Here is a 49,949-nt window from a genome sequence, read left to right as displayed (position 1 = left end):
CTCCGGCGCTCCGCCCAGGCCGCTGCGCTCGGGCAAGGGCGCACCGGGCAAGGGCGCACCACGCAAGGGCGCCCGGCCGCGCCCCCGCCGCGGGCAGCGGCACCACGACTGGGCGTGGGAGCTGATCGGCTTCCTCATGTGCGTGGTGATCGCGATGATCGTGTTCTTCTCGGTGCCCGCCATCCTGAGCCCCTGACGGGCTCCTCACGGGCTTCTGACGGGAGGGGGTGTCAGCCGGCGGACAGGATCAGTCCGCTGGTCGGCACCCCCGTCCCCGCCGTCACCAGGACGTGCTCCACCCCGGGCACCTGGTTGGCCGACGTGCCGCGGATCTGGCGCACGGCCTCGGCGATGCCGTTCATGCCGTGGATGTACGCCTCGCCGAGCTGCCCGCCGTGCGGGTTGACCGGGAGGCGACCGCCCAGCTCGATGCCGCCGTCGCGCAGGAACCCGGGGGCCTCGCCCCGGCCGCAGAACCCCAGCTCCTCCAGTTGCGCGAGGACGAACGGGGTGAAGTGGTCGTACAGGATGGCGGTCCGCACGTCCCGCGGCTTGAGCCCCGACATCTCCCACAGCCGGCGGCCGACGACGGACATCTCCGGAAGGCCGGTCATGTCGTCCCGGTAGTAGCTGGTCATCATCATCTGCCCCTCCGCCGAGCCCTGGGCGGCGGCCGTGACGACGGCGGGCGAGCGCCGCAGGTCCCGCGCCCGCTCGGCGGAGGTGACGACGAGGGCCACCGCCCCGTCGCTCTCCTGGCAGCAGTCGAACAGGCGCAACGGCTCCACGATCCAGCGCGACGCCTGGTGCTCCTCCAGCGTGATGGGCCTCTGGTAGAACCAGGCGGCCGGATTGGTGGCGGCGTGGCGGCGCATGGCCACGGCGACCCGGCCGAAGTCCTCCGACGTCGCGCCGTAGGCGTGCATGTAGCGCCGGGCGAACATCGCCACCCAGGCCGCGGGCGTCATCAGCCCGAACGGCACGTGCCAGCTCATCTCCAGCCCCTGCGAGGTCGGCTGGCCGCCCAGCCGGGCGTCGGGCTGCCCGAAACGCCGGCCCGAACGCTCGTTGAAGGCGCGGTAACACACCACCGTGCGGGCCATGCCGGTGGCGACGGCCATCGCGGCGTGCGCGACGGTCCCGCAGGCGGCGCCCCCGCCGTACTCGACCCGGGAGAAGAACGTCAGCTCGCCCGCCCCGATCTCCCTGGCGACGGCGATCTCCTGGTTGGCGTCCTGGCTGAAGGTCACCATCCCGTCCACGTCGGACGGGTCCACACCGGCGTCGTCCAGCGCCGCGAACACGGCCTCGGCGGCCAGCCGCAGCTCCGACCGGCCGGAGTCCTTGCTGAACTCGGTGGCGCCGATGCCCGCGATGGCGGCTCGCGTTCCCAACACGTACTGGCTCCTTTGACTTCATCGCGTGCGCGGGCACGTCTTCATCGCGTGCATGAGCACGTCTTCATCGCGTGCATGAGCACGTCTTCATCGCGTGCATGAGCACGACGGATCCCCGGGGGACCCTGGGGCGGGACGGGCGGTGATCAGGCCGTGTCGTCGGACGGGAGGGTGAAGGTGACGGTGGCGGTGGCGTGGTCGCCGAGGCTGACCTTGCCGCGCACCTCGACCGTGTAGTCGGGCCCGTCCTGCGTGACCACCGTGCCGTTGAAGGCCAGGCGGTCCCCCGCGTACGCGGGCACGCCGAGCTTGACGTTGATGCGCCTGATGATCGCCTCCGGCCCCGTCCAGTCGGTGACGTACCGCTCGACCAGGCCCATCGTGGTCAGGATGTTGAGGAAGATGTCCCTGGAACCCTGCGCCCGCGCGCCCTCGACGTCGTGGTGGACCGGCGTGAAGTCCATGGTGGCCAGGGCGGTGGAGACGACCACCGTGGGCGTGAGGTCGATCGAGAGCTCGGGCAGCACCGCGCCGATCTCGATCTGGTCTTCGGTCAGCGTCCGCATCACGACTCCCGTGGCGCCCACATAGGAAGAATCAGTTCGTCGTCCATTGCCCGATAGGTCGCACGCAACTCCATACCGATACCCACCGCGTCAGGCGGGCAGTCCACGACATTGCCCACAATCCTCACCCCTTCCGGAAGTTCCACCACAGCGACCACGAAGGGCGTCTCCCGCCCCGGAACGGGCGGGTGGTGGTGGACCACGTAGCTGAAGACCGTGCCCTCGCCGCGGGCGACGACGTAGGACCGGTTGGCCGAGCGGCACGACGGGCAGACGGGGCCGGGCGGATGCCGCAGGCGGCCGCAGTCGGCGCAGCTCTGGACGCGTAGCTCGCCCTGGCGCACGCCCTCCCAGAAGAACGCGGTGTCCCGGTTCTGGGCCGGTCGCAGCGGGTACGACGCCGGCCTCGCGGCCGTGACGGGACCGGTGGCCGCGACGGGGCTCGCGGCACCGGTGGCCGGGGCCGGGCTTTCGCGGCGCCGGCGGGGGCGGAACTTGAGGACCCGGAACATCATCTCGGCCACCGGCTCGTCGCCCTCGCCGTACCAGGTGACGTTCCACGTGGCGAAGTACCCGTCGCCGAGGGCGGTGCGCTTGGGCCCGGACAGGCCGGAGAAGCGGGTGGCCGGGGTGAGCCGCTCCCCCACGCGCGCGTGCCGGTGGTAGGTCTGCTCGCAGTTGGTCGCCACCACGCCCGTGTAACCCCCGGCGTCGAGCGCGGCCAGCACGTCGTCCACCGGCGAGCGGTCCTTGGCGCCGCGCCGCACGCCGGGCATGGTCCACACCTGGGCCATCGCCGGCGGCGCGATCCCCTTGTCCAGGTACGACCGGTTGGTGTCGCCCATCGCGTCGAGCCAGTGCCTGATCATCGGGATGTTGACCGGGTCGGCGGCCGGGGTGCCCCGCACCTCGCCCAGCGCCGCCTGCTTCTCCGCGATCTCCAGCAGCCCGTCCTCCGTGCTCGTCCGCGTCTCCGTCATCGCGGCGGCCTCGGCAGGCTCAGGCCGAGCATGGCGATCAGCTCGCGCTGCACCTCGTTCACGCCGCCGCCGAAGGTCAGCACGACGGCGCCCTTGACCCCGTGGTCGACGCGTTCGAGCAGTTCGGCGGTCTCCGGGTCGGACGGGTCGCCGTAGCGGGCGAGTACCTCGCCGAACAGCCGGCCGACCTCCTGCATCCGTTCCGAGCCGTAGATCTTGGTGGCGGACGCGTCGGGGGCGCCCAGCCAGCCCAGGTCCATGTTGGCGGCCACCTGCCAGTTGAGCAGCTCGTTCGTGCGGAAGTACGCGCGCACCCGGCCGAGCGCCCGCCGCACGTCCGGCACGTCGGCCAGTCCCGTGCGCCGCGCCCAGGCGAGGAACCGGTCGTAGGTCTGGCCGAGGTTGCCGGCCGGGCCGAGCGTGACGCGTTCGTGGTTGAGCTGGTTGACGATGAGGTCCCAGCCCTTGTCCACCTCGCCGACGACCATGCTCGCCGGGACGCGGACGTCGGAGTAGTACGTGGCGTTGGTGTGATGGCGGCCGTCCATGGTGACGATCGGCGTCCAGGAGTAGCCCGGGTCGTCGGTGGAGGCGATCATCATGGTGATGCCCTTGTGCTTCTTCGCCTCGGGGTTCGTGCGGGCGGCCAGCCAGATGTACTGGGCGTAGTGGGCGCCGCTGGTGAAGACCTTCTGGCCGTTGACGACGTAGTGGTCGCCGTCGAGCACCGCGGTGGTGCGCAGGGACGCCAGGTCCGTGCCCGCCTCGGGCTCGCTGTAGCCGATGGCGAAGTGGCACTCGCCGGCGAGGATGCGGGGCAGGAAGAACTCCTTCTGCTCGGGCGTGCCGTACTGCATCAGCGTCGGCCCGACCGTCTGCAGCGTGATGATCGGGTACGGCACACCGGCGCGGGCGATCTCGTTGGCGAACAGCTGCTGCTCGACCGGGCCGTAGCCGCCTCCGCCGTACTCCTTCGGCCAGCCGAGGCCGAGCTTGCCGTCGCGGCCGAGGCGCCTGCAGTGCTCCATGTACGTCTCGCCGAACGGATCGTCGGCGATCTTGCGGCGTTCGTCGTCGGTGAGGCAGCTCCGGAAGTACGCGCGCAGCTCGTCGCGGAGCGCGCGCTGGTCCGGTGTCAGGTCGATGAGCATCAGGCGAGCGCTCCGATCAGGTCGAGCTGGGCGTCCTGGCCGCCGAGCAGGTGCGACAGGTGCTTGGCGTGGGCGAAGTACCGGTGCAGCGGGTAGGTCACGTCGAGGCCGAGCCCGCCGTGCAGGTGCTGGCAGGTGTAGAGCGCCCGGAACGCCTCGCCGGTGTGGAAGGCGGCCAGCGCCAGGTCCTCCTCGGCCGGCAGGTCCTCGCCGAGCCGCCAGGCGGCCGACCACATGGCCACGTCCAGCGCCCGCCCGGCGATGTAGACGTCGGCGACCTGCATGGTCACGGCCTGGAACTCGGCCAGCGCCCGGCCGAACTGCCGGCGCGTCTTGACGTAGCCGGTGGTCAGCTCCAGCGCCCCGGCGAGGACGCCGCTCGCCTGGGCGGCCACGGCGGCGGTGAAGACGTGCCGCAGCGCGGCCACGGACTCGGGGCCGGCGACCCGCTCGGCGGGTGTCCGGTCGAGGATCACGGTGGCTGCGGGTTCGCCGGTGGAGGCGAACTCGGGGCTCGACTCGGGCCCCGACACCAGGAACACACCGGCGTCTGCGCTGACCAGGACGTCGGACTCCAGGTACGGGACGCCGGTCTTGCGGCCGGTCAGCACCCAGCCGTCGTCCGAACGGTCCGCGGTGGTCGCGGGCGGGTCGGCCAGGGCGCGGCCGGGCTCGCGCAGCGCGAGGGTCGCGGCGCGCTCCTGCTGGGCCGGCGTGCCGTGCCGGGCGAGGAACAGCGAGGCGGCCAGGGCGGGCAACGCGGGCACCGACGCGGCGCGGGCGCCCACCTCGCGCAGCACCACGGCCATCTCGACGGGGCCGAGCCCCGCGCCGCCCGCCGCCTCGGGCAGGCACACGGCGAACAGGCCGGCCTCGCGTAAGCGCCGCTCGGGCTCCTCCTCGGCCAGCAGGTCGGCGGCCAGCTTCCGCAGGTCGCGCTGGGTCTCGTCCAGGCCGAAGTCCATCATGCCTCCAGTAGGTGTGCGCGGCCGTTCCCGGCGAAGTCGTCCTCGATGGCCTTCACGTCGTTCTCCACCAGCCGCCGCCAGCCCCCGCCCTGGGACGGGCCGTACGGCCGCCACCAGACCGGGTCGGCGGTGCGCCACGCCTCGCGGGCGAGCAGGCGCTTGACGACCTTGTGCGAGGGGGTCTGCGGCAGGGCGGCGCAGATCCGGACGTAGCGGGGCACGGCCTTGCGGCCGACGTCGGCGCGGGTGGCGAGGAAGGCGGCGAACGCCTCCGGGGAGAACGGCCCGCTCATGACCAGCGCCGCCATCACCTGGTCGCCCGCCGCCGCGTCCGGCACCGGGTACACCGCGGCCTCCACCACGCCGGGGAACTCCCGCAGGGCGGCCTCGATCGGGGCCACCGCGAGGTTCTCACCGTCCACGCGCAGCCGCTCGGTGCCGCGCCCGGCGAAGAACACGTGGCCGCGGGCGTCGGCGTAGGCGAGGTCGCCGGACCAGAACGCGCCGTCGCGCAGCCGCTCGGCGTCCGCCTCGGGGTCGTTGTAGTAGCCGTCGAACAGACCCGCGCCGGACACGTTGACCAGCTCGCCGATCGCCTCGTCCGGGTTGAGCAGCCGGCCGTTCTCGATGCGGGCGGGGGCGCGGAGCTCGCCGGTGAGCGGGTCGCGGATCTCGACGCCGTCCGGGAGCCGCCCGAGGCAGCCCGGCGGCGCGGCCGGGTCGGGGGTGAGGGAGATCGCCGTCTCCGTCGAGCCGAACGCGTCGACCACCCGGCAGCCGAACCGCTCGCCGAAGCGCCTGGTCGCCGTCGCGCTGCCCTCGTTGCCGAAGGCCAGGCGCAGCGGGTTGTCCGCGTCGTCGGGGCGGGCCGGGGTGGCGAGCACGTACGACAGGGCCTTGCCGACGTAGTGGAGGTACGTGCAGCCGTACCGCCGGATGTCGGGCAGCAGTCCGGACGCCGAGAACCGGCGCCGCAGCGCCAGCGCGGCCCCCGACGCGACGGCCGGGGCGTAGGCGGCCATGAGGGCGCCGGAGTGGAACAGCGGCATCGAGCAGTAGACGACGTCGTCCGGGGTGAGGAGGGCACCGAGGCTGCGGCCGGGCACGGCCAGCTTGCGCTGGGTGATCCGCACGGCGCGAGGCCGCCCGGAGGTGCCCGAGGTGAAGATCAGCATCACGAGGTCGCCGGGCGTGGCCTGCTCGGGCGCGATCCGCTCGGGTATGGCGTGCTTGGGTGCGGCCTGCTCGGGTGCGGCGGCGGGCCCCGGCGTCTGCCCCGCCCGCCCGGCGGTGTCGGCGGTGTCGGCGCTGCCGGCGAGCTCGGCGAGGAGGGCTCGGGGCACGCCGAGGTCGCTGGCCAGGCGGGTCGCCGGCTCCTCGTACGGGGCGTCGTACAGGAGCAGGGCGACGTCGGTGGCCGCGGCGTCACGGGCCAGCTCGGCCGGTGAGCGGGTGGGGTTGAGCGCGACGACCACGTACCCGCCGAGGGCGGCGGCGCCGACGAGCGCCGGCAGCTCGGGCACGTTGTCGCAGAGCACGCCGACGTGCGGCCGGCCGGCGGCGCGCGCGGCCCGCCAGGAGGGATCGGCATGGGCGCCGAGCCAGGTGGCGGCGGCCCGGCAGGCCGCGACATGCTCGCGCCAGGACCACGCCCGGTCCTCGAACAGCAGGCCGGGACGGTCGTCGCCGGCCCGCGCCAGGAGCAGGGCGGCGAGGGTGTCCGCGGGCATCGCTCCTCCAGCAAGCGCTCGGCCAAACGATCCGCAAACTAGAACAGATTCTAGTATCTGTCCAGTACCGACACCCCCGGGAAAGTCTGGATATATGCGTGTAACGCCGTGGACATGGGCCTATACAGGCTTCTTTGTGACTCGCCAGTAACAAGCCGTGCCAGGAAGAAATCAGATAACGTGTTCTTATGCGCACCCCGCACGCGGCCGGCACCGCACCCTCCAGCGACACCGAGGGGACCATGGAGAGCCACCCCACGCCCGGTTCCGGTTCCGGCGGGCCCGCGTCCGGCGGGCACAGCGTCCGCACCCGCAGCCAGCACCAGCGCCGCAAGCGGATCGTGCAGGCCGCCGCCGCACTCGCCTCGCGCGGCGGCGTCGAGGCCATGCAGATGCGCACCGTCGCCGAGCGGGCCGGCGTGGCGCTCGGCACCCTCTACCGCTACTTCCCGTCCAAGATGGACCTGGTCGTCGCGGTGGTCGGCGAGGAGATCGACCTGCTGGAGAGCAGCATCGAGCGCCGACCGCCGGGTGCCTCCACCCCGGCGGGCCGGGCCGTCGACGTGCTCATGCGCGCGACGCGCGGCCTCATGCGCGAGCCGGAGCTGGCCGACGCGCTCATCCGCTCGCTCATCCTGGCCGAGGTCGAGACGCCGTTCGGCGACCGCATGACCGGCCTGCTGCTGCGGGTCTCGGCCGACGGACTCTCACGCGAGCAGGCCACCGAGGAGCAGGTCGCGCTGGCGGGGTCGCTGTCGAGCATCTGGGTGCAGGAGCTGCTGGAGATGCTGCGCGGCCGGCGCACCTACGACCAGATCCAGCGTCGCATCGAGATCGCCGCCGCCCGCCTCCTCACCGACATCGCCTGACCGGCCCCTCCCCCACCAGACGCCACACCACTTCCGCCCCCCGGTCGTCGCCCCCACCGCCTTCGACGCCCGGCCGGTCCTGCTCAGACCTCGGTGGTCTCCTCCCTCGTGGCCCGGAACGTGCGGCGGTAGGCGTGCGGTGACACGCCCAGGGCGGCGTGCAGGTGCCGCCGGAACGACGCCGCCGTGCCGAACCCCGCACGGCCGGCCACCCCGTCCACCGGCAGGTCACTGCTCTCCAGCAGCCGGCGGGCCAGCTCGACCCGCTGCCGGGTGAGCCACTGCCCGGGGCTCATCCCCACCTCGTCGCGGAAGCGCCGCGTGAACGTGCGCCGGCTCATCCCCGCGTGCCGGGCCAGGTCGGCGAGCTGGAGAGGCTCGTCCAGGCGGCCCAGCGCCCACGCCCGGGTCGGGGCCGTGCCCGCGGCGGACGGCTCGGGCACCGGGTGCTCGATGTACTGGGCCTGGCCGCCGTCGCGCCACGGCGGGACGACGCAGCTGCGCGCCACCTGGTTGGCGACCTCGCTGCCGTGGTCGCGGCGTACGAGATGGAGGCAGAGGTCCACCCCGGACGACGCGCCCGCGGACGTCAGCACGTCACCGTCGTCGACGAACAGCACCCCGGCGTCCATCCGCACCCGCGGGAAGAGCCGGGCGAAGCGCTCGGCGTGCTTCCAGTGGGTGGTGGCCGGGCGGCCGTCCAGCAGCCCGGCGGCGGCCAGCACGAAGGTCGCCACGCAGATCGACACCGCGCGGGTGCCGGGCCGCATCCGGGTGAGGGCGTCGAGCAGCCCGGGCGGCAGGCTCTCGGGGCCCGTGATGGCCGAGTGGGCATCGGTGGCGGGCAGCACGACCGTGTCGGCCGTCGCGAGCACGCCCGCGTCGTACGAGGCGGCGATGGAGAAGTCGGCCGCCGTACGCACCGGGCCGCCGTCGAGCGTGCAGGTCACGACGTCGTAGAGCGGCTCGCCGACCGGCCCGCGGGCCGTGGCGAAGATCCTGGACGGGATGCTCAGCTCGAACGGGATGACGCCGTCGAGCGCGAGGACGGCCACGCGATGCATGGCCCAATGTTTGCACACCTTGGCCTCCGGGCCACTCGCGGCGAGACCGGGGCGGCGAGCAGGCTGGAGCCATGAAGATGCGCGCGATGAGTCAGGACGCCCTGGGCGGTCCCGAGGTGCTGACGATGGTGGAGCTGGACCGGCCGGTGCCCGGGCCGACGGAGGTGCTGGTGCGGGTGCACGCGGCGGGGGTGAACCCGGCCGACTGGAAGATCCGGGCCTCCGGCGGCCACCTCGGGCAGCCGCCGTTCGTGCTCGGCTGGGACGTCTCGGGCGTGGTCGAGGAGGTGGCCCTCGGGACCACGATCCACAAGCCGGGCGACGAGGTGTTCGGGATGCTGCCGTTCCCGTTCGGCAACGGAGCGTACGCCGAGTACGTGACCGCGCCCGCGCGGACCTTCGCCCGCAAGCCCGCGGCCGTCGACCACACGCGGGCCGCGGCGATCCCGCTGGCCGCGCTCACGGCCTGGCAGGCGCTCGTCGACACCGCCGGAACTCGTGCCGGCGACAGGGTGCTCGTCCACGCGGCGGCGGGCGGCGTCGGGCACTTCGCCGTGCAGATCGCCAAGGCGCGCGGCGCGTACGTGGTCGGGACGGCCAGCGCCGCCAAGCACGACTTCCTGCGCGGCCTCGGGGCCGACGAGGTGATCGACTACCGCACCGAGGACTTCGCCGAGGCGGCGCGGGACATGGACGTGGTCATCGAGACGATGGGCGGCGAGTACGGCGTGCGGTCCCTGCGCACCCTGCGGGAGGGCGGCGTGATCGTCTCCCTCACCCTGTCGCTGCTGGACCCGGGCCTGCACGCGGCCGCCGCCGAGCGGGGCATCCGGTCCGAGGCCATGCTGGTGGAGGCGGACCACGCGGCGCTGCGGTCCATCGCCGCGCTGGTCGACGCGGGACGGCTGCGTCCCGAGATCGCGGCCGTCGTACCGCTGGAGGACGCGGCCAAGGCCCACGAACTGGGCGAGTCGGGCGGCACCACCGGGAAGATCGTCCTCACCGTCACTCCCTGACACCCCGACTCCTTTGGGCGTCATTCCCGCGCCACACCCTCCTGGGACGTCACCCCCACGCCGCGCCCCCGGCCTCCCCCATGTCCCGCCGCCCTCGGACGTCACCCCCCACGTCCCGCCCCCTCGGAGGTCGTCCGCCACGTCCCGCTTGCTCAGCGGCAGTGTTCCCACCACGACGATCAGCGGCGAGGCCGGGCCCGTGCCGAGCGAGTCGTGGTCCAGCCCCTGCCTGAGGTGCCCCTTCGGCGGGGATGTAGCCGGTAAGACCCGCGAGTTCCGGAGAGTCCCGGCCCGGTGGCCCCGCGTCCGAAATCTGTCGGTGGCGGGGCGTATACAGGGAGGATGACCGACAGGCCATCGACCGAGGACTTCCTCCGGCTGGCCGACCCCATGCGGCGCGAGCTGCTCGCGCACTGCTACCGCATGACGGGTTCGGTGCACGACGCCGAGGACCTCGTCCAGGAGACCTACCTGCGCGCCTGGCGCGCCTACGACGGGTTCGAGTGGCGCTCGTCCCTGCGCACGTGGCTCTACCGCATCGCCACGACCGTGTGCCTGACCGCGCTGGAGAGCAGGGGCCGCCGGCCGCTGCCCACGGGGCTGGGCGCGCCGAGCACCGAGGCGACCGCGCCGCTGGTGGAGCGGCCGGAGGTGCCGTGGCTGGAGCCGGTGCCCGACGGCATGGTGGGTGCGGGGGCCGACGACCCGGCCGCGATCGTGACCTCGCGCGAGAGCATCCGGCTGGCGCTGATCGCGGCGCTGCAGCACCTGCCGCCCCGGCAGCGGGCCATCCTGGTGCTGCGCGACGTGCTGCGGTGGCGGGCCGCCGAGGTGGCCGAGGCGCTGGAGACCACGACCGCCGCCGTCAACAGCGGGCTCCAGCGGGCCCGGGCCCAGCTCACCGAGGTGTCGCCGAGCCTCGACGACCCGACGCCGCCGCTGCCCCACGACCAGCGCGAACGGCTCGACGCCTACGTGGCCGCGTTCGAGAGCTACGACGTGGCGGCGCTCGTGAAGCTGTTCACGAAGGACGCGGTCTGGGAGATGCCGCCCTACACCGGCTGGTACCAGGGCGCCGAGGAGATCGGCCGGCTCATCACCGTCAACTGCCCGGCAGAGCACGCGGGTGATCTACGTCTGGTGCCCGTCGCGGCCAACGGCCAGCCGGCCTTCGCGGTGTACTTCCGCCAGGGTGACACCTATCACGCGTTCTCGTTGATGGTGCTGACGCTCGCCGCCGATGGCATCCGGCACGTGGCCATGTTCTTCGACGTCGGGCTCTTCGAACCGTTCGGGCTTCCGCAGGCGCTGGCCGCCGAGGAGCGGGCTTCCGCCGGAAACTAGAACGGGTTACAGTCTGCTCCGGAGCATCGTTCTGGAGGCGACTGTGGGCACACCGGTGATCGTCGAAGCCGTCCGCACTCCCATCGGCAAGCGCGACGGCTGGCTGTCCGGGCTCAAGCCGCAGCAGGTGCTCGCCGCCGCCCTCAACGGGCTGGTCGAGCGCTCGGGCGTCGATCCGGCCGTCGTCGGCCAGGTCTTCGCCGGCTGCGTGACCCAGGCGGGCGAGCAGGGCGGCCACGTGGGGCGCTACTCCTGGCTGTACGCCGGCCTGCCGTACCAGGCGGGCGTCACCACGGTCGACGCGCAGTGCGGGTCGTCGCAGCAGGCCGTGCACCTCGCGGCGGCGATGATCCGCGCCGGCGTGATCGAGGCGGGCATCGGGTGCGGCGTCGAGGTCATGAGCCGCGCCCCGCTCGGCAGCAACGTCCTGCCCGCCAAGGCGCGGCCCGACGACTGGAGCATCGACTTACCCGACCAGTTCACCGCCGCCGAACGCATCGCGGCGCGGCGCGGGCTGACCAGGGAGCGGCTCGACTGGCTCGGCGCCCGCTCGCAGCAGCTCGCCGCCAAGGCGTGGGCCGACGGGCGGTTCGAGCGGGAGCTCGTGCCGGTCGGCGACGTCCGGCGCGACCAGGGGCTGCGCGAGACCACCATCGAGGGGCTGGCCAGGCTCAAGCCGGTGCTCGGCGAGGGCGCGCTGCACACGGCCGGCAACTCGTCGCAGATCTCCGACGGGGCAGCGGCGGTGCTCGTGATGAGCGAGGAGACGGCCCGCGCGCACGGCCTGCGGCCGAGGGCCCGCATCCTCGCCCAGGCCCTGGTGGGCGCCGAGCCGTACTACCATCTCGACGGCCCCGTGGAGGCGACCGCGAAGGCACTGGCCATGGCCGGGATGTCGATCGGCGACATCGACCGGTTCGAGGTGAACGAGGCGTTCGCCGCGGTTGTGCTGTCGTGGGCGAGCGTCCACGAGCCCGACTTCGACCGGGTCAACGTCAACGGCGGCGCCATCGCGCTGGGCCACCCGGTGGGCGCGACCGGCGCCCGGCTGATCACCACGGCGCTGCACGAGCTGGAGCGCTCGGACTCGTCGACGGCGCTCGTGTCGATGTGCGCGGGCGGTGCCCTGGCCACCGCCACCATCCTCGAACGGGTCACGTGACCGTACGAGCCAAGCATCACGCACGTCGCCCGGCGACGGAGGAAGCAGCCTCAGGGGCTGGGTCCGGATCCACGGCCCCTGCCGGAGCGGCGTCCCCACCGCCGCCTGCACCGCCGACACGATCGCCCTCCGACAGGATGGCAAGGCGGTCGAGCCCTTCACCTTCGGCTGTTTCCGCCGGCCCGCCTCCGCAGGTAGTAGGCGTACGTGGCGGCCGCGAGGGCCAGGCTCCACGGCAGCCAGAACAGTCCTGGAAGGAACGTCCCCCAGTGGCTCGCGGATAGCGTGATCTGCCCGGTGGCCCACCACAGCCACAACCGGGTCCCAGCCTGGATCAGCAAGACGGAGGCCGCCGTCGCCGGGACTACGGCGAACCAGATCGGCACTCGCCTGCCGCGCAGGAAGGGAATCCAGCGCGGGAAGACCTCGCCCCAGCCCTGAACCAGCCCGAGGGTCAGCACTGCCCCCGCCACGCACAGTCCTCCCAGCACGAACTCCGAGGCCCCAGGGTCCATGACCAGGTAGTCGGCCGGCACTCCAAGCGGGATGCCCAGCCCCCACGAGATGCGCGAGATTCCGTACGGCAGAGCCAGCACGGCCGCCGCGTAGGTGGCCCACCTCCCCCACCGCCCGGGGCTCACGTCGCCGCCGCGGGTGTTCCAGACAACCAGTGCCCACAACCCTCCGCCCGCGATGCTGAACAGCATGAACAGCAGTGGCCAGTCCCACAGCTTCGTGTATCCCATGAACAGGTAACCGAAGTTCTGGATCACCCGGACGTCGGGGACGGCCACCAGCAACGCGACGGTTAGCAGCGCTCCGGCCACCCTCGGCCACCGTGTCCGTGGCGCGCGGGCCAGCACCACCGCGGCGGCCACACCGAGCGCTCCGGCCACCGCGAAGATCACACCGGTGGCGCCCGGCTCAGCGGTGGCGAAGAACGAGCCCATGTCAGAGCCGCGAGGATCACTGCTCCCCAGGGGGAACGAACTGCCTTCGACCGCCCAGTAAGCGCCCACCAGTCCGAGAGCCAGCGACCAGACGCCCGCGACCACCGGAAGCTTTGCCATGACTTCCCTGGAGGAGACCGCTTCGCCCGCCGGCTTCTCCGCGGGGAAGGTCACGCTGCCCTCACGGTAGCCGAGATCATGTCCGCCGCTCTCGCGATGTAGGAGCCGGGCAGATCGGCGAGGAGGTCGACGTCCTTCGCCGCAGGAAGGGCGTTGACCGCCTGCGCCGCCAGGTCGCGGCAGTAGGCCAACGTGTCGTCGACGACGCCGCTGTCCCGGACCCTGGCCAGGATCGTCTCGGCATCGCCGTCGAGCAGATGGGGGTCTGCATTCCTGGCCCGCAGGAGTGGCAGGGTGTAGACGCTCTGACGCACGTCGTTGCCCGCCGGCTTGCCCAGCGTCTCGCTCGAGAGCGTCAGATCCAGCAGATCGTCCAGGATCTGGAAGATGAGGCCGAATTTCTCGCCGTAGACGGCCATCCTGGCGCGCTCCTCCGAGGAAGCCTTGGCACAGAGTGCGCCTACCAGGCAGCTCGCCCGGAACAGCGCGGCCGTCTTGCCGGTGATCGACCTGAGCGCCGACTCCTCGGTGCGGTCGCGGTTGAACTGGTCGGCAGCCTCCAGATACTGGCCCTCGGCCAGCTCCACCGTCGTGGCGGCCAGCACTTCGGCCACCGGCTTGGACACTGCCGTGATGGCGGCCAGCCCTGCCCTGGCGAGCATGAAGTCGCCGATCACCAGGGCCTTGCCTTGGCCGAGTGTGGCGTTGAGCGTTGGGGTGCCCCGCCGCTGCGAGGCGCCGTCCATCAGGTCGTCGTGGATCAGCGATGCGGCGTGGATCAGCTCAATGCACGCGGCGGCGGTGACAGCCCGCCGATCGGCTGCCTTACCGAACGCCAGCACCGTGCCCAGCGTCAACGCGGGACGCAGGCGCTTGCCGCCGGCCTGGATGATCCGCTCCGCGCCGGCGTTGATTCCCGGCAGCGTGGAGGATCCGCTCAGCCGCTCGATCCTGGACTCGACCTTACTCAGCCCTGCGACGATCGCAGGGTGGGTCAGCAGACGTTCCATGAGACCTCCCAGTTAATGACCGGGTGGACATTAGCACTCTAATGACCACCTGTATACTTTCTTGGGTGCAGAAGAAACGACTCCGCGACCCCGAGGCCCATCGCGCGGCCATCCTTCAGGCGGCGCGGGGCGCCTTCGCGGAACTCGGCTACGCCAAGGCCACCATCCGCGAGATCGCGCGGCGTGCCGGAGTCACGCACGGTCTGGTGATGAGGCACTTCGGATCCAAGGAGATGCTCTTCGTCGCCGCCATCCCCGGACCGAAGCCGGTGGACGAGCTCGAGCCCGGGACGCCGGAGACGCTCCCGGAACGCATGGCGAAGGCCTACGTCACGCGGATGGAACATCCGGCCAACGACGATCCGTTCCTCGTGCTCATCCGCAGCGCAGCGTCCGGCGAACGGGCGGCCGAGGATCTGTTCGCCACCATGCGCCAGCCCATCCACAGTGCCTACGGTCCTGTCGTTGACGGACGGGACGCCGAGGGGCGCATCGACCTGATGGGCGCGCTGCTCATCGGAGTGACGTTCAACCGCTACCTGCTGAAGTCAGGCGCTCTGGCCGAGATGCCGCCCGACGTGCTGATCGGACATCTGGCCCGCACGCTGCGTGCCATCCTCTTCGAGTGAGGCGATGGCCGGCTCTTGATCCTGTCGCGACCAGAGGTGGCGTCCCGAGTGGAACCAAGGGCGGGCGCGCTGAAATCGCATGAGGAAGCTTGATCGCCATGCCCCCGATGTTTTCCAGCCGGCGACGATCGTGGATCACCTGCGAGGGGGAAGCAGCTCCCCCGCAGGTGTGAGATGACCCGGTCCCCCGATCGCCCGCGAGCTCGGGGCCGGCCGCTCCGCGCTGTACCGGGGACTGGAGAACGACGAGCCGACCGCCATGAGCACCCCGGGGTCCGGCTCACAACGCCGGCCGGGCCGCTGACCAGTGCTGGTGCGCGGCGGGCGCACCGGTTGGCGACCGGAGCCGCGACGCCCCAGCGCGGCCCGTCATCTCGGGACGTGTCACGTTAAGAGCCGGAATCCCTTTCGGTGCTCCGTTGCGTCCGCCACACTCGTTCCACGCTCACGCACGACGGGGGACCGACCATGAGAAAAACCCGGCGCAGACCGTACGCCGAGCAGCGCCCGCAGGACCTCGGCGGCGGGGTGCGGAGCGTGCCGGTGCCGATCCCCGGCAACCCGCTCGGTTACACCCTCGTCTACGCGATCGAGTCACCCCAGGGCCCCGTGCTGGTCGACGCCGGCTGGAACCATCCGGACGCGTGGGAGGCGCTGAGCGGCGGGCTCGCCGCGCTCGGCATGGACGTGGCCTCGGTCCGGGGCGTGGTCGTCACGCACTTCCACCCCGACCACGCCGGCCTGGCCGGGCGGGTGCGAGAGGAGTCGGGCGGCTGGATCGCGATGCACGAGGCGGACGCGGCGCTGGTCAGGGCGATTCACGGTCTCGCCGAGGGCGAGCACGAGGCATTCCAGACCGACATGCTCAAGCGGGCGGGCGCCGACCCGGGCGACGTCCAGGTGGTCGCCGCCGAGCGCCCGCAGCCGCCCGCACGGCCGGACCGCGAACTGGCCGACGGCGACCTGGTCGACCTGCCGGGCCGCAAGCTGCGCGCCGTCCACACGCCCGGCCACACCCCGGGCCACATCTGCCTGCACCTGGAGGACGCGGACCGGCTCTTCACCGGCGACCACGTCCTGCCCGACATCACCCCGCACATCGGCATCTATCCCTACGACCGCGACGACGTGGACCCGCTGGGCGACTTCCTCGCCTCGCTGGACCGGGTCGGCGAGCTGGGGCCGCTGGACGCCTTGCCCGCGCATGAGTGGATGTTTCCGGATGTGGCGGCGCGGGCCGCCGAGATCCGCCACCATCACGAGGACAAGCTCAACCGGCTGGCCGCGTTGCTGGCCGATCGGGCGGAGCCGCTGACCATCTGGGAGATCGCCGCGATGATGACCTGGAACCGTCCCTGGGACGACCTGGGGCCCATGCTGAGGGGCATGGCCGCCGGAGAGGCCGCGGCCCACCTGCGCACCCTGGAGGTCCGAGGGTCCGTCAGGCGCGTACGAGGAGTCGATGCGGTCTGCTTCCAGGCCATAGAATCCTAGACATCCGATGTCTAGGGAGAAGAGCGTGGCGGTCACCGACGCGGCCATCGACAAGATCAAGCAAATGATCCTCTCCGGCGAGCTCACCCCGGGAGACCGGCTCCCCAAGGAGGCCGACCTCGCCGAGCGGCTCGGCCTGTCACGCAACTCGCTGCGCGAGGCCGTCCGCGCCCTCGCCCTGATCAACGTCCTCGACGTACGGCAGGGCGACGGCACGTACGTCACCAGCCTGGAGCCGCGCCTGCTGCTCGACACCATGTCGTTCGTGCTCGACCTGCACCGTGACGACACCGTGCTGCAGTTCTTCGAGGTGCGCCGGATTTTGGAGCCGGCCGCCACCGCGATGGCCACCAAGCTCATGACCGACGACGAGATCGAGGAGCTGCGGGTGATCCTGGAGTCGCTGCCCGCCGATCCCACCGTCGAGGAACTGGTGGCCAACGACCTCCAGTTCCACCAGCGCATCGCCCAGGGGTCGGGCAACACCGTGCTCTGCTCGTTCATCGAGAGCCTGTCCGGGCCGACGACCCGGGCGCGCATCTGGCGCGGCCTGACCCAGGAGGGCGCGATGGAGAAGACGCGCGAGCAGCACACCGCGATCTACGAGGCCATCGCCGCCCGGCAGGCCGACGTGGCCCGCTCCTGGGCCACGGTCCACGTGGCAGGCGTCGAGTCCTGGCTCCGCAAGGCCCTGGCCTGATCCCAGCCCTCCATCACACGGCCGTGGAGCCACGCGAACCCGAGGATCCACGCGAACCCGAGCCTCGAACCCCGAACGGTACGTAGGCATCAACCGCTCATACGCTCCCAGAACGCCCCTCAGGTCAGGTCTCGGACTCCTCCGCTCTACGGCCGGCGCGGCGCCAGAACTGGCGTTTGCCCTCCTCGCGTACGGCCAGGCCCAGCCGCGCCAGCTCCTGCCGTAACTGCTCGGCGTCGTCACCGTCGCCCTTCTCCAGCGCGCGGGCACGGGCCCTGAGGTAGGCGTGGGCGGCGTCGGCCAGGTCGGGGTGGCCGTCGGCCCAGCGCCGGAACTCCTCCCGATGGGGGTCGCCCTCGGCCCGCCACGGATAGCCGTGAGCCAGGAAGGCCTCGGCCAGCGGGCGAGGCCGGGGCAGGTCGCCGCCCTGCCGGACCAGTTCCTCGGTGTCGTGACCGAGCAGCACCAGTTGCTTGGCGTCGAGGAAGGCCACGGCCACCGCGGAGCGCGGCAACTCCTGCCGGGAGCTCCGGTGCGCGATCGACAATCGCTGGTCGTCGATGACGATCTTCACGGTGTACTCGTCGGCGATCACCGCCAGCACGAGACCCGCGACGACGCCCACGACGACCGCACCGATCGTGAACGCCGTCGGCGGGATCGACTCGATCAGCCGTAACGGACCCTCGAACGGGGTCCATGGCAGTGACGCCGCCCACCCGGCGACGTAGCGCAGCAGCCAGCCGGCCCCGGCGCCCAGCAGCGGGGCCCCGACCCAGACGACGACCCGATCCCCCAGCGTCGGCAGGGTGGTCGCGTCCGGCGAGGACGGGTCACCGGATGGCATGGGCCGTGCTCCTTCCGTCGTGAGCGGCTCATGAACGACGGCGCCGGCAGGGGCGGACGACCGGTCGCCCCTTGGCGTCGTTCTCCGCAGCCACCGTAACGGCGCACGAGGTCCCGGCCCTCATCCGAAAGTAGCGGCCGTGCGCGACTTTGGTCGTCAGCACCTCCGGCCCCATCGGCGTCACAGCCTCAGAAGCACCATCGCCCCGTCAGCATCGCCGGCGGGCCCGGGACCCTCGGGCGGCCGAACCTCCGCAGCGCGAGCCGTGCGGGCCGGGCGGCCGGGGGTAGGGGGCCTGTGTGGCCGACAAACTCGAGCGATACCGGAGCAAACGCGACCCCAGCCGCACCCCCGAACCCGTACCCGCAGAGCAGCCCGAGCCGCCCGAGCACCCCGAGCGGCCCCAGACCCGCGACGGCGACGCCTTCGTGATCCAGGAGCATCACGCCCGCGCCCTGCACTGGGACCTGCGGCTGGAGCGCGACGGCGTCCTCGCCTCGTGGGCCATCCCCAAGGGCCTGCCGGCCGACCCGGCCGCCAACCACCTCGCCGTCCACACCGAGGACCACCCGATGGAGTACCTCACGTTCCACGGCGAGATACCGGCCGGCGAGTACGGCGGCGGCACCATGACGATCTGGGACCGGGGCACGTACGAGGCGGAGAAGTGGTCGGACCGCGAGGTCAAGGTGGTGCTGCGCGGCTCCCGCGCCTCGGGGCGGTTCGTGCTGTTCCAGACGAACGGCAAGAACTGGATGATCCACCGGATGGACCCGCCGGCGCGTGACCCGTTCCCCCCGCTGGAGCCCATGCTGCCGGTGGAGCGTGCCCGGCCGCCGCGTGACGAGGAGGAGTACGCGTTCGAGTTCGCGTGGGGCGGCCGGCGGACGCTGGTGCCGATCGACGGCGGCCGGACGGACGCGGCCCGCGAGTACCCGTGGCTGCGCCCTCTGGCCGCCTCGTTCGGCAGCCGCAGCGCGGTCCTCGACGGCGAGGTGGTCACGCTGGGCGGCGCGGAGGTGCTGGTCTGCTACGACCTGCTGTACGACGACGGGCGCTCGCTGGTGGCCGAGCCGTACACGGCCCGCCGGGCGGCGCTGGAGGCGCTCGGCCTGTCGGCGGCGCGCTGGCAGACGGCCCCGTCGTGGCCCGGCCAGGCGGCGCCGGTCCGTCAGGCGGCCCGCGAGCAGGGCCTGCCGGGGGTCGTCGCCAAGCGCCTCGACACGACGTACGAGCCGGGCCCGTCGAAGGCGTGGCTTCTCATCCCCTCTCCCCGCACGTCCCGGAAGATCCCCGCTCCCGGCTCGGCCCGGAACACGGCCCGAAAATGAAGCGCGGCGTGCCGGTGGGCGACGGCATACTCGTCGCGTGCTCATCTCGGATATCTCTCCCCATCACCACCCTTTCGGCCAGGAACTGCTCGACCTGCAGCACGCCGCGTACGCGGTGGAGGCGGAGCTCATCGGCGACGACCGGATCCCGCCCCTGCACGAGACCCTCGACGCGCTCCGCTCCGAGCCGCTGACCTGGCTCGGCGCCTTCGACGACGACGGCCGGCTGGTGGGGGCAGTGGCGTGGGAGGAGACGTCGGACGAGGTGGACGTCAACCGGCTGGTCGTGCATCCCGGCGCCCACCGGCGCGGCATCGGCCGGGCGCTGGTCGAGCAGGTCGTGGCGCGGGCGGCCGGCCGCCGGGTGATCGTGTCCACCGGCCGTGACAACGCGCCCGCCCGGAGCCTGTACGAGCGGCTGGGGTTCGAGGCCCAGGGTGAGCGCGAGGTGATCCCCGGGCTGTGGATCGCCGGCTACGCCCTGACCGCCTGATCCAGGACGTCCGGGTTACGGGCGGGACGGCAGCAGGCCCTCCGCCTCCAGTTCCGACCACAGGTCCTCCGGCACCGGCCTGTCCCACAGCGCCGCGTTGGCGCGCACCTCCTCCGGTGAGCGGGCGCCCAGCACGATCGTGGCCACCGCCGGGTGCCGCAGCGGGAAGGCCATCGCCGCCTGCGGGAGCGGCACCCCGTACGACTCGCAGATCGCGGCGACGCGGCGGGCCCGGTCGAGGACGGCGGGCGGCGCAGGCGCGTAGTCGAACGTGCCCGACGGCCGGGCGGTGGCCAGCAGGCCGCTGTTGAACACCCCGGCCGCCAGCACCCGCACCCCGCGCTTCGCGCACGCCTCCAGCAACGGCAGCCCCGACTGGTCGAGCAGGGTGTACCGGCCGGCCAGCATGACCACGTCGATGCCGGTCTCCTCCACGAAGCGCAGCGGCGCCCGCCACTGGTTCATGCCGACCCCGACGGCCTTGATCACCCCTTGGTCGCGCAGCTCGGCGAGGGCCGGGTAGGCGTGGTCCAGCGCCTGCTCCATGTGGTGGTCGGGGTCGTGGATCAGGGCGACGTCCACGGCCGGCAGGCCCAGCCGTTCCAGGGACTCCTCCAGCGAACGGCGCACGCCGTCGCGCGAGAAGTCCCAGACCCGCACATGGTCGGCGGGCACGTCGAAGCCCTGGTCGTCGCGCCCGCCCCGGCTCGACGGCACGAGCAGGCGGCCGACCTTGGTGGACAGCACATATCCGGTACGGCCGGCGAGCGCGGCCCCGAGGCGGCGCTCCGACAGGCCGAGCCCGTAGTGCGGGGCCGTGTCGAACAGGCGCACCCCGTTCGACCAGGCGGCCTCGACCGTGGCGCGTGCCTGCTCCTCGCTCACCGCCTCGAACAGCCCCGCGATCGGCGCGGCGCCGAACCCGTGACGCGGTAAGGCCAGCACGTCGTCTCCCCGGGTCACGTCGTCTCCCCAGGTCACGGAATCTCCCAGGTCACGGAATCGTTCAGCTCCCCCGTCACGTCAGCTCCCAGACCAGCGCGAGCCCGCCGGAGTCCTTGTCGAAGTCGCCGTCGAGCAGCCGGTTCATCCTCGCCTGCCACGCCCGGTCGGCGGGGTGGTCGCGGAGCGCGGCCTGAAGCGCCGCGTAGTCCTCGACCTCGACGAAGTGGAACAGGTCCAGGCCGTCGCGGTAGATGCGCCAGGAGCGCACCCCGTGCTCGCGCATGGCCTGCTCCAGCTCGGCCGGGATCTCGGCGTGCTCCCGGTCGTAGATCTCCTCGCAGCCCGGCCTGAGCCGGGTGCGGAGGGCGAGCCGTTCCATCAGTCCTGTGCCTTCCCTCCGGCGATGCGGCTGATCATGAGCGCGACCAGGATGATCGCACCGTAGACGACCGGCTGCCAGAAGCCGGAGACGCCCTTGAGCGTGAGGATGTTCTGCACCAGGCCGATGACGAGGACGCCGGTCAGCGCGCCGAGGATCGTGCCCTTGCCGCCGTCCATGCTGACGCCGCCGATGACCGCCGCCGCGAACACCATGAAGATCCAGCCGACGCCCTGGTTGGAGCCGATCGCGCCGAGCCGGCCGGTCTCCAGGACGCCGGCGAGCGCCGCCAGCGTGCCGCCCAGGATGAAGACTCCCCACAGCACCCGGTCCACGCGGATGCCGGCGGCGCGGGCGGCGTCGATGTTGCCGCCGATGGCGTACAGCGAGCGGCCGATCCGGAAGTAGGCGAGCCCGGCGATGCCCGCCGCGAACAGCACCCCGGCGATCCAGATGGAGGCCGGCAGCCCGAGCCACACGGCGCTGCCCAGGTAGAGGATCGAGTCGGGGAGCTCGAAGAGCGTCTTGCCCTGGGTCGGGCCGAGCTGGAGCCCGTGCACGATGATCAGCATGGCCAGGGTCACGATGAACGCGGACAGCTGGAACTTGATGATCAGGAAGCCGTTGAACGCGCCGATGGCCGCCCCGACCAGCAGGCAGAGCGGGATGACCAGGCCGCCGGGCAGGCCGAGCCCGAACCCGCCGGCCGAGGCGGGGATCACCAGCATGACCGCGATGGCCGGCGCCATGCCGACCGTCGACTCCAGCGACAGGTCGAACTTGCCGGAGATCAGGATCATGGCCTCGGCCAGCACGAGCAGGCTGATCGCGGCCTGCTGCTGGAGCACGTTCGTCAGGTTGCCGCTCGTGAGGAACGTGGGGTCGAGGAACGCGCCCACGACGAGCAGGATGAGGATCACCGGGACGAGGGTCAGGTCCCGGAACCGAGCGAGCCGCACCCGGGGGGCCGGCGACGCGGTCAGTGTCGTCACTGTTCAATGCCTTCCATCACGGCCACGAGCTCGTGGTCGGTCCACCCACGCGGCACGTCCTTCACGACCCGGCCGTGGAACATCACCAGCACCCGATCGCAGACACGCAGGTCGTCGAGGTCGTCGGAGACGAGCACGGCGCCGGCGCCCCGCTCGACCGCGTCCTCGACGGCGCCGAGCAGGGCCTGCTTGGCCTTGACGTCGACGCCCGCCGTCGGGTTGATCACTACCAGCGCGGACGGGTCGTCGACCAGCGCCCGCGCGAACACCACCTTCTGCGCGTTGCCGCCGGACAGGTCGCCGACGGGCTGCCCGGGCCCTTCCGTCTTGATGTCGAGGTCGTCGATGAGCTGGACGGCCCGGGCCCGCTGCCGCGACGGGGAGACGGTGCCGAGGCGGCCGAGCTTGCCCGCGATGGGGATGGTGGCGTTCTCGGCGACCGACAACAGCGGCACGAAGCCCTCGTGGTGGCGGTCCTCGGGGACGAAGCCGAGGCCGGCGCGCAGGGCGGACGGCACGTCGCCGGGACGTACCCGGACGCCGTTGACCGTGACCGTGCCCGCGTCGGGCCTGCGCAGGCCGACGAGGGTCTCGGCGAGCCCGACCTTGCCGCTGCTGGCCGAGCCGGCCAGGCCCACCACCTCGCCGGAGCGGACGGTGAGGTCCACCTCCCGGTAGCGGCCGGCCAGCGACAGGCCCTCCCCCGCGAGGACGACGCGGTCGCCGGGCGTGCGGGTGCGGGCCTGGTAGGCGGCGGTGGCCTCGCCGGTCATGGCGTCCACCAGCTCGTCGTGGGAGAAGCCGGTGACGGGCCGGGTGACGATGTGCCGGGCGTCGCGGAAGACCGTGACGCTCTGGCAGATCTCGTACACCTCGTCCAGGTGGTGGGAGATGTACATCATCGTGACACCCTGCTCGCGCAGCGACCGCATGCGGGTGAACAGCCGCTCGATGGCCGGTCCGTCGAGGCGGGCGGTGGGCTCGTCGAGGATGATGAAGCGGGCGCCGAACGACAGCGCCCGGGCGATCTCGACGAGCTGGCGCTGCTCGACGCTCAGGTCCCCGGCCAGCGCCTGGACGTCCACGTCCACCTCGTAAGTGTCGAGCAGCTCACGGGCCCTGGCCCGCAGCGCCCGCCACCTGATCACGCCATTGTCGGTCTGCCGGTTGAGGAACAGGTTCTCGGCGACCGTGAGGGCGGGGATGATCGTGGACTTCTGGTAGACGCAGGCGACGCGCCGCCGCCACGCGTCGCGGTCGGCGAGGGCCGGCGCGGGCTCGCCCGCGAACAGCACCTCGCCCTCGTCGGCGGGCTGGAGGCCGGTGAGGATCGACACCAGCGTGGACTTGCCGGCGCCGTTCCGGCCGACGAGGGCGTGCGTCTCGCCCTCGGCTATCGCGATGCTCGCGCCGTTCAGCGCCACGGTCGGCCCGAAGCGCTTCACGACATTACGAGCTTCAACGTGATATTTCATCACTTGACCTGATTGCCCCAGAGGTTCTTGTCGTCCACGTTCTCCTTGGACACCAGCGGAGCCGGAAGCTGGTCCTCCAGGCCGTTGGGCAGCTGGATGATCGTGCTGTCATGGTCCGTCGGGCCCGCCTTGAACGTCTTCCCTTCGAGCGACGCCTTCGCGTAGAACATCGCGTACTTGGCGTACAGGTCGGCCGGCTGCGAGACCGTCGCGTCGATCTCGCCCCTGCGGATCGCCTCCAGCTCCTCCGGGATGCCGTCGTTCGAGATCACGAAGACGTGCTTGGGGTCGGTCGGCGGGACGAGCATGTTCTTCTGCTTGAGCACCTGAAGCGTCGGAGCCAGGTGGACGCCCCCGGCGTGCATATAGATGCCCTTGATGTCCGGGTTCTGCTCCAGGCGGGTCTGCAGCATGGACGCGGCCTTGCTGCCCTCCCACTCCGTCGGCTCCTCGAAGACCGTGATGCCGGGGAACTTCGTCTTCATGCACTCGCGGAACGCCTCGGCCCGGTCCCGGCCGTTGACCGAGCCGAGCGAGCCCATGAGCTCCACGACCTTGCCCTTGCCGCCCAGCTTCTCGCCGAGGAACTCGCAGGCCTTCGTCCCGTACGCCCGGTTGTCGGCGCGGACGACCATGTAGACCTTGCCCTTGTCGGGCCGGGTGTCCACGGACACGACCGGGATCTTCTTGTTCTCCAGCTGCTGGAGGGTGGAGGCGATCGCCCCGGTGTCCTGCGGGGCCATGACGATCGCCTTGGCCCCCTGCCCGACCAGCGCCTGGACGTTGCTGACGAGCTTGGCCACGTCGTTCTGCGAGTTGGTGGGCGGCATCAGGTCCACCTTCTGCTCGGCGGCCATCTGCGGGACGTACTTGATGTAGGAGTTCCAGAAGTCGGAGTCGGCGCGCGGGTAGTCGATGCCGACCTTCCCGCCGCCCGCAGCGCCGCTGCCGGTTGTGGACGTACTGCTGGAGCCGCAGGCTGCGACGACCGCCAAAAGGGCCGCGCCGGCGACGACCGGACCGAGCTTCATCGTGGAGACACCTTCCTCGGGCGGGGCCGGCCCCCCGCTGGAGCCGGCCCTGTGGTGCTGTTTTCAGTTGGCGGGCTGTGTGTGCGCCTCAGGGGGCGGGGCGCAGGCGCAGCCCCTGCATGCCTCCGTCGACCGCGAGCGCCATGCCCGTGGTCGCGCTCGCCTCAGGGCTCGCGAGATAGGCGATCGCGGCGGCGACCTCCTCGGCGGTGACCAGGCGGCCCATCGGCTGCCTGGCGTTCAGCGCCCTGCGCTCCGCCTCCGGGTCGTCGGCCGCGTCGAGCAGCCGGCCGATCCAGGGGGTGTCGGCGGTCCCGGGGTTCACGCAGTTGACGCGGATGCCCTCGTGTACGTGGTCGGCGGCCATCGCGAGGGTCAGCGACTGCACCGCGCCCTTGGTGGCGCTGTAGAGGGCGCGGTCGGGCAGTCCCGCCGTGGCGGCGATGGAGCAGACGTTGACGATCACCGCGTGCTCCGACCTGCGCAGGTACGGCAGCGCCGCCCGGCTCACCCGGACCATGCCGAGCACGTTGACGTCGAAGACCCGATGCCACTCGCTGTCGGGGTTGTCCTCGACCGTGCCCTGGGCGCCGATGCCCGCGTTGTTGACGACCACGTCGATGCCGCCGAGCCGTTCGGCCGCCTCGGCGACCGCCGCGCGCACGCCCGCGTCGTCGGTGACGTCCACCTTGATGCCGACGAACGGCTCACCGGGGGGATGCAGGTCGAGGCAGGCGACCTTCATGCCGCGCTCGGCCAGCAGGGTGGCGGTGGCCAGGCCGATGCCGGACCCGCCTCCTGTCACGATCGCTCTGAGACTCATGCGTCCTTCCAGACCTCGCCGTCGGGGAACCTGTGGGCGGCGATCGACTCGGGGCGCATCTCCGCGCTGAAGCCCGGCGCGGAGGGAGCGCGGTACCGTCCGTTGTCGATCACGACCGGGTCGGTGAAGTGCTCGTGCAGGTGGTCGACGTACTCGATCACCCGGTTCTCCATGGAGCCGCTGATCGCCACGTAGTCGAACATCGACAGGTGCTGCACGAGCTCGCACAGCCCGACCCCGCCCGCGTGCGGGCAGACCGGGACGCCGAAGCGGGCCGCGAGCAGCAGGATCGCGATGTTCTCGTTGACGCCGCCGACCCGCGCCGCGTCGATCTGCAGGTACGACAGGGCGCCGGCCTGGAGGAGCTGCTTGAACACGATGCGGTTCTGCACGTGCTCGCCGGTGGCGACCGGGATGGGGCGGATGCCCTCGGCGATCGCGGCGTGGCCGAGCACGTCGTCGGGGCTGGTGGGCTCCTCCACCCAGTGCGGGTTGAAGTCGCCGAGCGCCTTGACCCAGTCGATGGCGGAGGCGACGTCCCAGCGCTGGTTGGCGTCGATCGCGATCGGGTAGTCGGGGCCGCACACTTCGCGGGCCACCCGGAAGCGCCGCGCGTCGTCGGCGAGGTCGGCGCCCACCTTGAGCTTGATCTGCTGGAAGCCCTGGTCGAGGGCCTCCTTGCAGAGCCGCCGCAGCTTGTCGTCGTCGTAGCCCAGCCAGCCCGGCGAGGTGGTGTAGGCGGGGAAGCCCTCGCGCCTGAGCGTCTCGACGCGCTCGCGCTTGCCGTCCTCGGCCTGCCGGAGGATCTCGAGCGCCTGCTCGGGGGTGAGGGCGTCGCTGAGGTAGCGGAAGTCGACCAGGTCGACGATCTCCTCGGGGGTCATCTCCGACAGCAGCAGCCAGAGCGGCTTGCCCGCGCGCTTGGCCTTGAGGTCCCACAGGGCGTTGACCACCGCGGAGATCGCCATGTGCATGACGCCCTTCTCGGGGCCCAGCCAGCGCAGCTGCGAGTCGTTGACCATCTCCTTGTAGAGCGCGCCGAGGTCCTCGGCGTCCCTGCCGATCACGTACGACCCCAAGGCGGTGATCGCGCCGGTCTGCACGTCGTTGCCGCGCCCGATCGTGAACGCGAACCCGTGGCCGGAGAAGCCGTCGTCGGTCTTCAGCACGACGTAGGCGGCGGAGTAGTCGGGGTCGGGGTTCATGGCGTCGGAGCCGTCCAGCTCGCGCGAGGTGGGGAAGCGGACGTCGTGCGTCTCCATCTCCACGATCCGGTACGGCCGCGCCGCCGCGCCGCCCGCGACTTCGGCCGTCGACGCCGTGTGCCCTGTGCTCCCCATGACGCCCCCCGTCATGCCTGCCCCACCGTCTGCCGCTGCCGGCCGAGCCCCTCGATCTCCAGCTCCATCACGTCACCGGCCCGCAGGTACGGCTGGCCGGGCATGCCCAGGGCGACGCCGGCCGGGGTGCCGGTGTTGATGACGTCACCGGGTTCGAGCACCATGAACCGGCTCAGGTAGCGCACGATCTCGGCCACGTCGAAAATCATGTTCTTGGTGTCGCCGTTCTGCCGCAGCTCGCCGTTCACCCAGAGCCGCAGCTCCAGGCTCTGCGGGTCGGCGATCTCGTCGGCGGTCACCAGCCACGGTCCCAGCGGGTTGAACGTCTCGCACGACTTTCCCTTGTCCCACTGGCCGCCCCGCTCAAGTTGGAACTCCCGCTCGGAGACGTCGTTGGACACGGCGTACCCGGCGACGACCTCCAGCGCCTCCTCGCGGCTGTCGAGGTAGCGGGCCCGCTTGCCGATGACGATGGCGAGCTCGACCTCCCAGTCGGTCTTCACGCTGCCGCGCGGCACGAGCACCTCGTCGTACGGCCCGACCATGGTGTTGGACGCCTTCATGAACACGACCGGCTCGGCCGGCACGTCGGCGCCGGACTCGGCGGCGTGGTCGCTGTAGTTGAGCCCGATGCACACGATCTTGCCGGGCCGCGCGATCGGCGCTCCTACCCGCAGCCCCTCCCCGACGACGACGGGCAGTTCGTCGCGCTCCAGCGCCTCGCGGACGCGGGCCACTCCTCCGGAAGCGAGGAAAGCACCGTCGATGTCGGGCTCTCCGATGTCACGCAGGTTGCCGGCGGCGTCCATCACCACCGGCCGCTCCTGCCCGACAGGTCCTACTCGCAGCAGCTTCACACCGCATCCTTCGTCCATACATCGGATGTCTATAGCTCCGATGCTGGTGGGAGCTGCCGGGGGATGTCAAGCCTTCCAGGAGCGATACATCGGATCCGTGGCTGGAAATATGCCGACACAGCACTAGGAGTCCCCCAGGAAGAGATCAGGGACGCCCCGGGAGATCGCTCTGGTGGGATGGCGAGACATCCGAGGAGGGCAGGCGTCTGTTACAGAACGGACGGCGGCACAGCCGAGCAAGGTCATCGGATGGCTTCTACCATCGCCCCCGACGCGGAGCGCATCGCAGGGAGACCACGGGCCGTCGCGGACCGCCACGGCGTTCCTCTCTCCCCACCATCTCCCGAACGACTCTCAAGGGGATGAATCGGTGGCGGAAAACACCCGATGTCTCATACCCGGCGCGAATGCGGCGGACCGCGGGTGGCCTTGCGGAATCAGGTGCGGTTGACTGGAGGGCGAACCGTAATAGAACACGTTCCAGATTCATGGGAACCATCCCCCCTGAGGTGAGCGACCGTGCGGATCGACCTCGTCGACCAGGATCAGTACGCGCAATCCGGACCACCCCTCGACCAGCTCCGCTGGCTGCGCGAGAACGACCCGGTCCACCGCCACGACGACGACCCTCCGTTCTGGGCGGTCACCCGCTACGAGGACGTCGTGCAGGTGTCGAGGCGCTCCGACCTCTTCTCCTCGGAGCGCCGGCTCGCGCTGTTCCACGAGGTGCCGGAGGAGCAGCGGGTCTTCCAGCGGATGATGATGCTCAACCAGGACCCGCCGGAGCACACGCGCCGGCGCTCACTGGTCAACCGTGGCTTCACGCCGCGGACGATCGGCGCGCTGGAGCAGCACATCCGCGACATCTGCGACGACCTGCTCGACAAGTGCTCGGGCGAGGTGGACTTCGTCACCGAGGTCGCCGCCCCGTTGCCGCTGTACGTCATCTGCGAGCTGCTCGGCGCGCCCGTGTCCGACCGCGACAAGCTCTTCGCCTGGTCGAACCGCATGATCGGCGCCCAGGACCCCGACTACGCGGACTCGCCCGGCGGAGAGGGCGGGGCCGCGGCCATGGAGCTCTACGCGTACGCCAACGAACTGGCCGCCCAGCGCCGCGAGAACCCCAGGGACGACATCGTCACCAAGCTCATCCAGCCGGACGAGCACGGCCAGATTCTCGACGAGAACGAGTTCGACCTGTTCGTGCTGCTGCTCGTCGTGGCGGGCAACGAGACGACCCGCAACGCCGCCTCGGGCGGCATGCTGGCCCTGTCCGACCACCCGGAGCAGTGGGAGCGCCTGGTCGCCGACCCGTCGCTGGCGCGCACGGCCGCCGACGAGATCGTCCGCTGGGTGTCCCCGGTCAACCTGTTCCGCCGCACGGCCACCCAGGACCTGACGCTCGGAGGCAAGGAGATCAAAGAGAACGACAAGGTCGTCGTGTTCTACTCCTCCGCCAACCGGGACTCCTCGGTCTTCCCCGACCCGGACGTCTTCGACATCGGCCGCGACCCGAACCCGCACATCGGCTTCGGCGGCGGCGGCGCCCACTTCTGCCTGGGCAACCACCTGGCCAAGATGGAGCTCAGGGTCCTGCTCGAGCAGCTCGCCCGCCGCTACCCGCGCCTGCGCCGCACGGGCGAGGCGCGGCGGCTGCGCTCGAACTTCATCAACGGCATCAAGGAACTGCCGGTCAAGGTGAACTGACCGTAGCCCGGCCGCGCCGTGTCCCGGCGGCCCGAGGACCGCTCGGCCCGGGACCGGTCGGCCCAGGGACCGGTCGGCCCGGGACCGGTCGGCCGGTCGCCCAGCGGGAAGGTCATGGTCGAACGGGCCCTGCCCCTTCCCTGGGCCGGTTCAGACGGTCTTGATCACTCCCCCGTCGGCGAGGTAGTCGGCGCCGGTGAGGTTGCCGGACACCGGGGAGGCGAGGAAGGCCACCAGCGCCGCCGTCTCCTCGGGTTCGGTGAGTCGTCCGGTGGTGATGCCCATCTGGCCGGGCAGTTGGGCCAGGAACTCGTCGAGCTCCACACCGGCCGCCCGGGCCAGCTCACCGGCGTAGCCGTCGGGGTCGCCCCAGTTGCGGGTGCGGGTCGGCCCGGGGCTCACGGTCAGCGCCCGCAGCCCCTGCCCGCCGAACTCCTCGGCGAGCCCCTTGGTCAGGTTCGTCAGGGCGGCCTTGGCGGCGCCGTAGTCGATCGGCTTGAACGCGGCGCGGGCCCCGATGGAGGACACGTTCACCACGACCCCGCGCCGCCGCAACAGGCCGGGCAGCAGGGCACGGGTGACGCGCACGGTGGCGAAGAGGTTGAGCTGGAACGTGCCCAGCCAGGTCTCGTCGTCGATGTCCAGGAAGCCGCCGGCCCGCATGCCGGCGTCCAGGACCCCGCCCAGGTTGTTCACGAGGACGTCCGCGTCCCCGGCGCGCTCGGCGAGGGCGCGCACCCCCTCGGGGGTGGTGAGGTCCGCCGGCACGGCGACCACGTCGGCCGGATAGGCGTTCACGGTACGGGCGGCGGCGATCACCCGGGCGCCCTCGGCGGCGAACGCCCGCACGACGGCGAGGCCGATGCCCTTGCCGGCACCGGTGACGACGACGGTCTTGCCCTTCAACTGAAGATCCATGGTTGGATCACCTTTCTTGAACTCTAGTTACAAAAAACAGGCACGCAGAAGGCCGATCCGTGCAGGCCGAGCCGGGAGCAGCTCGCCACGAGCACGCAAGCCCCCGGGAGGAGACCTCGGCTTCCCGGGGTTGGCTTCCCGGAGGCTCAGCTCGCGAGGGATTTGGCTCCCCGAGGCTTGGCTCCCCGGGGGTTGGCTTCCCGAGGGTTCAGCTCTCGAGGGGGTTTGGCTCCCCAAGGGCTCAGCTTCCCGAAGGGCTAGGCTCCCAGGGCTGCACACCCGGCGCGGGCCGGCGATCCGCCCCTCTCACAGGACTGAGCGACCACAGAGAAACCCAGGGTGGTGACCCGGAGACCTCAGAGGACGCTCAGGGCCGTCTCCGCCAGCCCGGAGAGGCGGCGCGGGTCGGGGTCGGCCTTGGCCAGCACCCGGATGCCGTTGATGGTGGTCAGGAAGAACGCGGCCAGCGCCGCCGCGTCCCGGTCGCCGCTGATCTCGCCACCGCGCCGCCCTTCCTCGATGGTGCTGCGGAACGCCGCCTCCTGCCGCTCGAAGGTGCGGCGTACCAGGTGGGCGACCACCTCGTCCCGGTCCGCCAGCTCGACGGCGGCGTTGGTGACCATGCACCCGCGCCGCTCCCGGTCGTCCACGGCGGCGGCGATCACGAGGTCGAGGGCCGCGCGCAGTCGCTCCCGCGCCGGGCCCGGCCCGTCCAGCACCTGGATCAGCCGGACCGTCTCCCGCTCGTAGTAGCGCCTGAGCGCGCGCTCGTACAACGCCCGCTTGCTGGTGAACGCGTTGTACAGGCTGCCGCGGCCGATGCCGAGGGCGTCGACGAGCTGCTGCGGCGTGGTGGCGGCGTAGCCGTTGGCCCAGAACACCTCCATGGCCTTGTCCACGGCGGCGTCCGGGTCGAACTCCTTGGTGCGTGCCATGCGTCCACCGTAGCCAAATTGGAACTTGAGGTCGAAAATGTGGTCAAGTAGGGGACACGGGGCGATGGCGTGGAGTCGCTCGATCTCGGCGAAGATCTCTGTGCGGGCGGAGGGACCGCTCCTCCCCGTTGCCGTCGACCAAGACCGGGGTCTCGCCGGGCAGGCCGGTGAGGTGGTCGGGGAGTTGGCGGACGGTGAGCAGCGACGCAGGGTGGCACACCTTTCGCCGCCGCGTGAACCCGCTCGCCGGCCCTCCAGCATGATCCTTGCCGCGCATCCGGCCCTTCACGTCGAGGGCCCACAACCGCCACATCATCGATGACGGCGGCGGGCGGCGCGGATGCGGGACAGGATGCGGGTCGTCTGGCGCGGCGTGGGGCGCCAGCCGCACTCGATGAGGGCGTTGGCGACGTGCTCCAGCAGGGCGGCCGTCTGGCCGGGGAACACGTCCTTGCGCACCGGGATGACGCGCCACCCCTGCCGGCGCAGCTCCGCGCGGCGATCGTCGTCGCGGCGCTGGTCTGCCGCCGACGTGTGGTGCTCCTGGCCGTCGTACTCGACCGCCAGCCGGTACGGCTCCCAGCCCAGGTCGAGGTACGCGTGGCGGTCACCCGCCAGGGGCACGCGGATCTGGGTGGCGGGGCGGGGCAGGCCGCCGTCCACGAGGATGACCCGCAGCCAGCTCTCCGGGGGCGACGCCGCGCCCCGGTCGGCCAGGGCGAGCGTGTCACGCACGTGCCACGAGGGCGCGCGGCGCCACAGCTCCTCCAGGTCCACCCCGCGCCTCACGAACTGGTCGAGGGCGGCCACCGCCTCCGGGCGCGGCAACCAGCGGGCGCAGTCGAGGGCCGTGCGTCCGGGGGTGGTGACGCGCACGCCCCTGTGCTCGGTCACGTCCGCCGGAGGCAACGTGGCGACGTGGGTGACGCAGCCGGGGAGCGTCAGGTGGCCGGGGGCGACCAGCTCGACCGGCCAGTCGGCGTCCGCCGCCCCGGGGCTCAGCGCGTTCAGGCCCCACACGTGCGCGGCGGTCTGCCGGCAGGCGACGGCCTGCGGCACCGCACGGGTCACCGTCCGCGCCCGCCCGAGCAGTGTGGTGGGGGTTCGGGCGGGTGCCGGTCGCCTGCGGCTCGGGCCGGCCGGGCCGCCGCTGACGTCCGGGGCGGCCGGGCTCTCAGCCCTTGTGTGGGCCGTGGGCCCGGCGCCCGCGGTGGCCGAGGACGCCGTGCTCGCGGTGGCCGGGCTCTCAGCACTGGTGGTGGCCGAGAACCCGGCGCTCACGGTGGCCGAGGATGCCGTGCTCGGGGTGGCTGGGGCGCCGGTGTTGCCGGAGTGGTTCACGGGCCCAGGATGGCGAGGGACGGAGCCGCGACTGGACGCCGAATGCCGTTCTGTGGACGACCGCGGCCTTTCCACAGCTCGGCGCCGCGGTGTACGCCTCGCCGTGGAACCCCTCGGTCAGGTGCGGGGCACGCTAGCTCTCGCCGAGCGCGTGGCGGAGGGTGTAGGCGGCCGTGGCGTACTCGCCGCCCTGGAGCGGGTCGCCGGCGAAGTACTCCGCCGCCCCCGGGATCCGGTCCGCGTACGTCTCGGCGTCGTCGCGGGGCCGGTAGCCGAGCCGGTCGTCCAGTTCCCAGAACCGGCGGGTGTTCGCCGAGACCGCGTACGCGGCGGTGAAGGTCACACCGGGCCGGGTCAGCGCCGCCCAGACGAACCCGGCGCAGTCGTACGGGCTCAGCCACGTCGCCAGGTGCCGCGGCTCGCTCGGGACGGGCTCCAGGCTGCCGATCCGCAGACACACCACCTCCAGCCCGAACTTGTCGGCGTACAGCCGGCCCAGCGCCTCCAGGGCGACCTTGCTGACGCCGTACAGCCCGTCCGGCCGGGGCGGCGCCTCCGCCGAGACCGTCTCCGCGGACGGGTAGCAGCCGGTCAGCCGGTTGCTGCCGGCCAGCACCACGCGCCTGACCCCGGTGCGCCGCGCCGCCTCCAGCACGTGGTGGGCGCCCAGAACGTTGGCGTCGAGGAGGTCGGCGAGCGGCGCCTCGTCCGGCACACCGGCCAGGTGGACGACCGCGTCGGCGCCCTCGACGATCGCCATCACGTCCTCGACGCCGCCCAGCTCGGCCTGCCGGACCTCCTCGTCCGGGCCGGCGGCGGTCAGCGGCACACGGTCCACGGACACCAGCCGGCGCAGCCGGCCGCGCAGTGGTTCACGCAGTACGGAGCCGACATTCCCGGCGGCGCCGGTGAGGACGACACTCTGCACAGTCATGGCTGGATTGTGCCGTCAATCACCGACATTTCCGCCGCACGCACCCCCCACCTCTCCCTCAGATGCGGCAGGACCTTCTGGGCCAGCAGTTCCGCCTGGTCCCGGAAGTCCGGCCCCACCGGCATGAGGTTCATGGACGTGAACCCCAGCCCGCCCAGCTCCCCCAGCCGCTCGGACACCTCATCGGCACTCCCCGCCACCACCCCGTCCCCGGCAGCGGCGCCCGCCTCGACGCGCACCGGGACGTTGTACACGCACTCCACCTCACGCCCGGCCTCGGCGGCCGAGGCCAGCACCCGCGAACGCAGCACGGCCACCTGCTCCGGCGGCGAGAACCCGTACGACGGGATCCACCCGTCGGCCAGCCGCCCCGTGATCTTCAGCGCCCGCCTGCCGTACGTCCCCAGCCAGATCGGGATCGGCCGCTCCGGCTTGGGCTCCAGGTCGGCCTCGAACGTCTGATAGCGGCTGCCCTCGAACGTGAACGACGGCCGCGACCACAGTCCCCGGATGATCTGGACGGCTTCCTCCATCCCGTCCACCTTCTCCCGCGGCGACGGCACGCCCAGCCCGAACGCCCGGAACTCCTCGTCCGAGTAACCGCCCCCGAGCCCGAGGATCAGCCGGCCCCCGGAGAAGCGGTGCAGGGTCTCCGCCATCTTGGCCACCATCGCCGGCGGCCGGTACGGCGTGCCCAGCACCCGCGTGGCCACCCGGATGCGCGAGGTGGCCGCCGCGACCCAGGTCAGCATCGTCCACACCTCGTACGTCGGCGCGCTGCCGCACGGGTGGTCGGAGGCCGAGACGAAGTCGAACCCCAGCGCCTCCGCCGCCCGCGCGTCGCCCACCGGGTCCGCCTCCGCCGCCGCGGATGTGGAGATCCCGAGTCCGAACAGGCCCATGCCGCTCACCCTCCCGAAGTGGTTTACATGTAAACCTAAACGACAGATGTTTACACGTCAACAACATGGGTTAGGGTGAGCGGCATGGCGGAGCCCCGATGGCTGGACGACGACGAGTTCCGCGCCTGGATCGGGTACCGGCGGATGCGCCTGCTGCTCGACGCCCAGGTGAGCCAGGATCTGACCCGCGAGTCGGGACTGTCGGCCCCCGACTACGACGTGCTGTCGGCGCTGACCTCGTCCGAGGGACACCGGCGGCGGCTGACCGAGCTGGCCGAGCGGATGCTCTGGTCGAAGAGCCGGCTGTCCCGGCACATCGGGCGGATGGAGCAGCGGGGCCTCGTCGCCCGCGAGGGGTGCGAGACGGACGCCCGCGGCTCGGTGATCACGCTCACCGAGCACGGCCTGCGCACCATCCAGGAGGCCGCCCCCGGCCACGTCGCGTCGGTGCGGCGGCACCTCATCGACCTGCTCTCCCCCGAGCAGATCGAGGTCCTCGGCACCATCGCCGAGACCGTCCTCGCCCACCTGGCCCCGGGCGAGGAGCTGCGGAGATAGCCGGCTACCCGACCCAGATGGGCCGCCAGTCCGGGATCTCGTGGAAGCGGCGCAGCTCCGACAGCCCCGCCAGGATCCCGCCCCACGCCGCGTACGGCGGCAGGTCGCCCTCGAACCCGCTCTGCACCAGCGTCAGCCGTGTCCGCCCCTCAGAGCCCTCCAGCTCCCAGGTGCCGACGCCGACGGGCCCCCAGTCCACGGACAGCCGCCGCCCCGGCTCCAGGTCCACGATCACGGCCGGGTTCGGGTTGTCGAAGCCGCCCATCGCGTAGCGCCCGCCCACGCGCGGCTCGATCCCCAGGGGAAAGCCGAACCAGCGCGTCGCCTTCTCGGAGTCGATCAGCGAGTCGAACACGGTGTCCGGCGCCGCGCCGACGAGCACGTCGGCGCGCATCTCCCGCGTGGTGAAGTCGATCTTCGGGGTGAGCTCGCGGCCCTCCAGGTGCTCGGCCAGGTTCGCCAGGGCCAGGCACCAGTACGTCTGCAGGACCCCGCGGATGCTCGTGTTCGCGAGGGCCTCCTGGTTGTCGTAGTCGCTCTGGGACAGCGACACGATCGTGGCGTCGTCCCCGTCCTCCTCGACGGAGAACTCGGTGGTGGCCTCCACCCCGCCGAGCGTCCAGGCGAAGCGGACCGTGCGCTCGTCGGCGTGCAGGAGCCGCTGGTGCGGCGCGTCGCCCTCGGGGGTGTGGCATCCCCAGAACGCGTAGCGGCCGGGCAGCTCGACCTCGGCGTGCTCGGCCAGCCAGATCCGCATGGCGGCGGGGTCGGTCAGCGCGTGCCGCACCTCCTTGACGGGGGCCTGGACACGTGCACGCAGGGTCATCGGCTCAGTCATGGCGCTCCTCCTTCAGGTCGACGGACTTCCGGTCGACGGACTTCGGGTGGACGGACTTCGGGTGGACGGGGTAGCAGGCGACGGCGAGCTTGAAGGCGTCACCCTCGGCTCCGCCGTACCTCGTGAACAGCTCGCGCAGCGTGGTCTGCAGGTCGTTCAGGAACCGCTGCCGGTCCTCGGGCCGTACGCGGATCTCCCCCGACACGCCGATCGACGGCAGCTCGGGGGCGGCCCGGTCGAGGCCGGCGATGTCGGCCTGGACCTCCTCCATCAGGTCGAGCAGGTAGCCCAGGCTGAGCTCGTCGCGCGCCCGGCGCAGGCCGATCCGGCCGACCAGGCGCGGCGACAGCCAGTACGCGCGGGCGCCGGCCTGGTAGATGCCCTCGTTGATGCCGCGCACCTTGCGCTCGGAGACCAGGTCCACGAGCCCCGCCTCGACCAGCCGCTTGACGTGGTAGTAGACGCGCTGGGGCGTCTGGCCGAGCCGCTCGGCCACCTCGGTGCAGGTGCGCGGCTCGGCGAGCTGCCGCAGCACCTCGACGCGTTGCGGTTTGAGCAGGGCCTCGGCCTGCTCGATCTCTTCCAGGTACAGGACGTCTCTCATCGCAAAAACATTGTTTTACGTAAAAGACAATTTTGTCAATGGCCCATGCCGAAGGGGCGCGGGGTGGATCGGAGATCAGGGCCAGGAGCTGTCCTGGTCGGGGTCACCGCCGTCCGACAGCAGGCGGATGTCCGACTCGACCATCATCGCGACCAGCTCGTCGAACGACACGGTGGGCTCCCAGCCGAGCTGCACCCGGGCCTTCTTCGGGTCGGCGCACAGCAGGTCCACCTCGGCGGGGCGGTGCAGGGACTGGTCGGTGACGACGTACCGCTCCCAGTCGAGCCCGGCGGCGGCGAAGGCGGCCGCGGCCAGCTCCCTGACCGACTTCATACGGCCGGTGCCGATCACGTAGTCCTCGGGCGTGGCGGCCTGGAGCATGAGGTGCATGGCGCGCACGTAGTCGCCCGCGAACCCCCAGTCGCGCCGCGCCTCCAGGTTGCCGAGGCGCAACTCGTCGGCCAGGCCGAGCTTGATGCGGGCCACCCCCAGCGAGACCTTGCGGGTGACGAACTCGGCGCCGCGTCGCGGCGACTCGTGGTTGAACAGGATCCCGGACACCGCGAACATGCCGTACGACTCACGGTAGTTCTGGGTGAGGAAGTGCCCGTACGCCTTGGCCACCCCGTACGGCGAGCGCGGGTGGAAGGCGGTGCGCTCGTTCTGCGGCGTCTCGCTGACCTGGCCGAACATCTCCGACGAGGACGCCTGGTAGAAGCGGATCTGGCCGCCGGCCGCCGTGCCGCCGCGCGACACCCCGGAGCACACCCTGATGGCCTCCAGCATGCGCAGGACGCCCATCCCGGTGACCTCGGCGGTCAGCTCGGCCTGCTCCCACGACATGGGCACGAAGGAGATGGCTCCCAGGTTGTAGACCTCGTCGGGCTGGACGCGTTCCACAGCGGAGATGAGCGACCCCTGGTCGAGGAGGTCGCCGCGCACCACCTGCACGTCGGCGAGCAGCTTGCGCATGCGCGACACCCGAGGGTTGGCCTGCCCGCGCGCCAGCCCCCAGACCTCGTAGCCCTCGCGGAGCAGGTGCTCCGCCAGATAGGAGCCGTCCTGGCCGGTGATGCCGGTGATCAGAGCTCGCCTGGCCAACGGTTCCTCCCCTATCACTGCCGCGTATGTTTGGGACGGAATGTACAGCTAAGGCCGTGTCGCAGCATCAGCACACCTAGAACACGTTCCACCGAATCTCGCTCGGGCAGGCCAACGCCGCAGTTCGCGCGCCCTGCGGAAGAGATGAGGAACAATTCCAGACGACCTACCGAATGGTAGCCTTTTCGGACTAAGGTCATCTTTCATGGTACACGCCGGACACAGCGTGCCTACCGGCAGAGAAAGGGGTGTCCGTTGCGGATCGCGCTGCTGTCCTACCGCAGCAAGCCGACCTGTGGGGGGCAGGGCGTCTACCTGCGCCACCTGAGCCGTGAGCTGGTCGCACTCGGGCACCACGTGGAGGTGTTCTCCGGCCAGCCGTACCCGGAGCTCGACGAGGGCGTGATCCTCAACGAGGTGCCGAGCCTGGACCTCTACCGCGACGAGGACCCGTTCAGGACGCCCAAGCTGCACGAGTACCGCGACTGGATCGACTGTCTGGAAGTCGGCACCATGTGGACGGCCGGCTTCCCCGAGCCGCTGACGTTCACCCTGCGCGCCTACCGCGAGCTGAAGAAGCGCGTCGGCGACTTCGACGTCGTCCAGGACAACCAGACCCTCGGGTACGGCCTGCTGGGCATCCAGAAGCTGTTCCCCGTGGTCGGCACCATCCACCACCCCATCAGCGTGGACCGGCGCATCGAGCTGGAGGCCGCGCAGGGCGCCAAGAAGCTGTCGCTGCGCCGCTGGTACGGGTTCGTCAGGATGCAGGCCCGCGTCGCGCCCCGGCTGAGCCCCATCCTCACGGTCAGCGAGTCGTCGCTGGCCGACATCCACCGCGACTTCAACGTCCCCCAGGCCAACATGCGCCTGATCCCCCTCGGCGTCGACACCCGCTACTTCCACCCGCGCCCGGACAAGCCGCGGCGCAAGGGCTCGATCGTGGCCGTGGCCAGCGCCGACTCCCCCATGAAGGGCGTCGCCACGCTGCTGCGCGCGGTCGCCAAGCTCGCCACCGAACGCGACGTGAACCTCACCGTCGTCAGCAAACCCACCCCCGGCGGGCCCACCGAGCAGCTCGTCCAGGAGCTGTCGCTGCAGGAACGGGTCCGCTTCGTCCACGGCATCTCCGACGACGAACTGGGCGAGCTGATCGCCACCTCCGAGATCTCGGTCGTCCCCTCCCTGTACGAGGGGTTCTCGCTGCCCGCGGTCGAGCACATGGCCTGCGCCACGCCCCTGGTCGCCAGCCGTACCGGGGCGCTGCCCGAGGTGGTCGGCGACGCGGCGGTCCAGGTCGCGCCCGGCGACCCCGAGGAGCTGGCCGCGGTGCTGCGGCGCCTGCACGACTCGCCCGAGGAGCGCGAACGGGTGGGGCGCGCCGGATACGACCGGGTCATGGAGCGCTACACCTGGCACGTCGTCGCCAAGCGGACCGTCGAGGCGTACCACGAGGCCATCGCGGCCCACCGCCGTACCCGCTGACTCCCCCCGGCCGAGAATCCCCTTCCCCCTGACCACAAGGAGACGGATCAAGTGCTGACCGTGGACTTCGCCCGGCTGCCCGTCGGGCCCGGCACGCGCGTGCTCGACCTGGGCTGCGGCGGGGGCCGGCACGCCTTCGAGGTGCTGCGCCGAGGCGCGGACGTGGTCGCCTTCGACATGGACCAGGCCGAGCTGGACGGCGTGGCCGGCATGTTCTCGGCGATGGACAAGGCCGGCGAGGTACCGCCGGGCGCCACCGGCGAGACCGTCCAGGGGACGGCGCTGGACATGCCGTTCGAGGACGGCGGCTTCGACCGGGTCATCGCCGCCGAGGTGCTGGAGCACATCCCCGACGACATGGCCGCGATGCGGGAGATCTTCCGGGTGCTCAAGCCGGGCGGCACGGCCGCGATCACGGTGCCGAGCTTCCTGCCCGAGCGGATCTGCTGGGCGCTGGACGAGGACTACCACACCGCCCCCGGCGGCCACGTCCGCATCTACACGCTGGCCGAGCTGTCTGCCAAGCTGAAGTCCGTCGGCTTCGTCATCGGCCCGCACCACCACGCCCACGGCCTGCACGCGCCGTACTGGTGGATCAAGTGCGCGGTCGGCGTCAACAACGACGAGCACCCGCTGGCCAAGGCATACCACGAGCTGCTCGTGTGGGACATCATGAAGCGCCCCGCCGCGACCCGCCTCGCCGAGGCGCTGCTCAACCCGCTCATCGGCAAGAGCGTGGTCCTGTACGTCAGGAAGCCCGCGGCGTGATCGGCCGCGAGGAGGTCGTCCGTACGGCCTTGAGCATCGCGGCGATCCAGCAGCAGGACGGCGGCGTGCCGTGGCCCGAGGGGCACGTGGACGCCTGGAACCACGTCGAGTGCCTCATGGCCATGGCGGTCGCCGGGCTGGAGGAGCCCGTGCGGCGCGGCTGGGAGTGGCTGGAACGGCACCAGCGCGACGACGGCTCCTGGCCGATGAAGCTGGTCGGCGGCGCCGCCGTCGAGCGGGGCGGTGAGACCAACCACGCCGCGTACGTGGCCGCCGGCCTGTGGCACCACCACCTGGTGACCGGCGACCAGGAGGCCACCGAGCGGCGCTGGCCGATGGTCAAGGCCGCCCTCGACTACGTCGTGGGACTGCAGACCGGGCGCGGCGAGATCGTCTGGGAGCGCGACGCCCAGGGCCTGGCCTCGACGTACGCGCTGCTCACCGGCTGCTCGTCGATCCACCAGGGGCTGCGCTGCGGCGTGCTGCTGGCCGAGCGTCTCGGCGACCCGCAGCCGCACTGGGAGCTGGCCGCCGACCGGCTGGCGCACGTCCTGGCGGCCCACCCGGAGGCGTTCGCCGACAAGAGCCGCTTCTCGATGGACTGGTACTACCCGGTGCTGGGCGGGGCCGTGCGCGGCGCGCAGGCGTTCGAGCTGATGGAACGCGAGTGGGAGACGTTCGTGGTGCCCGGCCTCGGGATCCGGTGCGTGTCGGACGAGCCGTGGGTCACCGGAGCCGAGACGTGCGAGCTGGTGCTGGCGCTCGACGCGCTCGGCGACGGGGAGCGGGCGCGACGGCTGTTCGCCGACATGCAGCACCTCCGGCACGAGGACGGGTCGTACTGGACCGGCTGGCAGTTCGCCAACCGCAAGCACTTCCCGCACGAGCGGTCCGGCTACACGGCGGCCGCGGTGGTGCTGGCGGCGGACGCGCTGGAGGGACTGTCGGCGGGCGCGGGGCTGTTCCGCGACGTGAGCGCGCCGCCCGTCCCGCCGTCGGACCCCGACCGGTGCGGCTGCACCCCGGCCCGCGCCTGAGTCCCCCCGGTTTCCCCGTCCGCAAGGGCTTTTGCGGTTTCTTTGCCGGTGAGGCCGGAGCGCCGTACCGGGCGGGCGCAAGCAGGTCACTAGCGTCGTGAGTGGCCGTACGAGGCGTCTTCGGGGGAAGCGTGGGCGACACGGGCACGACTGCGTTCTTGCACCATGACGGGATCGATCCGGCGCCCGCGCCCCCGGCCACCGGCTGGCGCAGGCTCCTGGCCCGCGACTTCGAGGAGGTCGCCGCCGGCCCCTGGGCCGCCGGACCGGACCGGCGCGGGGTCGAGGAGGCCGAGAGCGCGTACGTCTCCGGCTTCAACGCCGCCCTGTCCCGCGACTCGGGCACCCTCCCGGCGCTGCTGGACGGGCTGCCCCGCGAGCGGTGGACGTTCGCCTGCGAGGGCGCGGGGGCCGCGAGCGCGGTGCTCGACCTGCTCACGCTGTCGCGGGGACGGCGCCTTCGCGACCTGCTCTCCGGACCGGCCGCGCGCCACCACCACGCCGTCCACCTCGGGGCCGGGCGCGGGTACGCGCTGCTGCGCCTGCCTCCCATGCGCGGGGCGTGCCGGGGGCACCCGCTGCTGCGCTGGCTGGCCGTCGACGGGTACGGGTTCCAGCGGGGCCTGGAGGCGGGCGTCCGCATGCTGCACGAGCGGGCCATGCCGGGACTGCTGACGCGGGCCCGCTGCGCGACGTCCGACCAGGGGCTCGGCCGGCTGCTGTGGCACCACGAGCGGGCCTCGGCCGAGCCCGTGGCCGACCGCGTCGCCGGGTTCCCGGCGGGACGGCGGGGCGACCTGTGGGCCGGGGTGGCCTACGCCGCCACGCGCACGGGCGGCGCCACCGGCGAGGAACTGGCGCTGCTGGCCGAGCGAGCGGGAGCCGACGGGTACCGGTCCTGCCTGGCACAGGGGTGCGCGTTCGCGTCGATGGCCGTGGTGCGCGAGGGGGCGCTGCTCGGGTCGGCCGTGCTGGCCGCGCCGATCCTGGCGGGGACCGAGCCGGAGGAGGCCGCCTCCTGGGCGGACCGGGCGCTGCTGGCGCTCGGGCACGACGCCCGTACGCACGACGACTATCTCGCGTGGCAGGCGGAGACCCGGCGGGCCTGGTCCCACCGCCACCAAGCGCTCGCCTGCTGACCCCGGGACCCGTCAGATGCCGGGGCGGACCCGTTCGAGCACCCGCAGCGATCCCCGTACCTCGACCTCCTCGAACGCACCCGACTCCAGCGCCCGCACATACACCCGGTACGGCGCCTGACCGCCGTCGGCCGGATCGGGATAGATGTCGTGGAAGACCAGCGCCCCACCCGGCGCGACGTGCGGCGCCCAGCCCTCGTAGTCGCGCGTCACCGGCTCCTCCGAGTGGCCGCCGTCGATGAACAGCATGCCGAGCGGCGTGCGCCAGAGCCGGGCCACCCGCTCGGAGGCGCCCACGACGGCGATCACCTCGTCCTCCAGCCCGGCGGCGGCGATCGTGGCCCGGAAGACGGGCAGTGAGTCCATCCTGCCGGAGCGCGGGTCCACCAGCGTGGGATCGTGGTGCTCCCATCCGGGCTGGATCTCCTCCGAGCCGCGGTGGTGGTCCACGGTGACGACCACGGTCCCGGCCTGGCGGGCCGCCGCGCCGAGGTAGATGGCCGACTTGCCGCAGTACGTACCGATCTCGCAGATGGGGCCCTTGGTGCCGTAGCGCAGAGCCGTCTCGAACAGGGCCAGCCCCTCGTCCGGCGGCATGAAGCCCTTGGCGTGCTCGGCGGCGTCCAGGAGATCGGGCGGCATCATCATGAACCGCACCCTAACCGACATCCCTCCCCAAGACCGAACAAGGTTCCGGTGACCCCTTGCCCGGCATTCTGCAACCTGTTCTACTTGGCACGTGAATCAGCGCGCCCGCATCGCGATGCCCGGCGACGAGGTCGACGCCTTCCTCGCATCGGCCCGCAAGCTGCAGCTCGCGACCATCAACCCCGACGGCACACCGCACCTGGTCACCATGTTCTACGCGCTCGACGAGCGCGGGAGGGTCTGCTTCTGGACGTACGCCAAGGCGCAGAAGACCCGCAACCTGGAGCGCGACCCGCGCGTGACGTGCCTGATCGAGACCGGTGACGACTACGACCAGCTGCGCGGCGTCCTGCTGTACGGCAAGGCCGAGCGGGTCGACGAGCGTGAGGCCGTCCTCGCCATCGGCCTGCGGGTCGTGCGCGGGATGACTCCGGGCGTGGCCGACGAGCATCTGCTCCCCTATGTCGAGCAGACCGGCCGCAAGCGGGTCGGATTCGTCGTGGAGCGCACCAAGGTGGTCTCATGGGATCACAGGAGGCTCACGTGAAAGTCAAGGTCGATGAGATGGTCTGCGAGGCCAATGCCGTGTGCATGGGGCTCGCTCCCGAGGTGTTCGATGTGGACGACGACGACCAGCTCCACATCCTGCTCCCCGAACCGCCACCCGAGATGCACGACCGCGTACGCCATGCCGTCCGGTCCTGCCCGAAAGCCGCACTCTCCCTGGAGGAGTAGCCGTCCCCCAGGACAGCCCGGAGGAGGAACCCCTCATGCGCGCCGCGCTCCTGCACGCCGTAGGCGACGACAAGCTCGACATCCGTGACGACGTCACGCTGGCCCCCGTCGGCCCCACCGAGGTACGGGTCCGGGTCAGGGCCACCGGCGTCTGCCACTCGGACCTGTCGGCCATGTCCGGCGTGCTGCCGCAACCCGTGCCGCTCGTCCCCGGGCACGAGGGCGCGGGCGAGGTGCTGGAGGTCGGCGACCACGTCACCACCGTCCAGCCGGGCGACCACGTCATCATCAGCTGGCGCCCCGCCTGCCAGGAGTGCCACCTGTGCGTGGGAGGCCAGCCGCACCTCTGCATGAAGTACACCGTCGAGGCCTTCAGCAAGGGCAACTTCCGCTTCGGCGGCGACACCATGGCCTTCGGCATGGCCGGCTGCGGCACCTGGGCCGAGGAGGTCGTCATCCCCTGGCAGGGCGCGATCAAGATCGACGCGGATGTGCCGTGGGAGGCTGCGGCGCTCATCGGCTGCGGCATCACCACCGGCGTCGGCGCCGCCGTCAACACCGCCCGGGTACGCCCCGGCTCCACGGTCGCGGTCATCGGCTGCGGCGGCGTCGGCCTGTCCGTCATCCAGGGCGCCCGCCTCTCCGGCGCCAGGACCATCCTCGCGGTCGACCCGCTGGAGTCCAAGCACGAGCTGGCCAGAAAGGTCGGCGCCACCCACGCCGTCACCCCCGACGGCGTCATCGGCGCCCTCGGCGAGCTGACCGGCGGCCAGGGCTTCGACTACGCCTTCGAGGCGGTCGGCAAGGGCGCCACCATCCAGGCCGCCTGGCAACTCGCCCGCCAGGGCGGCGACGTGGTCGTGGTGGGCGCGGGCGCGTTGGACGACATGGTGTCGATCTCCGCGTTCAGTCTGCTGTTCGAGGGCAAGAGGCTGCTGTCCAGCGTGTACGGCGAGGCGGACGTCCGGCACGACTTCCCGTACTTCGCCACCCTGTACAAGGCGGGGCAACTCGACCTCGACTCCATGATCAGCGCCCGCATCCGCCTGGCCGACCTGAACGACGCGGTGGCGGCGTTGAAGGGCGGCGAGGTGCTGCGCCAGGTCGTCGTCATGGACTGACCTGCTGGGCTCTGAAAGGCAAGGTCCCCACGAAGGGCCCGCTACGCGCGGAATCGCGCTCGGGCGCGCCCCCCAGGGGGCTCCCGCCCCTCGCGCACCCCGGCCCTGACCGGAGCCTTCAGATCATGCGAGGCATTGATTGTCCAGGCGTTTGGCGATCTTGATGTCGGCATCCTTGGCTTCGCCGTCCGACATGCGATCGACCGTACAGGCCCTAGTAGCGGCCGAGGGTGCCGCGGCGCCGGGCGAGGTGTTCGAGCCGGTTGAACAGCACCACCCCGGCGAGGGTGATGAGCAGCGGCTGGGCCAGGAGCCACCCGAGACCCCAGCCGGTGGGGAGGGCGGCCAGGGAGTGCCCGCCGAGCAGGATGTCGCGCATCGCCTCGATGCCGGGCGCGACGGGGACCAGGAGCCGGCTGAGGAACGCGATCGGGTCGGGCATGGCGGCCAGGGGGACCAGGGTGCCGCCGGCGATGGCGTAGACGGCCACGGACAGCTGGGTGATGATCTCGATGCGCTTGAACACCAGGGTCAGCCCGCACAGGATCAGCGCCAGTCCGCAGGTGCCCAGCACGATGGCGGCGAGCGGCACGATCACCTGCGCGTCGAAGGGCAGCTGCCCGCCTCCGACGGCGATGGCGGCGGCGCCGGTGGCCAGGACGGCCAGCGCGGTGGGCAGGGCCGCGATCACGGCCGCGACCTGGCGGCCGAGGATGAGCGCGGCCGAGGGCAGCGGGGTCAGGTAGGTCTGCTCCAGCACGCCGGACTGGATGTCGCCCAGGTAGCTCCAGAACACCCGGTTGACCTGCTCGTGGATGAAGGTCAGCGCCACCATGCCGAGCAACACCGGCAGCAGCAGTTCCGCGCGCAGCTGCCCGCGTCCCATGAACAGCACTATGAGCAGGTAGAACAGCGGGAAAGTGATCATCTGGATGAGGACCTGGCGCCATCCGGCGGCGAGGTTGAGCAGGCCCTTGCGGACTTCTGCGGCGCATCCACGGGCGAAGGTCACGATGACTCCTCCAGGGCTCGGCGGTGGTTGCGGGCGAACAACAGGCCGCCGACCGCGGTGAGCGCGAGCGTGTGGGCGAGCAGCCAGGGCAGGGTGCCGCCGCTCCAGACCTCGGCCAGGGTCCGGCCCTCGAACAGCGTCTGGCCGAGCGCCTCGACGCCCAGCGTGGTGGGCAGGACCCTGGCCAGGACGGCCAGCCAGTCCGGATAGAGGGCCAGCGGCAGGAACGAGCCGTTGAGCAGCAGCACCAGCGAGGCGAACAACGACTGCAGTGCCCCGATCGCCGGCGAGACCAGCGCGAGCGCAGCCAGCAGGAACGTGAAGGCCAGCACGTTCGCCGCCAGCAGCAGGGCCGGCACCAGAGCCGCCCAGCGCACCGGGATCGCGATCTGGGCCGTCAGCGCGGGAACGAGCGCGGCGACCGCGGCCACCGCCAAGCCGAAGATCGAAGCGGTGATCAGCCGGCCGACCATCGGCAGCCACGGCGGCGCCGGGGTCATCTGGGCCTGGGCGAAGGTGCCGGCGCGCTTCTCCTCGATGAGGTCGGCCACCATGACGAGCGCCGCGTACTGCAGGAACCAGTAGCCGCCGATCGCGACCAGCGTCCGCGGCAGCAGATCCTGGCGCAGCTCGCCCTGGCCGAGCACGAACTGCAGGCCGAGGTACATGGTGGTGCTGATCAGCAGCGTGATGACGTGGCCGATCGGATGGGCCAGTTGTACGCGCAGGCCCTTGCCGATCTCCGCGCGCAGGGCGTCAAGCAGCATGGGAAGCCTCGTTCACCAGGGCGAGGAACACGTCCTCCAGGTCGGGCTGCACCTGGGTCAGCGACTCCAGGACGGCCCCCTGGGCGCGCAGGCGCTCGACCACGTCGTACACCTCACCCGGATGGCTCACCCGCACGCTGATCGTGGTGACGCCGTCGCGGGTGACGGCGTCGAACCCGGGCGGCGCGGCGCCCTCCACGCGGATCTCGTACCTGTCCCGTTCGCGGAAACCCGCCAGCAGCTCCTGCGTGGGCAGGTCGGCCACCAGCCGCCCCTTGCGCATGACGGCCACCCGGTCGCACAGCTCCTGTGCCACATCCAGCTGGTGCGTGGTGAGCAGGATGGTGGTGCCCAGCTCGCGGGCCTGCTCGGCGATCCAGTGCTTGACGGTACGGGTCGCCTCCACGTCCAGGCCGAGCGTCGGTTCGTCCAGCAGCACGATCGGCGGGCCGGCGATCAGGGCGGCGGCGATCGCGACCTTCTGCTGCATGCCGCGCGAGAAGCCGCCGACCTTGTCGTCGCGGCGCTCCCAGAGCCCCAGGTCGGTCAGCAGGTCCTGGGCGCGTTCGGCGACCTGGGCCTTGCGCATGCCCTTGAGGCGGCCGAAGTACATCAGGTTCTGCCAGGCCGACAGGCTCCAGTAGACGTTGCGCGAGCCTTCCAGCACGGCGCCGAACTGCGCCATCGCGGCCGAGCGCTGCCGGGTCACGTCGAATCCGCCCAGCCGGGCCTGACCGGAGGTGGGGGTCAGCAGGCCGGCCAGCATCTTGATGGTGGTGGTCTTGCCCGCGCCGTTGGGTCCCAGGAAGCCGAAGACCGATCCGGCGGGGATGCGCAGCGACACCTCGTCAACCGCCCGGACCTGCGCCGATCCGTACACCTTGGTCAACGCGTCGATCTCGATCATGTCATCTCCTCGATTCGGGGAACCCCCGGCTCCGGAGTCGGGGCCGGGGGGAGGCGGTCAGAGCTCCGCCAGGACCTCGATGTCCTGCGCCGTGACGTCGCGGGCCAGCGCGAACGCCGCGGCGGCGGCGGGGATGCCGGGCACGGCCTGGCGGGCCGCCTGGAGACTGGCGGCCGAGTCCCACCGCCAGACGCCGACCCACGTCTCGTCGTCCAGCCGGCCGAGGCGCGCCTCGGTGAGGCCGGGCACGGTGGCCCTGATCGCGGTGACCAGAGCGGCGTGCCGGGCCTGGACCTGCTCGGCGTCAGCGGGGTCGGCCTGGAAGCGGGTGACGTTGATGACCGTCATGGCTGTACCTGCTCTCTAGAGTTGACTTCTAAGGGATGAATCTAGAGATAGACTCTAGCCATGAGTGATGTCAAGCGGCCGAACAAACGAGCACAGAAGGCCAAGGAGACGCGCCGGCGCATCCTCGCGGCGGCACTGGAGCTGTTCGAGCAGGACGGATACGGCGCGACGAATCTGCAGGACGTCGCCGACAAGGCGGGCGTCGCGGTGCAGACGATCTATTTCGTCTTCGGCAACAAACGCGCCCTGCTCAAGGAACTGGTCGATGTCACGATCGCGGGCGACGACGAGCCGGTGGCCACGATGGACCGGCCCTGGTACGTCGCCGCGCTGGCCGCCGGGACCGCCCAGGACATGCTGCGCGCCTACGTCGCCGGCACGACCTCGGTCCTGGAACGCGTCGCGCCGATCGGCAAGGTGCTGGAGGCGGCGGTCGCGAGCGACCCCGAGGTGGCCGCGCTGTGGCCGCACGACGTCGATCCCCGGTACGTCGTCCAGCAGGGTGCGGCCGAGGCGCTTGTCGGCAAACCCGGGGCGCGAGCCGAGGTGTCGGCGGAGGAGGCCGCCGATCTGCTGTACGGCCTGCTCAGCCCCGAGCTCTACCTTCTGTTCGTGAAGGAGCGAGGATGGCCGCGCGGGCGCTGGGAACGGTGGGTCGGCGAGACTCTCCGCGCCCAGCTCTGCGCGACCCGCCACGCCTGATCCTGCCTGGGGCCAGGCCGGATCACGCGTGAGGCCAGGCCGGATCAGGCGTGGCGGCGGCTGCGGTAGGCGGCGGTCTTGGCGCGAGCCGTACATGCCGCGCTGCAGTAGCGGCGCGAGGCGTTGCGGGTCAGGTCGATGTAGACCGCCTCGCACTGATGGGCCTCGCACGCGCCGAAGCGGTCCGGGCCGTAGCCGTCCACGATGAGGGCCAGCGCCGTGGCGAACTCGCCGCCCAGGGCCTCCACCTGGGTGCCGCCCGACCCGTGGAAGTGGAGGTGGAACGGCTGGCCGACATCCTCGACCAGGTACGGCTGCGCCCCGTACCTGCCGATCATGGCGTTGATGCGGGCGGCCTGGTCCGCCGGCCGCTCCGCCAGCAGCGCCTGCCGCAGCTCGACGGCCAGCTCGGCCAGGCGCCGCCCCGCGTCCGGGACCGCGCACAGGGCGGCCCCCGTGCGGTCGCCGAGCTGGACGGCGAACGTCGCCGCCAGCTCCTCGCCCGCCGGCGGCCGCACCGCGGCACCGCCCCGCCAGTGCGCCGTGGCCAGGTTGACCAGCTCGGCGATCAGCGGAGCCTGCCGAGTGACGTTACAGGCTATTTCCACTTGACTAGTAACTCCTTCCCGTGTGTCATAGGCGTAATCCAGTTAGATGGTAACGGAGTCGCCATGCTCACGCCCTATCGCCGCCTGCTCGCCCACCCAGGCGTCCCTCACCTGCTCGTCATCGGGCTCGTCGTCAAACTGGGCACGCCCGTGCTCAGCCTCGCCCTGCTGCTGGCCGCCGTCGACCGGCTCGGCTCCTACGCCACCGCCGGCCTCGTGCTCACCGGACACGCCCTGGCCCTGGCCCTGTGCGCGCCACTCGGCGGGCGCATCGCCGACCGGTACGGCCCCCGCCGGGCCCTCACCGGCTACCTGGCCGCCCACGCCCTCGCCTACACGCTCCTCCTCCTCGCCCCACCCTCCCTGATGATCGGGGCCGCGGCACTGCTCGGCGCCACCACGCCGCCCGCCGGATCAGTCGTCAGAAGCGCCTGGCCACGACTCGTCCCCGCCGCCTCCCTGCCCGCCGCCTACGCGATCGACAACGCCGTCAACGAGCTGACGTTCATCGCCGGCCCCCTGCTCGTGCCGGTCCTGACCCTGATCGTCCCGGCCCACGGCGTGGTGACCACCGCCGGCGCCGCCATCCTGCTCGGCACCGCGCTCCTCCTGACCTCCCCCGCGGTACGGCAGGCAGCGCCCGCCCCTCCGGGCAGGCTCCGCCTGGCCGGGCCGCTCACCCACCGGCGCGCCCTCCTGCTGCTGACCATCGCCGCCCTCGGCACCTTCACCTTCGGCTGCCTGCGCATCGCCACGGTCGCCTCGGCCACCGCCTTCGGCTCCGCCGCCTCCGCCGGCGTGCTGATGGGCCTGCTGTCGGCCGGCGCCCTGCTCGGCACCCTCGGGTACGGCGCGCGGGCCTGGCCCGTCACCGGCGGGCGCCTGCTCGTCCTGCTCTCTCTCGCCGAGGCGGCCGTCCTGCTCGGCGGGGGCTGGGCGCCCGGCTTCGTGACCCTCGCCGTCCTGATCGGTCTGGTCGGGCTGGTGACCGGGCCGCGCGACGCCGTCGTGCCGGTCCTGCTCGCCGAGCACGCCCCCGCTCGCTACCGCACCGAGGTCTTCGCCTGGCTCAACACCTTCATGTGGGCCGGCTACGGCCTGGGCACCGCCGTCGCCGGCCGGCTCACCGGCCTCCACGACTCCGGCGGCGCCGCCTTCGGCGCCGCCGCGG

The 49,949-nt window shown here is 71.9% G+C and carries 53 protein-coding genes; 21 read left to right on the top strand and 32 right to left on the bottom strand.

Annotated elements, in window-relative coordinates; genetic code table 11:
- On the top strand, window positions 1–196 hold a 196-nt coding region (locus AB0H81_RS18490; RefSeq protein ID WP_358375798.1), incomplete at its 5' end, for a hypothetical protein.
- Window positions 197–230: 34 nt separating this feature from the next.
- On the opposite strand, the gene AB0H81_RS18485 is transcribed toward AB0H81_RS18490, so the two are convergent.
- The 6 genes from AB0H81_RS18485 to AB0H81_RS18460 all read right to left on the bottom strand — a co-directional run bounded on the left by AB0H81_RS18485 (window position 231) and on the right by AB0H81_RS18460 (window position 6,792).
- Window positions 231–1,394, bottom strand: coding sequence for a lipid-transfer protein (locus AB0H81_RS18485; protein ID WP_358375804.1), 1,164 nt, complete (start codon window positions 1,392–1,394; stop codon window positions 231–233).
- 149 nt (window positions 1,395–1,543) lie between these two features.
- A complete protein-coding gene (locus tag AB0H81_RS18480; RefSeq protein ID WP_358375796.1) occupies window positions 1,544–1,963 on the bottom strand; it encodes a MaoC/PaaZ C-terminal domain-containing protein in 420 nt (139 codons plus the stop codon).
- Window positions 1,963–2,943 (bottom strand): Zn-ribbon domain-containing OB-fold protein, encoded by a 981-nt coding sequence (locus tag AB0H81_RS18475; RefSeq protein WP_358375794.1) that lies wholly within the window; start codon window positions 2,941–2,943, stop codon window positions 1,963–1,965. Before AB0H81_RS18475 ends, AB0H81_RS18480 begins: the two co-directional genes overlap by 1 nt.
- Window positions 2,940–4,094: an acyl-CoA dehydrogenase family protein gene (locus AB0H81_RS18470; protein WP_358375792.1), complete on the bottom strand. Its 1,155-nt coding sequence runs from the start codon at window positions 4,092–4,094 to the stop codon at window positions 2,940–2,942. The genes AB0H81_RS18475 and AB0H81_RS18470 overlap by 4 nt, the downstream gene beginning before the upstream one ends.
- Window positions 4,094–5,062, bottom strand: a complete 969-nt coding sequence (locus tag AB0H81_RS18465) for an acyl-CoA dehydrogenase family protein (protein WP_358375790.1) — start codon at window positions 5,060–5,062, stop codon at window positions 4,094–4,096. The genes AB0H81_RS18470 and AB0H81_RS18465 overlap by 1 nt, the downstream gene beginning before the upstream one ends.
- Window positions 5,059–6,792, bottom strand: coding sequence for an AMP-binding protein (locus AB0H81_RS18460; RefSeq protein ID WP_358375788.1), 1,734 nt, complete (start codon window positions 6,790–6,792; stop codon window positions 5,059–5,061). Before AB0H81_RS18460 ends, AB0H81_RS18465 begins: the two co-directional genes overlap by 4 nt.
- A gap of 188 nt (window positions 6,793–6,980) precedes the next feature.
- Between AB0H81_RS18460 and AB0H81_RS18455 the strand changes: the two genes are divergently transcribed.
- Complete coding sequence (locus AB0H81_RS18455; protein ID WP_358375787.1) at window positions 6,981–7,661, top strand: TetR family transcriptional regulator; 681 nt, start codon at window positions 6,981–6,983, stop codon at window positions 7,659–7,661.
- Between the two features lie 83 nt (window positions 7,662–7,744).
- Here the strand turns inward: AB0H81_RS18455 and AB0H81_RS18450 are convergent, their stop codons facing one another.
- Window positions 7,745–8,725, bottom strand: coding sequence for a helix-turn-helix domain-containing protein (locus tag AB0H81_RS18450; protein ID WP_358375785.1), 981 nt, complete (start codon window positions 8,723–8,725; stop codon window positions 7,745–7,747).
- A 77-nt stretch (window positions 8,726–8,802) separates the two neighbouring features.
- Between AB0H81_RS18450 and AB0H81_RS18445 the strand changes: the two genes are divergently transcribed.
- The 3 genes from AB0H81_RS18445 to AB0H81_RS18435 all read left to right on the top strand — a co-directional run bounded on the left by AB0H81_RS18445 (window position 8,803) and on the right by AB0H81_RS18435 (window position 12,247).
- Window positions 8,803–9,741 carry an NADP-dependent oxidoreductase gene (locus AB0H81_RS18445; RefSeq protein ID WP_358375802.1) on the top strand — a complete coding sequence of 313 codons (939 nt, stop codon included), beginning with the start codon at window positions 8,803–8,805 and terminating at the stop codon, window positions 9,739–9,741.
- Between the two features lie 342 nt (window positions 9,742–10,083).
- Window positions 10,084–11,085, top strand: a complete 1,002-nt coding sequence (locus AB0H81_RS18440) for a sigma-70 family RNA polymerase sigma factor (RefSeq protein WP_358375783.1) — start codon at window positions 10,084–10,086, stop codon at window positions 11,083–11,085.
- A gap of 43 nt (window positions 11,086–11,128) precedes the next feature.
- Window positions 11,129–12,247 carry a steroid 3-ketoacyl-CoA thiolase gene (locus AB0H81_RS18435; RefSeq protein WP_358375781.1) on the top strand — a complete coding sequence of 373 codons (1,119 nt, stop codon included), beginning with the start codon at window positions 11,129–11,131 and terminating at the stop codon, window positions 12,245–12,247.
- 158 nt (window positions 12,248–12,405) lie between these two features.
- On the opposite strand, the gene AB0H81_RS18430 is transcribed toward AB0H81_RS18435, so the two are convergent.
- A complete protein-coding gene (locus AB0H81_RS18430) occupies window positions 12,406–13,317 on the bottom strand; it encodes a hypothetical protein (RefSeq protein ID WP_358375779.1) in 912 nt (303 codons plus the stop codon).
- A gap of 50 nt (window positions 13,318–13,367) precedes the next feature.
- A complete protein-coding gene (locus tag AB0H81_RS18425; protein ID WP_358375777.1) occupies window positions 13,368–14,327 on the bottom strand; it encodes a polyprenyl synthetase family protein in 960 nt (319 codons plus the stop codon).
- Window positions 14,328–14,392: 65 nt separating this feature from the next.
- Here AB0H81_RS18425 and AB0H81_RS18420 point away from each other — a divergent pair, with 65 nt between their 5' ends.
- From AB0H81_RS18420 to AB0H81_RS18410, 3 genes are all read left to right on the top strand, one after another.
- Window positions 14,393–14,956, top strand: coding sequence for a TetR family transcriptional regulator (locus AB0H81_RS18420; protein ID WP_358375775.1), 564 nt, complete (start codon window positions 14,393–14,395; stop codon window positions 14,954–14,956).
- A 468-nt stretch (window positions 14,957–15,424) separates the two neighbouring features.
- Entirely contained in the window at window positions 15,425–16,450 is a 1,026-nt protein-coding gene (locus AB0H81_RS18415; RefSeq protein WP_358375773.1) for an MBL fold metallo-hydrolase, read from the top strand.
- Between the two features lie 25 nt (window positions 16,451–16,475).
- On the top strand, window positions 16,476–17,150 hold the full coding sequence (locus AB0H81_RS18410; RefSeq protein ID WP_358375771.1) for a FadR/GntR family transcriptional regulator: 675 nt from the start codon (window positions 16,476–16,478) through the stop codon (window positions 17,148–17,150).
- Between the two features lie 124 nt (window positions 17,151–17,274).
- Here AB0H81_RS18410 and AB0H81_RS18405 read toward each other — a convergent pair whose 3' ends face one another.
- Complete coding sequence (locus tag AB0H81_RS18405; protein ID WP_358375769.1) at window positions 17,275–17,997, bottom strand: hypothetical protein; 723 nt, start codon at window positions 17,995–17,997, stop codon at window positions 17,275–17,277.
- A gap of 299 nt (window positions 17,998–18,296) precedes the next feature.
- On the opposite strand from AB0H81_RS18405, the gene AB0H81_RS18400 reads away from it, so the two are divergent.
- Window positions 18,297–19,328 carry a DNA polymerase ligase N-terminal domain-containing protein gene (locus tag AB0H81_RS18400; RefSeq protein WP_358375767.1) on the top strand — a complete coding sequence of 344 codons (1,032 nt, stop codon included), beginning with the start codon at window positions 18,297–18,299 and terminating at the stop codon, window positions 19,326–19,328.
- A gap of 37 nt (window positions 19,329–19,365) precedes the next feature.
- Complete coding sequence (locus AB0H81_RS18395) at window positions 19,366–19,821, top strand: GNAT family N-acetyltransferase (RefSeq protein WP_358375765.1); 456 nt, start codon at window positions 19,366–19,368, stop codon at window positions 19,819–19,821.
- Window positions 19,822–19,836: 15 nt separating this feature from the next.
- On the opposite strand, the gene AB0H81_RS18390 is transcribed toward AB0H81_RS18395, so the two are convergent.
- The 8 genes from AB0H81_RS18390 to AB0H81_RS18355 form a co-directional block, all read right to left on the bottom strand.
- Window positions 19,837–20,802 carry an aldo/keto reductase gene (locus tag AB0H81_RS18390; RefSeq protein ID WP_358375763.1) on the bottom strand — a complete coding sequence of 322 codons (966 nt, stop codon included), beginning with the start codon at window positions 20,800–20,802 and terminating at the stop codon, window positions 19,837–19,839.
- Between the two features lie 37 nt (window positions 20,803–20,839).
- Window positions 20,840–21,145, bottom strand: coding sequence for an L-rhamnose mutarotase (locus AB0H81_RS18385; protein WP_358375761.1), 306 nt, complete (start codon window positions 21,143–21,145; stop codon window positions 20,840–20,842).
- Window positions 21,145–22,137 (bottom strand): ABC transporter permease, encoded by a 993-nt coding sequence (locus AB0H81_RS18380; RefSeq protein ID WP_358375760.1) that lies wholly within the window; start codon window positions 22,135–22,137, stop codon window positions 21,145–21,147. The genes AB0H81_RS18385 and AB0H81_RS18380 overlap by 1 nt, the downstream gene beginning before the upstream one ends.
- Complete coding sequence (locus AB0H81_RS18375) at window positions 22,134–23,582, bottom strand: sugar ABC transporter ATP-binding protein (protein WP_358375758.1); 1,449 nt, start codon at window positions 23,580–23,582, stop codon at window positions 22,134–22,136. Before AB0H81_RS18375 ends, AB0H81_RS18380 begins: the two co-directional genes overlap by 4 nt.
- A 29-nt stretch (window positions 23,583–23,611) precedes the next feature.
- Window positions 23,612–24,643 carry a sugar ABC transporter substrate-binding protein gene (locus AB0H81_RS18370; RefSeq protein WP_358375756.1) on the bottom strand — a complete coding sequence of 344 codons (1,032 nt, stop codon included), beginning with the start codon at window positions 24,641–24,643 and terminating at the stop codon, window positions 23,612–23,614.
- Window positions 24,644–24,731: 88 nt separating this feature from the next.
- Window positions 24,732–25,466 carry an SDR family oxidoreductase gene (locus AB0H81_RS18365; RefSeq protein ID WP_358375754.1) on the bottom strand — a complete coding sequence of 245 codons (735 nt, stop codon included), beginning with the start codon at window positions 25,464–25,466 and terminating at the stop codon, window positions 24,732–24,734.
- On the bottom strand, window positions 25,463–26,806 hold the full coding sequence (locus AB0H81_RS18360; protein WP_358375752.1) for an L-fuconate dehydratase: 1,344 nt from the start codon (window positions 26,804–26,806) through the stop codon (window positions 25,463–25,465). The genes AB0H81_RS18365 and AB0H81_RS18360 overlap by 4 nt, the downstream gene beginning before the upstream one ends.
- Window positions 26,807–26,817: 11 nt before the next feature.
- Window positions 26,818–27,663 carry a fumarylacetoacetate hydrolase family protein gene (locus AB0H81_RS18355; RefSeq protein ID WP_358375750.1) on the bottom strand — a complete coding sequence of 282 codons (846 nt, stop codon included), beginning with the start codon at window positions 27,661–27,663 and terminating at the stop codon, window positions 26,818–26,820.
- A 519-nt stretch (window positions 27,664–28,182) separates the two neighbouring features.
- Here AB0H81_RS18355 and AB0H81_RS18350 point away from each other — a divergent pair.
- On the top strand, window positions 28,183–29,370 hold the full coding sequence (locus AB0H81_RS18350) for a cytochrome P450 (protein WP_358375748.1): 1,188 nt from the start codon (window positions 28,183–28,185) through the stop codon (window positions 29,368–29,370).
- Window positions 29,371–29,520: 150 nt separating this feature from the next.
- Here AB0H81_RS18350 and AB0H81_RS18345 read toward each other — a convergent pair whose 3' ends face one another.
- From AB0H81_RS18345 to AB0H81_RS18325, 5 genes are all read right to left on the bottom strand, one after another.
- A complete protein-coding gene (locus AB0H81_RS18345) occupies window positions 29,521–30,288 on the bottom strand; it encodes an SDR family oxidoreductase (RefSeq protein ID WP_358375746.1) in 768 nt (255 codons plus the stop codon).
- Window positions 30,289–30,644: 356 nt separating this feature from the next.
- On the bottom strand, window positions 30,645–31,223 hold the full coding sequence (locus AB0H81_RS18340; protein WP_358375744.1) for a TetR/AcrR family transcriptional regulator: 579 nt from the start codon (window positions 31,221–31,223) through the stop codon (window positions 30,645–30,647).
- A 312-nt stretch (window positions 31,224–31,535) separates the two neighbouring features.
- Complete coding sequence (locus tag AB0H81_RS18335) at window positions 31,536–32,564, bottom strand: DUF559 domain-containing protein (RefSeq protein WP_358375742.1); 1,029 nt, start codon at window positions 32,562–32,564, stop codon at window positions 31,536–31,538.
- Window positions 32,565–32,697: 133 nt separating this feature from the next.
- On the bottom strand, window positions 32,698–33,498 hold the full coding sequence (locus tag AB0H81_RS18330; protein ID WP_358375740.1) for an NAD(P)-dependent oxidoreductase: 801 nt from the start codon (window positions 33,496–33,498) through the stop codon (window positions 32,698–32,700).
- Complete coding sequence (locus tag AB0H81_RS18325; protein ID WP_358375738.1) at window positions 33,495–34,400, bottom strand: LLM class flavin-dependent oxidoreductase; 906 nt, start codon at window positions 34,398–34,400, stop codon at window positions 33,495–33,497. The genes AB0H81_RS18330 and AB0H81_RS18325 overlap by 4 nt, the downstream gene beginning before the upstream one ends.
- Before the next feature lie 84 nt (window positions 34,401–34,484).
- Here AB0H81_RS18325 and AB0H81_RS18320 point away from each other — a divergent pair, with 84 nt between their 5' ends.
- The gene (locus AB0H81_RS18320) at window positions 34,485–34,958 is read left to right on the top strand and encodes a MarR family winged helix-turn-helix transcriptional regulator (RefSeq protein WP_358375736.1); all 474 of its coding nucleotides are present in this window, start codon (window positions 34,485–34,487) and stop codon (window positions 34,956–34,958) included.
- Window positions 34,959–34,962: 4 nt separating this feature from the next.
- Here the strand turns inward: AB0H81_RS18320 and AB0H81_RS18315 are convergent, their stop codons facing one another.
- The 3 genes from AB0H81_RS18315 to AB0H81_RS18305 all read right to left on the bottom strand — a co-directional run bounded on the left by AB0H81_RS18315 (window position 34,963) and on the right by AB0H81_RS18305 (window position 37,501).
- Complete coding sequence (locus AB0H81_RS18315; RefSeq protein ID WP_358375734.1) at window positions 34,963–35,796, bottom strand: SRPBCC family protein; 834 nt, start codon at window positions 35,794–35,796, stop codon at window positions 34,963–34,965.
- Window positions 35,789–36,400, bottom strand: coding sequence for a helix-turn-helix domain-containing protein (locus AB0H81_RS18310; protein ID WP_358375733.1), 612 nt, complete (start codon window positions 36,398–36,400; stop codon window positions 35,789–35,791). Before AB0H81_RS18310 ends, AB0H81_RS18315 begins: the two co-directional genes overlap by 8 nt.
- A 75-nt stretch (window positions 36,401–36,475) precedes the next feature.
- The gene (locus tag AB0H81_RS18305; RefSeq protein ID WP_358375732.1) at window positions 36,476–37,501 is read right to left on the bottom strand and encodes a GDP-mannose 4,6-dehydratase; all 1,026 of its coding nucleotides are present in this window, start codon (window positions 37,499–37,501) and stop codon (window positions 36,476–36,478) included.
- A gap of 255 nt (window positions 37,502–37,756) precedes the next feature.
- Between AB0H81_RS18305 and AB0H81_RS18300 the strand changes: the two genes are divergently transcribed.
- The 4 genes from AB0H81_RS18300 to AB0H81_RS18285 all read left to right on the top strand — a co-directional run bounded on the left by AB0H81_RS18300 (window position 37,757) and on the right by AB0H81_RS18285 (window position 41,930).
- Window positions 37,757–38,986 (top strand): glycosyltransferase family 4 protein, encoded by a 1,230-nt coding sequence (locus AB0H81_RS18300; protein WP_358375730.1) that lies wholly within the window; start codon window positions 37,757–37,759, stop codon window positions 38,984–38,986.
- Between the two features lie 51 nt (window positions 38,987–39,037).
- Complete coding sequence (locus tag AB0H81_RS18295) at window positions 39,038–39,754, top strand: methyltransferase domain-containing protein (RefSeq protein ID WP_358375728.1); 717 nt, start codon at window positions 39,038–39,040, stop codon at window positions 39,752–39,754.
- Window positions 39,751–40,791 carry a prenyltransferase gene (locus AB0H81_RS18290; protein ID WP_358375726.1) on the top strand — a complete coding sequence of 347 codons (1,041 nt, stop codon included), beginning with the start codon at window positions 39,751–39,753 and terminating at the stop codon, window positions 40,789–40,791. Before AB0H81_RS18295 ends, AB0H81_RS18290 begins: the two co-directional genes overlap by 4 nt.
- Window positions 40,792–40,949: 158 nt before the next feature.
- A complete protein-coding gene (locus tag AB0H81_RS18285; protein WP_358375724.1) occupies window positions 40,950–41,930 on the top strand; it encodes a DUF1702 family protein in 981 nt (326 codons plus the stop codon).
- Between the two features lie 12 nt (window positions 41,931–41,942).
- Here the strand turns inward: AB0H81_RS18285 and AB0H81_RS18280 are convergent, their stop codons facing one another.
- The gene (locus AB0H81_RS18280) at window positions 41,943–42,572 is read right to left on the bottom strand and encodes a class I SAM-dependent methyltransferase (protein WP_358375800.1); all 630 of its coding nucleotides are present in this window, start codon (window positions 42,570–42,572) and stop codon (window positions 41,943–41,945) included.
- A gap of 97 nt (window positions 42,573–42,669) precedes the next feature.
- Here AB0H81_RS18280 and AB0H81_RS18275 point away from each other — a divergent pair, with 97 nt between their 5' ends.
- The 3 genes from AB0H81_RS18275 to AB0H81_RS18265 are packed head-to-tail and all read left to right on the top strand — an operon-like array spanning window position 42,670 to window position 44,434.
- Entirely contained in the window at window positions 42,670–43,125 is a 456-nt protein-coding gene (locus tag AB0H81_RS18275) for a pyridoxamine 5'-phosphate oxidase family protein (protein WP_358375722.1), read from the top strand.
- Window positions 43,122–43,313 (top strand): ferredoxin, encoded by a 192-nt coding sequence (locus AB0H81_RS18270; protein ID WP_358375720.1) that lies wholly within the window; start codon window positions 43,122–43,124, stop codon window positions 43,311–43,313. The genes AB0H81_RS18275 and AB0H81_RS18270 overlap by 4 nt, the downstream gene beginning before the upstream one ends.
- Before the next feature lie 35 nt (window positions 43,314–43,348).
- Entirely contained in the window at window positions 43,349–44,434 is a 1,086-nt protein-coding gene (locus AB0H81_RS18265) for a Zn-dependent alcohol dehydrogenase (RefSeq protein ID WP_358375719.1), read from the top strand.
- A 214-nt stretch (window positions 44,435–44,648) separates the two neighbouring features.
- On the opposite strand, the gene AB0H81_RS18260 is transcribed toward AB0H81_RS18265, so the two are convergent.
- The 4 genes from AB0H81_RS18260 to AB0H81_RS18245 are packed head-to-tail and all read right to left on the bottom strand — an operon-like array spanning window position 44,649 to window position 47,468.
- A complete protein-coding gene (locus tag AB0H81_RS18260; protein ID WP_358375718.1) occupies window positions 44,649–45,446 on the bottom strand; it encodes an ABC transporter permease in 798 nt (265 codons plus the stop codon).
- Entirely contained in the window at window positions 45,443–46,213 is a 771-nt protein-coding gene (locus AB0H81_RS18255; RefSeq protein ID WP_358375716.1) for an ABC transporter permease, read from the bottom strand. Before AB0H81_RS18255 ends, AB0H81_RS18260 begins: the two co-directional genes overlap by 4 nt.
- On the bottom strand, window positions 46,203–47,120 hold the full coding sequence (locus tag AB0H81_RS18250; protein ID WP_358375714.1) for an ABC transporter ATP-binding protein: 918 nt from the start codon (window positions 47,118–47,120) through the stop codon (window positions 46,203–46,205). Before AB0H81_RS18250 ends, AB0H81_RS18255 begins: the two co-directional genes overlap by 11 nt.
- 57 nt (window positions 47,121–47,177) lie before the next feature.
- Window positions 47,178–47,468: an antibiotic biosynthesis monooxygenase gene (locus tag AB0H81_RS18245; RefSeq protein ID WP_358375712.1), complete on the bottom strand. Its 291-nt coding sequence runs from the start codon at window positions 47,466–47,468 to the stop codon at window positions 47,178–47,180.
- A gap of 60 nt (window positions 47,469–47,528) precedes the next feature.
- Here AB0H81_RS18245 and AB0H81_RS18240 point away from each other — a divergent pair, with 60 nt between their 5' ends.
- On the top strand, window positions 47,529–48,170 hold the full coding sequence (locus AB0H81_RS18240; RefSeq protein WP_358375710.1) for a helix-turn-helix domain-containing protein: 642 nt from the start codon (window positions 47,529–47,531) through the stop codon (window positions 48,168–48,170).
- A gap of 44 nt (window positions 48,171–48,214) precedes the next feature.
- Here the strand turns inward: AB0H81_RS18240 and AB0H81_RS18235 are convergent, their stop codons facing one another.
- Window positions 48,215–48,778, bottom strand: coding sequence for a CGNR zinc finger domain-containing protein (locus tag AB0H81_RS18235; RefSeq protein WP_358375708.1), 564 nt, complete (start codon window positions 48,776–48,778; stop codon window positions 48,215–48,217).
- A gap of 63 nt (window positions 48,779–48,841) precedes the next feature.
- Between AB0H81_RS18235 and AB0H81_RS18230 the strand changes: the two genes are divergently transcribed.
- On the top strand, window positions 48,842–49,949 hold a 1,108-nt coding region (locus tag AB0H81_RS18230; protein ID WP_358375706.1), incomplete at its 3' end, for an MFS transporter.

It is taken from the genome of Nonomuraea sp. NPDC050691 (genome assembly GCF_040654455.1).
Classification (GTDB): Bacteria; Actinomycetota; Actinomycetes; order Streptosporangiales; family Streptosporangiaceae; genus Nonomuraea.
The sequence above is the reverse complement of the archived record's forward strand: the minus strand, read 5'-3'. Positions and strand labels throughout refer to the sequence as shown.

Bases quoted from the DNA above. Each gene is read 5' to 3' on its own strand.
- AB0H81_RS18480 (WP_358375796.1), bottom strand. From the start codon at position 1,963: ATGCGGACGCTGACCGAAGACCAGATCGAGATCGGCGCGGTGCTGCCC.
- AB0H81_RS18475 (WP_358375794.1), bottom strand. From the start codon at position 2,943: ATGACGGAGACGCGGACGAGCACGGAGGACGGGCTGCTGGAGATCGCG.
- AB0H81_RS18470 (WP_358375792.1), bottom strand. From the start codon at position 4,094: ATGCTCATCGACCTGACACCGGACCAGCGCGCGCTCCGCGACGAGCTG.
- AB0H81_RS18465 (WP_358375790.1), bottom strand. From the start codon at position 5,062: ATGATGGACTTCGGCCTGGACGAGACCCAGCGCGACCTGCGGAAGCTG.
- AB0H81_RS18460 (WP_358375788.1), bottom strand. From the start codon at position 6,792: ATGCCCGCGGACACCCTCGCCGCCCTGCTCCTGGCGCGGGCCGGCGAC.
- AB0H81_RS18455 (WP_358375787.1), top strand. From the start codon at position 6,981: ATGCGCACCCCGCACGCGGCCGGCACCGCACCCTCCAGCGACACCGAG.
- AB0H81_RS18450 (WP_358375785.1), bottom strand. From the start codon at position 8,725: ATGCATCGCGTGGCCGTCCTCGCGCTCGACGGCGTCATCCCGTTCGAG.
- AB0H81_RS18445 (WP_358375802.1), top strand. From the start codon at position 8,803: ATGCGCGCGATGAGTCAGGACGCCCTGGGCGGTCCCGAGGTGCTGACG.
- AB0H81_RS18440 (WP_358375783.1), top strand. From the start codon at position 10,084: ATGACCGACAGGCCATCGACCGAGGACTTCCTCCGGCTGGCCGACCCC.
- AB0H81_RS18430 (WP_358375779.1), bottom strand. From the start codon at position 13,317: ATGGCAAAGCTTCCGGTGGTCGCGGGCGTCTGGTCGCTGGCTCTCGGA.
- AB0H81_RS18425 (WP_358375777.1), bottom strand. From the start codon at position 14,327: ATGGAACGTCTGCTGACCCACCCTGCGATCGTCGCAGGGCTGAGTAAG.
- AB0H81_RS18415 (WP_358375773.1), top strand. From the start codon at position 15,425: ATGAGAAAAACCCGGCGCAGACCGTACGCCGAGCAGCGCCCGCAGGAC.
- AB0H81_RS18405 (WP_358375769.1), bottom strand. From the start codon at position 17,997: ATGCCATCCGGTGACCCGTCCTCGCCGGACGCGACCACCCTGCCGACG.
- AB0H81_RS18385 (WP_358375761.1), bottom strand. From the start codon at position 21,145: ATGGAACGGCTCGCCCTCCGCACCCGGCTCAGGCCGGGCTGCGAGGAG.
- AB0H81_RS18370 (WP_358375756.1), bottom strand. From the start codon at position 24,643: ATGAAGCTCGGTCCGGTCGTCGCCGGCGCGGCCCTTTTGGCGGTCGTC.
- AB0H81_RS18365 (WP_358375754.1), bottom strand. From the start codon at position 25,466: ATGAGTCTCAGAGCGATCGTGACAGGAGGCGGGTCCGGCATCGGCCTG.
- AB0H81_RS18360 (WP_358375752.1), bottom strand. From the start codon at position 26,806: ATGGGGAGCACAGGGCACACGGCGTCGACGGCCGAAGTCGCGGGCGGC.
- AB0H81_RS18345 (WP_358375746.1), bottom strand. From the start codon at position 30,288: ATGGATCTTCAGTTGAAGGGCAAGACCGTCGTCGTCACCGGTGCCGGC.
- AB0H81_RS18340 (WP_358375744.1), bottom strand. From the start codon at position 31,223: ATGGCACGCACCAAGGAGTTCGACCCGGACGCCGCCGTGGACAAGGCC.
- AB0H81_RS18330 (WP_358375740.1), bottom strand. From the start codon at position 33,498: ATGACTGTGCAGAGTGTCGTCCTCACCGGCGCCGCCGGGAATGTCGGC.
- AB0H81_RS18325 (WP_358375738.1), bottom strand. From the start codon at position 34,400: ATGGGCCTGTTCGGACTCGGGATCTCCACATCCGCGGCGGCGGAGGCG.
- AB0H81_RS18320 (WP_358375736.1), top strand. From the start codon at position 34,485: ATGGCGGAGCCCCGATGGCTGGACGACGACGAGTTCCGCGCCTGGATC.
- AB0H81_RS18315 (WP_358375734.1), bottom strand. From the start codon at position 35,796: ATGACTGAGCCGATGACCCTGCGTGCACGTGTCCAGGCCCCCGTCAAG.
- AB0H81_RS18310 (WP_358375733.1), bottom strand. From the start codon at position 36,400: ATGAGAGACGTCCTGTACCTGGAAGAGATCGAGCAGGCCGAGGCCCTG.
- AB0H81_RS18280 (WP_358375800.1), bottom strand. From the start codon at position 42,572: ATGCCGCCCGATCTCCTGGACGCCGCCGAGCACGCCAAGGGCTTCATG.
- AB0H81_RS18265 (WP_358375719.1), top strand. From the start codon at position 43,349: ATGCGCGCCGCGCTCCTGCACGCCGTAGGCGACGACAAGCTCGACATC.
- AB0H81_RS18255 (WP_358375716.1), bottom strand. From the start codon at position 46,213: ATGCTGCTTGACGCCCTGCGCGCGGAGATCGGCAAGGGCCTGCGCGTA.
- AB0H81_RS18250 (WP_358375714.1), bottom strand. From the start codon at position 47,120: ATGATCGAGATCGACGCGTTGACCAAGGTGTACGGATCGGCGCAGGTC.
- AB0H81_RS18245 (WP_358375712.1), bottom strand. From the start codon at position 47,468: ATGACGGTCATCAACGTCACCCGCTTCCAGGCCGACCCCGCTGACGCC.
- AB0H81_RS18240 (WP_358375710.1), top strand. From the start codon at position 47,529: ATGAGTGATGTCAAGCGGCCGAACAAACGAGCACAGAAGGCCAAGGAG.